The organism is Devosia subaequoris, from assembly GCF_014197055.1.
In the GTDB taxonomy this organism is placed as follows: Bacteria; Pseudomonadota; Alphaproteobacteria; order Rhizobiales; family Devosiaceae; genus Devosia; species Devosia subaequoris.
This window is the reverse complement of record NZ_JACIEW010000001.1, coordinates 343,060-399,780: the sequence shown is the minus strand read 5'-3', so window position 1 is coordinate 399,780 and position 56,721 is coordinate 343,060. Positions and strand designations below refer to the sequence as shown.

General features: G+C 59.7%; 54 protein-coding genes and 5 tRNA genes (1 of these 59 only partly in view). 33 read left to right on the top strand and 26 right to left on the bottom strand.

Going from position 1 to position 56,721, the window contains the following annotated elements:
- Window positions 1-430: the 3' portion of a polysaccharide deacetylase family protein gene (locus tag GGR20_RS01960; RefSeq protein WP_183309539.1), read on the top strand. It extends 611 nt beyond the left edge of the window; 430 of the gene's 1,041 nt are visible here — the last part of the coding sequence; the start codon falls outside the window, past its left edge; its stop codon occupies window positions 428-430.
- 19 nt (window positions 431-449) lie between these two features.
- Here the strand turns inward: GGR20_RS01960 and GGR20_RS01955 are convergent, their stop codons facing one another.
- On the bottom strand, window positions 450-674 hold the full coding sequence (locus tag GGR20_RS01955) for a DUF2842 domain-containing protein (protein ID WP_183309538.1): 225 nt from the start codon (window positions 672-674) through the stop codon (window positions 450-452).
- Window positions 675-753: 79 nt separating this feature from the next.
- Here GGR20_RS01955 and GGR20_RS01950 point away from each other — a divergent pair, with 79 nt between their 5' ends.
- From GGR20_RS01950 to GGR20_RS01930, 5 genes are all read left to right on the top strand, one after another.
- A complete protein-coding gene (locus tag GGR20_RS01950; protein WP_253560031.1) occupies window positions 754-1,815 on the top strand; it encodes a COX15/CtaA family protein in 1,062 nt (353 codons plus the stop codon).
- 140 nt (window positions 1,816-1,955) lie between these two features.
- Window positions 1,956-2,420 carry a 50S ribosomal protein L13 gene (gene rplM, locus GGR20_RS01945; RefSeq protein ID WP_104894569.1) on the top strand — a complete coding sequence of 155 codons (465 nt, stop codon included), beginning with the start codon at window positions 1,956-1,958 and terminating at the stop codon, window positions 2,418-2,420.
- 1 nt (window position 2,421) lies between these two features.
- A complete protein-coding gene (rpsI, locus tag GGR20_RS01940) occupies window positions 2,422-2,904 on the top strand; it encodes a 30S ribosomal protein S9 (protein WP_183309537.1) in 483 nt (160 codons plus the stop codon).
- 62 nt (window positions 2,905-2,966) lie between these two features.
- The gene (locus GGR20_RS01935; RefSeq protein WP_183309536.1) at window positions 2,967-3,368 is read left to right on the top strand and encodes a VOC family protein; all 402 of its coding nucleotides are present in this window, start codon (window positions 2,967-2,969) and stop codon (window positions 3,366-3,368) included.
- A gap of 5 nt (window positions 3,369-3,373) precedes the next feature.
- Window positions 3,374-4,018 (top strand): SdpI family protein, encoded by a 645-nt coding sequence (locus GGR20_RS01930; RefSeq protein WP_183309535.1) that lies wholly within the window; start codon window positions 3,374-3,376, stop codon window positions 4,016-4,018.
- Here GGR20_RS01930 and GGR20_RS01925 read toward each other — a convergent pair.
- Window positions 4,015-5,271 (bottom strand): cytochrome P450, encoded by a 1,257-nt coding sequence (locus tag GGR20_RS01925; RefSeq protein ID WP_183309534.1) that lies wholly within the window; start codon window positions 5,269-5,271, stop codon window positions 4,015-4,017. The two genes, GGR20_RS01930 and GGR20_RS01925, sit on opposite strands and share 4 nt — an antisense overlap.
- A gap of 135 nt (window positions 5,272-5,406) precedes the next feature.
- Here GGR20_RS01925 and GGR20_RS01920 point away from each other — a divergent pair, with 135 nt between their 5' ends.
- From GGR20_RS01920 to clpX, 3 genes are all read left to right on the top strand, one after another.
- On the top strand, window positions 5,407-5,634 hold the full coding sequence (locus GGR20_RS01920; protein WP_183309533.1) for a hypothetical protein: 228 nt from the start codon (window positions 5,407-5,409) through the stop codon (window positions 5,632-5,634).
- A gap of 266 nt (window positions 5,635-5,900) precedes the next feature.
- Window positions 5,901-6,530, top strand: a complete 630-nt coding sequence (locus GGR20_RS01915; protein ID WP_104894563.1) for an ATP-dependent Clp protease proteolytic subunit — start codon at window positions 5,901-5,903, stop codon at window positions 6,528-6,530.
- Window positions 6,531-6,704: 174 nt separating this feature from the next.
- Complete coding sequence (gene clpX, locus GGR20_RS01910; RefSeq protein ID WP_183309532.1) at window positions 6,705-7,982, top strand: ATP-dependent Clp protease ATP-binding subunit ClpX; 1,278 nt, start codon at window positions 6,705-6,707, stop codon at window positions 7,980-7,982.
- Window positions 7,983-8,075: 93 nt separating this feature from the next.
- Here clpX and rocF read toward each other — a convergent pair whose 3' ends face one another.
- Window positions 8,076-9,161 carry an arginase gene (rocF, locus tag GGR20_RS01905; RefSeq protein WP_253560034.1) on the bottom strand — a complete coding sequence of 362 codons (1,086 nt, stop codon included), beginning with the start codon at window positions 9,159-9,161 and terminating at the stop codon, window positions 8,076-8,078.
- Window positions 9,162-9,335: 174 nt separating this feature from the next.
- On the opposite strand from rocF, the gene lon reads away from it, so the two are divergent.
- A complete protein-coding gene (gene lon, locus GGR20_RS01900) occupies window positions 9,336-11,762 on the top strand; it encodes an endopeptidase La (RefSeq protein WP_183309531.1) in 2,427 nt (808 codons plus the stop codon).
- Window positions 11,763-11,808: 46 nt separating this feature from the next.
- Here lon and GGR20_RS01895 read toward each other — a convergent pair whose 3' ends face one another.
- Together GGR20_RS01895 and GGR20_RS01890 are read right to left on the bottom strand one after the other, a co-directional pair.
- Window positions 11,809-13,872 carry an NAD-dependent epimerase/dehydratase family protein gene (locus GGR20_RS01895; protein WP_183309530.1) on the bottom strand — a complete coding sequence of 688 codons (2,064 nt, stop codon included), beginning with the start codon at window positions 13,870-13,872 and terminating at the stop codon, window positions 11,809-11,811.
- Window positions 13,869-15,158: a glycosyltransferase gene (locus GGR20_RS01890; RefSeq protein WP_183309529.1), complete on the bottom strand. Its 1,290-nt coding sequence runs from the start codon at window positions 15,156-15,158 to the stop codon at window positions 13,869-13,871. The genes GGR20_RS01895 and GGR20_RS01890 overlap by 4 nt, the downstream gene beginning before the upstream one ends.
- A gap of 426 nt (window positions 15,159-15,584) precedes the next feature.
- On the opposite strand from GGR20_RS01890, the gene GGR20_RS01885 reads away from it, so the two are divergent.
- The 5 genes from GGR20_RS01885 to GGR20_RS01865 all read left to right on the top strand — a co-directional run bounded on the left by GGR20_RS01885 (window position 15,585) and on the right by GGR20_RS01865 (window position 22,842).
- A complete protein-coding gene (locus tag GGR20_RS01885) occupies window positions 15,585-16,796 on the top strand; it encodes an LL-diaminopimelate aminotransferase (protein WP_183309528.1) in 1,212 nt (403 codons plus the stop codon).
- Between the two features lie 308 nt (window positions 16,797-17,104).
- On the top strand, window positions 17,105-18,445 hold the full coding sequence (locus GGR20_RS01880) for a homoserine dehydrogenase (protein ID WP_246349410.1): 1,341 nt from the start codon (window positions 17,105-17,107) through the stop codon (window positions 18,443-18,445).
- A 28-nt stretch (window positions 18,446-18,473) separates the two neighbouring features.
- Window positions 18,474-19,460 carry a class II fructose-bisphosphatase gene (glpX, locus tag GGR20_RS01875; RefSeq protein ID WP_183309526.1) on the top strand — a complete coding sequence of 329 codons (987 nt, stop codon included), beginning with the start codon at window positions 18,474-18,476 and terminating at the stop codon, window positions 19,458-19,460.
- A 116-nt stretch (window positions 19,461-19,576) separates the two neighbouring features.
- On the top strand, window positions 19,577-21,367 hold the full coding sequence (recJ, locus tag GGR20_RS01870) for a single-stranded-DNA-specific exonuclease RecJ (RefSeq protein WP_183309525.1): 1,791 nt from the start codon (window positions 19,577-19,579) through the stop codon (window positions 21,365-21,367).
- Between the two features lie 227 nt (window positions 21,368-21,594).
- Window positions 21,595-22,842, top strand: coding sequence for an SAM-dependent methyltransferase (locus GGR20_RS01865; protein ID WP_183309524.1), 1,248 nt, complete (start codon window positions 21,595-21,597; stop codon window positions 22,840-22,842).
- Window positions 22,843-22,882: 40 nt separating this feature from the next.
- Here the strand turns inward: GGR20_RS01865 and GGR20_RS01860 are convergent, their stop codons facing one another.
- Complete coding sequence (locus tag GGR20_RS01860) at window positions 22,883-23,683, bottom strand: glutathione S-transferase family protein (protein ID WP_183309523.1); 801 nt, start codon at window positions 23,681-23,683, stop codon at window positions 22,883-22,885.
- 3 nt (window positions 23,684-23,686) lie between these two features.
- Window positions 23,687-24,130, bottom strand: coding sequence for a cupin domain-containing protein (locus GGR20_RS01855; RefSeq protein ID WP_183309522.1), 444 nt, complete (start codon window positions 24,128-24,130; stop codon window positions 23,687-23,689).
- Between the two features lie 109 nt (window positions 24,131-24,239).
- Here GGR20_RS01855 and GGR20_RS01850 point away from each other — a divergent pair, with 109 nt between their 5' ends.
- Window positions 24,240-25,166, top strand: a complete 927-nt coding sequence (locus GGR20_RS01850) for a LysR family transcriptional regulator (RefSeq protein ID WP_183309521.1) — start codon at window positions 24,240-24,242, stop codon at window positions 25,164-25,166.
- Window positions 25,167-25,344: 178 nt separating this feature from the next.
- On the opposite strand, the gene GGR20_RS01845 is transcribed toward GGR20_RS01850, so the two are convergent.
- From GGR20_RS01845 to GGR20_RS01830, 4 genes are all read right to left on the bottom strand, one after another.
- Window positions 25,345-25,419: transfer RNA gene (locus GGR20_RS01845), tRNA-Glu, on the bottom strand.
- A gap of 48 nt (window positions 25,420-25,467) precedes the next feature.
- Window positions 25,468-25,542, bottom strand: a tRNA-Glu gene (locus GGR20_RS01840).
- A 93-nt stretch (window positions 25,543-25,635) separates the two neighbouring features.
- Entirely contained in the window at window positions 25,636-26,112 is a 477-nt protein-coding gene (locus tag GGR20_RS01835; RefSeq protein ID WP_183309520.1) for a YcbK family protein, read from the bottom strand.
- 133 nt (window positions 26,113-26,245) lie between these two features.
- The gene (locus GGR20_RS01830) at window positions 26,246-26,668 is read right to left on the bottom strand and encodes a VOC family protein (RefSeq protein ID WP_183309519.1); all 423 of its coding nucleotides are present in this window, start codon (window positions 26,666-26,668) and stop codon (window positions 26,246-26,248) included.
- 190 nt (window positions 26,669-26,858) lie between these two features.
- Between GGR20_RS01830 and GGR20_RS01825 the strand changes: the two genes are divergently transcribed.
- Both GGR20_RS01825 and GGR20_RS01820 read left to right on the top strand, forming a co-directional pair.
- Window positions 26,859-27,479, top strand: coding sequence for a cold-shock protein (locus GGR20_RS01825; RefSeq protein ID WP_420827416.1), 621 nt, complete (start codon window positions 26,859-26,861; stop codon window positions 27,477-27,479).
- A gap of 39 nt (window positions 27,480-27,518) precedes the next feature.
- A complete protein-coding gene (locus GGR20_RS01820; RefSeq protein WP_183309518.1) occupies window positions 27,519-28,007 on the top strand; it encodes a DUF192 domain-containing protein in 489 nt (162 codons plus the stop codon).
- Here GGR20_RS01820 and trhA read toward each other — a convergent pair.
- The gene (trhA, locus tag GGR20_RS01815; RefSeq protein ID WP_338084708.1) at window positions 27,991-28,680 is read right to left on the bottom strand and encodes a PAQR family membrane homeostasis protein TrhA; all 690 of its coding nucleotides are present in this window, start codon (window positions 28,678-28,680) and stop codon (window positions 27,991-27,993) included. The two genes, GGR20_RS01820 and trhA, sit on opposite strands and share 17 nt — an antisense overlap.
- A gap of 153 nt (window positions 28,681-28,833) precedes the next feature.
- On the opposite strand from trhA, the gene GGR20_RS01810 reads away from it, so the two are divergent.
- A complete protein-coding gene (locus GGR20_RS01810) occupies window positions 28,834-29,355 on the top strand; it encodes an ArsR/SmtB family transcription factor (protein WP_183309517.1) in 522 nt (173 codons plus the stop codon).
- 3 nt (window positions 29,356-29,358) lie between these two features.
- Here GGR20_RS01810 and GGR20_RS01805 read toward each other — a convergent pair whose 3' ends face one another.
- The 3 genes from GGR20_RS01805 to GGR20_RS01795 all read right to left on the bottom strand — a co-directional run bounded on the left by GGR20_RS01805 (window position 29,359) and on the right by GGR20_RS01795 (window position 31,384).
- Complete coding sequence (locus GGR20_RS01805; RefSeq protein WP_183309516.1) at window positions 29,359-30,060, bottom strand: HAD hydrolase-like protein; 702 nt, start codon at window positions 30,058-30,060, stop codon at window positions 29,359-29,361.
- Window positions 30,061-30,206: 146 nt separating this feature from the next.
- Window positions 30,207-30,283: transfer RNA gene (locus GGR20_RS01800), tRNA-Arg, on the bottom strand.
- 63 nt (window positions 30,284-30,346) lie between these two features.
- Entirely contained in the window at window positions 30,347-31,384 is a 1,038-nt protein-coding gene (locus GGR20_RS01795) for a LacI family DNA-binding transcriptional regulator (protein WP_183309515.1), read from the bottom strand.
- Window positions 31,385-31,608: 224 nt separating this feature from the next.
- On the opposite strand from GGR20_RS01795, the gene GGR20_RS01790 reads away from it, so the two are divergent.
- From GGR20_RS01790 to GGR20_RS01755, 8 genes are all read left to right on the top strand, one after another.
- Window positions 31,609-32,850 (top strand): ABC transporter substrate-binding protein, encoded by a 1,242-nt coding sequence (locus tag GGR20_RS01790; protein WP_183309514.1) that lies wholly within the window; start codon window positions 31,609-31,611, stop codon window positions 32,848-32,850.
- 98 nt (window positions 32,851-32,948) lie between these two features.
- Window positions 32,949-33,887, top strand: coding sequence for a carbohydrate ABC transporter permease (locus GGR20_RS01785; protein WP_183309513.1), 939 nt, complete (start codon window positions 32,949-32,951; stop codon window positions 33,885-33,887).
- A 17-nt stretch (window positions 33,888-33,904) separates the two neighbouring features.
- Window positions 33,905-34,822, top strand: a complete 918-nt coding sequence (locus GGR20_RS01780) for a carbohydrate ABC transporter permease (protein WP_246349408.1) — start codon at window positions 33,905-33,907, stop codon at window positions 34,820-34,822.
- Window positions 34,823-34,829: 7 nt separating this feature from the next.
- Window positions 34,830-35,912 (top strand): ABC transporter ATP-binding protein, encoded by a 1,083-nt coding sequence (locus GGR20_RS01775; RefSeq protein ID WP_183309511.1) that lies wholly within the window; start codon window positions 34,830-34,832, stop codon window positions 35,910-35,912.
- Window positions 35,913-36,090: 178 nt separating this feature from the next.
- Window positions 36,091-36,840: a sugar phosphate isomerase/epimerase family protein gene (locus tag GGR20_RS01770; protein ID WP_183309510.1), complete on the top strand. Its 750-nt coding sequence runs from the start codon at window positions 36,091-36,093 to the stop codon at window positions 36,838-36,840.
- Between the two features lie 3 nt (window positions 36,841-36,843).
- Window positions 36,844-37,986, top strand: a complete 1,143-nt coding sequence (locus GGR20_RS01765) for a Gfo/Idh/MocA family protein (RefSeq protein ID WP_183309509.1) — start codon at window positions 36,844-36,846, stop codon at window positions 37,984-37,986.
- A gap of 170 nt (window positions 37,987-38,156) precedes the next feature.
- Window positions 38,157-39,215 (top strand): sugar phosphate isomerase/epimerase family protein, encoded by a 1,059-nt coding sequence (locus GGR20_RS01760; RefSeq protein WP_183309508.1) that lies wholly within the window; start codon window positions 38,157-38,159, stop codon window positions 39,213-39,215.
- A 24-nt stretch (window positions 39,216-39,239) separates the two neighbouring features.
- Window positions 39,240-40,391, top strand: coding sequence for a Gfo/Idh/MocA family protein (locus GGR20_RS01755; protein WP_183309507.1), 1,152 nt, complete (start codon window positions 39,240-39,242; stop codon window positions 40,389-40,391).
- Window positions 40,392-40,442: 51 nt separating this feature from the next.
- Here the strand turns inward: GGR20_RS01755 and GGR20_RS01750 are convergent, their stop codons facing one another.
- From GGR20_RS01750 to GGR20_RS01740, 3 genes are all read right to left on the bottom strand, one after another.
- The gene (locus GGR20_RS01750) at window positions 40,443-41,309 is read right to left on the bottom strand and encodes a TraB/GumN family protein (protein WP_183309506.1); all 867 of its coding nucleotides are present in this window, start codon (window positions 41,307-41,309) and stop codon (window positions 40,443-40,445) included.
- Between the two features lie 102 nt (window positions 41,310-41,411).
- On the bottom strand, window positions 41,412-41,717 hold the full coding sequence (locus GGR20_RS01745; RefSeq protein WP_183309505.1) for an ETC complex I subunit: 306 nt from the start codon (window positions 41,715-41,717) through the stop codon (window positions 41,412-41,414).
- A 28-nt stretch (window positions 41,718-41,745) separates the two neighbouring features.
- Window positions 41,746-41,822, bottom strand: a tRNA-Pro gene (locus GGR20_RS01740).
- Window positions 41,823-41,911: 89 nt separating this feature from the next.
- On the opposite strand from GGR20_RS01740, the gene GGR20_RS01735 reads away from it, so the two are divergent.
- Entirely contained in the window at window positions 41,912-42,664 is a 753-nt protein-coding gene (locus tag GGR20_RS01735; RefSeq protein WP_183309504.1) for a phosphatase PAP2 family protein, read from the top strand.
- Here the strand turns inward: GGR20_RS01735 and metC are convergent.
- Window positions 42,646-43,833 (bottom strand): cystathionine beta-lyase, encoded by a 1,188-nt coding sequence (gene metC, locus GGR20_RS01730; RefSeq protein WP_183309503.1) that lies wholly within the window; start codon window positions 43,831-43,833, stop codon window positions 42,646-42,648. The genes GGR20_RS01735 and metC overlap by 19 nt on opposite strands.
- A gap of 220 nt (window positions 43,834-44,053) precedes the next feature.
- Here metC and GGR20_RS01725 point away from each other — a divergent pair, with 220 nt between their 5' ends.
- From GGR20_RS01725 to GGR20_RS01705, 5 genes are all read left to right on the top strand, one after another.
- Window positions 44,054-45,073 (top strand): amino acid ABC transporter substrate-binding protein, encoded by a 1,020-nt coding sequence (locus GGR20_RS01725; protein ID WP_420827422.1) that lies wholly within the window; start codon window positions 44,054-44,056, stop codon window positions 45,071-45,073.
- 175 nt (window positions 45,074-45,248) lie between these two features.
- Window positions 45,249-46,784: an amino acid ABC transporter permease gene (locus GGR20_RS01720; protein WP_183309501.1), complete on the top strand. Its 1,536-nt coding sequence runs from the start codon at window positions 45,249-45,251 to the stop codon at window positions 46,782-46,784.
- A gap of 10 nt (window positions 46,785-46,794) precedes the next feature.
- Complete coding sequence (locus tag GGR20_RS01715; RefSeq protein ID WP_183309500.1) at window positions 46,795-47,931, top strand: amino acid ABC transporter permease; 1,137 nt, start codon at window positions 46,795-46,797, stop codon at window positions 47,929-47,931.
- Window positions 47,932-47,936: 5 nt separating this feature from the next.
- On the top strand, window positions 47,937-48,740 hold the full coding sequence (locus GGR20_RS01710) for an amino acid ABC transporter ATP-binding protein (protein WP_183309499.1): 804 nt from the start codon (window positions 47,937-47,939) through the stop codon (window positions 48,738-48,740).
- 107 nt (window positions 48,741-48,847) lie between these two features.
- Window positions 48,848-49,873, top strand: coding sequence for a transporter substrate-binding domain-containing protein (locus GGR20_RS01705; RefSeq protein WP_183309498.1), 1,026 nt, complete (start codon window positions 48,848-48,850; stop codon window positions 49,871-49,873).
- A 5-nt stretch (window positions 49,874-49,878) separates the two neighbouring features.
- On the opposite strand, the gene GGR20_RS01700 is transcribed toward GGR20_RS01705, so the two are convergent.
- From GGR20_RS01700 to GGR20_RS01670, 7 genes are all read right to left on the bottom strand, one after another.
- Window positions 49,879-50,592 carry an alanyl-tRNA editing protein gene (locus GGR20_RS01700; protein ID WP_183309497.1) on the bottom strand — a complete coding sequence of 238 codons (714 nt, stop codon included), beginning with the start codon at window positions 50,590-50,592 and terminating at the stop codon, window positions 49,879-49,881.
- A 10-nt stretch (window positions 50,593-50,602) separates the two neighbouring features.
- Window positions 50,603-52,054, bottom strand: a complete 1,452-nt coding sequence (cls, locus tag GGR20_RS01695; protein WP_246349358.1) for a cardiolipin synthase — start codon at window positions 52,052-52,054, stop codon at window positions 50,603-50,605.
- A gap of 94 nt (window positions 52,055-52,148) precedes the next feature.
- Window positions 52,149-53,198 carry a cysteine synthase A gene (locus GGR20_RS01690; RefSeq protein ID WP_183309496.1) on the bottom strand — a complete coding sequence of 350 codons (1,050 nt, stop codon included), beginning with the start codon at window positions 53,196-53,198 and terminating at the stop codon, window positions 52,149-52,151.
- Between the two features lie 157 nt (window positions 53,199-53,355).
- Window positions 53,356-54,774 carry an FAD-binding domain-containing protein gene (locus GGR20_RS01685; protein ID WP_183309495.1) on the bottom strand — a complete coding sequence of 473 codons (1,419 nt, stop codon included), beginning with the start codon at window positions 54,772-54,774 and terminating at the stop codon, window positions 53,356-53,358.
- Window positions 54,775-54,828: 54 nt separating this feature from the next.
- The gene (locus GGR20_RS01680; RefSeq protein WP_183309494.1) at window positions 54,829-55,281 is read right to left on the bottom strand and encodes an SRPBCC family protein; all 453 of its coding nucleotides are present in this window, start codon (window positions 55,279-55,281) and stop codon (window positions 54,829-54,831) included.
- Window positions 55,278-56,498, bottom strand: coding sequence for an MFS transporter (locus tag GGR20_RS01675; protein ID WP_183309493.1), 1,221 nt, complete (start codon window positions 56,496-56,498; stop codon window positions 55,278-55,280). The genes GGR20_RS01680 and GGR20_RS01675 overlap by 4 nt, the downstream gene beginning before the upstream one ends.
- A gap of 101 nt (window positions 56,499-56,599) precedes the next feature.
- Window positions 56,600-56,675 (bottom strand) — tRNA-Asn (locus GGR20_RS01670).
- Between the last annotated feature and the right edge of the window lie 46 nt (window positions 56,676-56,721).

Here is a 56,721-nt window from a genome sequence, read left to right as displayed (position 1 = left end):
GCACAGGCAATGCCGCGAGCTCATCATGGACTGGCAGGAGCTGCGCCAGTTCGCTGGTGATCCGCTCTGTACTATCGGCGCCCACACCGTCCATCACTACGAACTGGCCAAGCTCTCGCTTGAGCAAGCGCGCAGCGAGATGATCCAGTCGGTCGATATCATCGAGGCCCAGTTCGGCATAAGGCCCGCGCATTTCTCCTATCCATTGGGAGGCCCGTTGTCCTGCGGTCCGCGCGAATTTGCCCTGGCGGGAGAGCTGGGCTTCCGCACCGCCGTCACCACTCGACCCGGTGGTCTCTATCCGCATCACTTGCACAAGCTGGCTCAATTGCCGCGCGTCTCTCTCAACGGGTATTTCCAGGCGCGGCGCTATGTCGACATCTTCGCCAGCGGCGGCTTGTTCACCCAACTTGGCAGATTGACTGGCTAAGCCTCGGAATCGATTCGCTTTAGTGATTGTCAGTTGGAGTTGCGTCTGGCTTTGCCATCCATTTGATGAGTGGCATGGCGGGGAGCATCCAGCCCATGCCGGCGATGATGAAGAACCCGATCAGCACCAGGCCGGGAAGTCCCTCGGGCAGTAGCAGATAGATTGAGGTCGCCAGGATCGACCACAGGATGATCGAACCGACCAGAAGGAAGGCGCCTATCAGTTTGCGGCTGCGCTGGCTCATGTGCGGCATCTGTGCTGTTGCGGGGCGATGTCGAGGGGACTACCACTCCCACACGCTTATCAAAACCGGAAACTGTGTCGTGACCCTCAAGCAAGATGCCGCACCGGGCCAAGTCAGCTTTGCCAGTGACCCTTTGCGCCCGGTGCGCATCTGGCTCTACGGGTTGGCCGCCTTTGTCCTGCTCATCGTGGTGGTTGGTGGCATCACGCGTCTCACCGGATCCGGCTTGTCCATCACCTCCTGGAAGCCCCTTTCTGGCGTCATTCCACCACTCAATCAGGCCGAATGGGAAGCCGAGTTTGAGGCCTACAGGCAGATCCCCCAGTACGCCGTACTCAACTCCTGGATGAGTCTCGACGACTTCAAGTTCATCTTCTTCTGGGAGTGGTTGCACCGCTTTGTCGCGCGGTTCCTCGGCGTGCTCTTTATCATTCCTTTCGTTGTCTTCCTGTTCCAGAAGCGCCTGTCACGCGACCTTGCCTGGCCACTTTTTGGCCTGTTTGTGCTTGGTGGTTTCCAGGGCGCCCTGGGCTGGTGGATGGTCTCTTCGGGCCTGACCGAGTTGACCTCGGTGTCCCAATACCGCCTGGCAGCGCATCTCACCGCGGCCGCCCTTCTGTTCGTCGCATTAATCTATGTGGCGCGCTCACTCTCGCCCGGCCGAGTCCTCGGGCGGGTCACCGGCTTTCACATGACCACTGCGGTCCTGCTGCTCGTTTTGATGACCCTGCAGATCGGGGCAGGGGCCTTCGTTGCCGGGCTCGATGCCGGCATGGGCTATCAGACCTGGCCGCTGATGGACGGGGCCGTCATCCCGGGTGGGCTGTTTGCCATGGAGCCAGCCTGGCGCAATCTGTTCGAAAATGCGCTGACGGTGCAGTTCATCCATCGAGGGATCGCCTATCTGATCGTGGCCTATACCGCCTACCTGGTCTGGCGCCGAAACAGCGATGGCGGCTTCGGCGGCGTCCATGGCTGGCTGCCGCGCATCGGGGCCATCGTGCTACTGCAGGTTGGCCTGGGCGTCGCGACACTGCTGATGAGTGTTCCCATCGGTTTAGCTGTGGGCCACCAGGCCCTTGCCTTCATGCTGGCCGGCCTATCCGTTGCCTATATTGCCGACATGCGTCGTGTGCGGTAAAATAATACCGCGACAGTAAGTCGTTGATTTTTATAGCAAAATAAATGGGTGTTGACGGTCCACGGAATCTCCCTTAGAGACCCCCTCGAACTGGCCGGTCCATGCGTGGGCCGGCTGCTTGAATCTTAGGGAATTCGCTTATGAGCACGTACTCGGCAAAACCGAGCGAGATCGAAAAGCAGTGGGTCCTGATCGACGCCGAAGGGCTGGTCGTGGGTCGCCTGGCATCGATCATCGCCTCGCGTCTGCGCGGCAAGCACAAGCCGACCTTCACCCCCCACATGGACATGGGTGACAACATCATCGTCATCAATGCCGACAAGGTGAAGCTGACCGGTCGCAAGCTGGACCAGCATCGCTTCTACTGGCACACCGGCTACCCCGGTGGCATCAAGGACCGCACCGCGCGTGAGCTGCTTGAGGGCCGCTTCCCGAACCGCGTCCTCGAGAACGCCGTTCGTCGCATGATGCCCGGTGGTCCGTTGACCCGCGCCCAGCTCAAGAACCTGCGCGTATACGCCGGTACCGAGCATCCCCATGAAGCGCAGAATCCGAGCAAGCTCGACGTTGCTGCGATGAACACCAAGAATGCGCGGGTGAAGTAATATGGCTGAAACCATCAACTCCCTCGAAGACCTCGGCACCACCGCAGCCGCTCCGGCTGTGAACACCGCTCCGGTCCACGAACAGAAGCTCGACAGCCTCGGCCGCGCCTATGCCACCGGCAAGCGCAAGAACGCCGTTGCTCGTGTCTGGATCAAACCGGGCAAGGGCACTGTCACCGTCAACGGCCGCGAATTCGCCAAGTACTTCGCTCGTCCGGTTCTGCAGCTCATTGTCAAGCAGCCGATCGTCGCTTCCGAGCGCCTCGATCAGTATGACGTGAACGTCACCGTCGCTGGTGGTGGTCTTTCTGGTCAGGCCGGTGCCGTTCGTCACGGTATCTCCAAGGCTCTCACCTACTTCGAACCCGCCCTGCGCCCGGTTCTGAAGAAGGGTGGCTTCCTGACCCGCGACAGCCGCGTGGTGGAACGCAAGAAGTACGGTAAGGCCAAGGCCCGCCGGTCCTTCCAGTTCTCCAAGCGCTAATCGCTGGATTATCGAGTTTTGCGAGGGGCCGGGAAACCGGCCCCTTTGCTTTGGGAGGAGCCATGTTCAGCCATGTGACAGTCGGCAGCGACGATCTTGAGCGTGCAGGCCGGTTCTATGATGCCGTGCTGCTGCCGCTAGGCCTTCATCGGCGCGCGGTGGAGCCCGATGGCGGGCCAGGGGCCCTCTGCTGGGTGGGCAAGACCCCATATCCGCGTTTTTATGTCTATGCACCGTTCGACGGGCGGGCGGCAGCACCAGGAAACGGCACAATGTTGGCCTTCATCGCGCCGAGCAGGGACGCTGTGATCGCGGCGCATACCGCCGGTTTGGCGGCTGGCGGTCGGGACGAGGGTGCGCCTGGTCTGAGACCGCATTACGCGCCCGACTATTTCGGCGCCTATTTGCGCGACCCTGATGGCAACAAGCTCCATCTAGTATTTCGGGCGGCACTGCTCACCTGATTGTCATGCCCAGTCTTGTCACGCGCTTTCACATCCTGATTCTCATCGTCACCCTGGCCATTGCCGGTGTCGCTGTCCTCAACATCCCTGAGGGCTACGCGTTCCCGGCGCATTGGCGCGGTTCGACCGTAGATTGGTTATGGCCGCGCAATCTCGCCCTGGCAGTCGCGCCGTCGCTGCAGCTTTTTCTTCTGGTAGCTTTCTTTCTTCTCGGCCGCGCGCTGACCAAGAACCAACTCGCCAAGACCCGGCATATCTTGGACCCGGCGCTGAGCCTGCTTCTGGCCGTCGCGGCGGCGTGCCAGCTCGGATTGCTCTTGAGTGGCATCGGCTCGGACATCGACATGTTCCGAATCACGGCATTTGGCCTGGCAGCCATTTTGCTGGTGCTGGCTGTCGTCATCTACGAGGCCGAGCGCCATTCCTATGCCGGATTGCGCATGCCCTGGCCCATTCCATCCGATCGCGCCTGGAAAGTGGTCCACCGCGTCAGCGGAATTGCTTCGGGGCTTGCCGCCATCGCATTGGCCTGGCTGGCCTGGACCGATCCGGGCTCGGGCACGCTGGTAGTCACTATGGCGGGGATCCTCGGCACGCTGCCCCTGCTTGCCGGCTTGGCTACGCTGACGACTCGCTCCATGCAGGACTAGCGCCACCCCACCATCAGCGTCTCCAGACCGTGGAAATGATAGACATCGCCATAGCGAGGCGGTTCCACGATCCGCAGTTTCGACAGTCGCTCAAACAACACACCCATCGCTTCTTGCAACTCAATGCGTGCTAGCGGCGCGCCGATGCAGAAGTGGATGCCGGCCCCGAAGCTGACATTGGCGCCATCTGTGCGGAACGGATCGAACCGGTCGGCATGGGCAAAGCGCGCGGGATCACGATTGGCCGCCCCCAGCATCAGCCCGATCACATCACCCTTGCGGAGCGGAATTCCATCCACCTCCGTATCCATCAGCGCATAGCGGGTAAACAGGTGCAACGGCGCATCAAAGCGGAGGCACTCCTCCACTGTCCTCTCCGCCTGTTCAGCCGTGGCGAACAGGTTCTGCGGGTCGATCCCGCTTTCGAGGATCGATTTCACTCCGTTGCCGGTGGTGTGCACTGTTGCTTCATGCCCGGCATTGAGCAGCAGAATGGCGGTCGATATCACCTCGTCATCGCTCAACACGTCGCCGTCGCGATCCGTGGTCAGCATATGGCTGAGCAGATCCTCGCGCGGTGCCTTGCGTCGTTCTGCGATCACATCGCGCAAATAGGCCGCAAAATCGGCCGCTGCTTGGTTGGCATCCAGTTCCGTCTCGCGGGTGACATTGTACATGTACATGGTCACCATGCGGTTGGACCAGTTGAGCAATTGCGGGGCCATCTCAGCTGGCAATCCGATCATTTCGGCGATCACGATGGCCGGAATCGGCGCGGCGAAGGCCTTGATCAGATCAACGCTCTCCTCGCCCTCGAACCCATCGATGATCTCGTGCGCCAATTGCCGGATACGCTGACGCAGTTGCTCCACTTGCCGCGAGACAAAGGCCCGGTTTACCAGCGTGCGGAGCCGCGTATGGGCCGGCGCCTCCAGGTTCAAAAGAGAATATTTCTCGGCGAGATCGAAGTCCGCAACGTGCGGCTTGGGCTCGGGCAAGCCGACCTCTTCGCGGCTTGCTACATGCAGAATGTCCCGCCCGAACCGCTTGTCGCGTAACAGGGCGCTGACCGATTTGAAGTCGGCAAAGCACCAATGCCCATACTCTTCCCAGAAGAACGCGGGGTGGCTGGCGTGCTGTCGCGCATAGAAAGGGTAGGGGTCCTGGTAGAATGCCGGATCCTGCGGCGCCGCGCTTGCGCTCAACTGCGAGGGAACATCGGTAATCGGCTTGACTTGAGTAATTGCGGCCATGTGCTCGGGCTAAGTTTTTTTTGATCGACTGATAGAATCTAGAGCCAGATGCCGGATCTGCCTATGCCCTCACGCCTTGCTCCAGTCGAAAAAATCGCTAGGAAGAGGGCGACAGTTTCGAGGAGCATAATTCCCGTGAGCGACATCACCTATTCCGAGGCAATCGACGCCATCTACGCCTCGATCCAGAACGACAACGAAGACCTCGATGTCCATATTGCAGCGCTCAAGGGCGCCATGGCGCGCGAGGGAGTCAAGGAAGCTACCTTTGAGACCTCCAAGCTGGCTCAGGGCAATCGTCAGGGGCGTAAGCTGATGCAGGCCTATTTCCGCAAGAAGGGCGTGCCGGTCGGATTCAGCTAAGTTGAGACAATTTGGCCGCATTCACCTTTCGGCCACAAGAAAGAGGCTAGAAACGGCCGGGCTATTGAAGCTTGCCCCATTGCCGCCTATCTCTGCCTTTACCGCCCATTAAGGTGGCATCGACTGCAATCAGCCAGTCGCGCTGATTCTATTTTCCGGCATGCCTAGCCCGTTCCGCCAGTGGTGCGATGGAGCAGGGGCATGTCCAAACCAACCAAGCCTGTCTTCCGGTCCGCGACCCGGGGCAAGGTCAAGGGGCAAACCATATGCGGGATCCGCACGATCTTTACATGAACACGCTCGTTCCCATGGTGGTCGAGCAGTCGAACCGCGGCGAGCGCGCTTTCGACATCTATTCGCGCCTGCTGCGTGAACGCATCATCTTTGTGACCGGCGTGGTCGAGGACAATATGGCCTCGCTCATTGTCGCCCAGCTTCTGTTTCTCGAATCAGAGAACCCGAAGAAGGAAATCGCCATGTATATCAACTCGCCCGGCGGCGTGGTGACGGCTGGCCTTTCCATCTACGACACCATGCAGTTCATCCGTCCGGCCGTCGCCACCATGGTCATGGGCCAGGCAGCGTCCATGGGCTCGCTGCTTCTTGCAGCCGGTGAATCGGGCATGCGCACCTCGCTGCCCAATTCGCGGGTCATGGTCCACCAGCCCTCCGGCGGCTTCCAGGGTCAGGTTACCGACATCCTGATTCATGCTAAGGAAGTCGAGGGTTTGAAGCGCCGTCTTAATCAGATTTATGAGAAGCACACTGGCCGTTCCTACGAGGAAATCGAGAACGCGCTGGAGCGTGATCGCTTCCTCTCACCCGAAGAGGCCAAGGCCTTCGGCCTGATCGATGCGGTCATGGAAAAACGCGCAGTGCCGGAGGCATCCGCCTGACTTGGCGCGCGTTAAGCACAATGCTGATGCGCCGTGGACTGTGATCCAAGCGCAATTGCACCGAGCCGGAACGGCCTTTAAGGTCGTTTCGGCTTAGACTTTCTTTATGCCTTAAGCGTTAGCCTGCCTGTTAACGCTTGATTTTGGGGGTGCTCAACCCCCGGGAGTGACTGGATGTCCAAAGAGACGACGAACGGCGAAACCTCCAAGAACACGCTTTACTGCTCGTTCTGCGGCAAGTCGCAGCACGAAGTGCGCAAGCTGATCGCCGGTCCGACCGTATTTATCTGCGATGAATGCGTCGAACTGTGCATGGACATCATCCGCGAAGAGAACAAGACCTCTATGGTCAAGTCCTCCGAGGGCGTGCCCACCCCTGCAGAAATCTGCAAGGTGCTGGACGACTACGTCATCGGCCAGTCCCGCGCCAAGCGCGTGCTCTCCGTGGCTGTCCACAATCACTACAAGCGCCTGCACCACGCGGCCAAGAACCAGGACGTTGAACTGTCCAAGTCCAACATCATGCTGATCGGCCCCACCGGTTCGGGCAAGACGCTGCTGGCTCAGACCATGGCGCGCATCCTTGATGTGCCCTTCACCATGGCCGATGCCACCACCCTCACCGAAGCCGGCTATGTCGGCGAGGACGTGGAAAACATCATTCTGAAACTGCTGCAGTCTGCCGACTACAATGTCGAGAAGGCCCAGCGCGGGATCGTCTATATCGACGAGGTCGACAAGATTTCCCGCAAGTCGGACAATCCCTCGATCACCCGTGACGTTTCGGGCGAGGGTGTGCAGCAGGCCTTGCTCAAGATCATGGAAGGCACCGTTGCCTCCGTGCCGCCTCAGGGCGGGCGCAAGCATCCGCAGCAGGAATTCCTGCAGGTGGACACGACCAATATCCTGTTTATCTGTGGCGGCGCCTTTGCGGGTCTCGAAAAGATCATTTCGGCGCGCGGCGAAGGCTCGGGCATTGGCTTTGCAGCCACCGTCAAGGACCCGAATGACCGTCGCGTTGGTGAAATGCTGGCCGAGGTCGAGCCTGAAGATCTGGTCAAGTTTGGCCTGATCCCGGAATTCATTGGTCGTCTGCCGGTCCTGGCAACGCTGGAAGACCTCGATGTGCCCGCGCTCATCGAAATCCTCACCGCGCCCAAGAATGCTCTGGTCCGCCAGTATCAGCGCCTGTTCCAGATGGAAGAGATCGAACTGACCTTCCACGAAGATGCCCTCAAGGCCATTGCCGAAAAGGCCATCGAGCGCAAAACCGGCGCCCGTGGTCTCCGCTCGATCATGGAAGGCATTCTGCTCGACACCATGTACGACCTGCCCTCGCTGGAAGGCGTGGAAGAAGTGGTGATCTCGGACGATGTCGTGAAGGGCAAGGACGTCCGTCCGCTCTACATCTACTCCGAGCGCAACAAGGACGAGGCGCCGGCAACGGCCTAGTGTCGCACCAACGAACATGTGAAAACGCCGGGCCCAGCGCCCGGCGTTTTTCTTTGTCCCTACCTGAAGAAAAGACAGTCCACGGCGTGGACACTAGTCCTGCGTCACGAACTCCACTGGTCCGGCCTCTTCACCCATGATCGAGCGCCCGAACAGGCTCGCCACCAGATCCACCATGAGCGTCGCTGTCTTGCCGCCATGGTCGAGGAAGGGATTTAGCTCCACCACGTCGAGCGAGCCGACCAGCCCGCTGTCATGCAGCATCTCCATCACCAGATGCGCCTCGCGATAGCTGAGGCCCCCCGGCACGAGCGTGCCGCCGCCGGGGGCGATGCTGGGATCGACAGAGTCGACGTCGAAACTGACATGCAGATGCGCCTTATCGGCTTTGGCCTTGTCGATCACATGCTGCATGGTTGCGACAATGCCGAGTTGGTCGAGCTTGCGCATGTCGATCACCTCTACGCCGCGCGCCTGCACCAGCTTTCTCTCTTCCCGGTCTACGGAGCGGGCCCCGAAAACCGTCACATTGCTCGGATCGATCCGCCCCAGCCAGTCGCCACGATAGCTCGCATCGAACTCCTTTTCCCCGCAGAGCAGCGCCAGCGGCATGCCGTGCAGATTGCCTGAAGGTGAGGTTTCGGGGGTGTTGTAGTCCGCATGGGCATCAACCCAGAGAACATGCACTGGCTTCTGCTTGGGCAGGCAATGCCTTGCCACAGCCGAAACCGTGCCTATCGCGATAGAGTGATCGCCTCCCAGAAATACAGGAAAATGACCCGAATCCAGAATTTTTACGCCGGCATTGCTGACCAGCTGCGCCAGCTCGAGGACATCGCCTTTGCGCTGCTCCACGGTGCGCCAGCTCAACGGGGTAGTAGACAAATCCGCATGCGAGTTGCGCAAATCGCCATGGTCGGCGACGTCAAGCTCGAGATCGATCAGCGCCTCGAGCAGGCCCGCCACGCGCAGGGCCTCTGGGCCCATGCCACAACCCCGCACCGAAGCACCTGAGGCGGTGGCAACACCGATAAAGTCTATTCGCCTGGGTCGGGTAGGGGGCATGTCTGGTTCCTCGACGGAGTGGAGCGTATCGGGCCAGACTGACATGACGATATGCAGGCAGGCCACCACATTCGTTTCGCAGCCAAGGCACACCCGTGTTCCGGTCTTTTGCACATATCTCCTGTGCGAAGTAACGCTAATGGTCACAAAACCGCTAAGCTTGACTTGCGGGCAGGGCGGTCCACCCTATTTATTAACCTGAATCGCCCAGCCTTCTAATGATTGGGCAGTCGCAATACGGGCGCGCTACCAGTTCCTCCCTCCGGCGCGCCCCGGAAAGGATATGTGATGTCGGAAGTTACCTCCACCGGCGAAACAAGCCGGGACCGGGTCTACCCGGTCCTCCCTCTGCGCGACATCGTCGTCTTCCCCGGCATGATTGTGCCGCTCTTTGTGGGGCGCGAGAAGTCGGTCAAGGCGCTTGAAGAAGTGATGCGCGACGACAAGCACATCCTCGTCGTGACACAGAAGAATGCGCAGGACGATGATCCAGCGCCCGACCAGATTTACCCCACCGGTACCATCGCCACCGTGCTGCAGCTCCTCAAGCTGCCCGATGGTACGGTCAAGGTTCTGGTTGAAGGGCTCAATCGCGCGACCATCGACAATTATCTACAGACCGAAGAATATTTCGAGGCTGAGGCTTCTGTGCTCCCCGAGCCTGAGGAAGATGCAACCGAGATCGAGGCTCTGGCCCGTTCCGCTCAGTCCGAGTTCGAGAATTACGTCAAGCTCAACAAGAAGATTTCGGCCGAGGTCGTTGCGGCCGTCGGACAGATCGAAGTTGCCAGCAAGCTGGCCGATACCATCGCCAGCCATCTGGTTATCAAAATTCCTGAGAAGGAAGAGCTGCTCGAAACCGTTTCGGTCATCGAGCGTCTGCAGAAGGTCATCGGCCTTATGGAAGGCGAGATCGGTGTTCTGCAGGTGGAGAAGCGCATCCGCTCCCGCGTCAAGCGGCAGATGGAGAAGACCCAGCGTGAGTACTACCTCAATGAGCAGATGAAGGCGATCCAGCGCGAGTTGGGCGATGGCGAGGACGGTGCCAACGAGATCACCGAACTTGAAGAGCGAGTCGCCAAGACCAAGCTCTCAAAGGAAGCCCGCGCCAAGGCTGAAGGCGAGATCAAGAAGCTCAAGGGCATGAGCCCGATGTCGGCCGAGGCAACCGTTGTCCGTAACTATCTCGATACGCTTCTGGGCCTGCCCTGGGGTAAGAAGTCCAAGGTCAAGCGTGACCTGTCCATGGCCGAGAAGGTCCTGGATGCAGACCACTATGGCCTCGAGAAGGTCAAGGAACGCATTCTGGAATATCTGGCCGTTCAGGCTCGCACCGGCACGCTCAAGGGTCCGATCCTTTGCCTCGTCGGCCCTCCGGGGGTCGGCAAGACCTCGCTCGGCAAGTCCATTGCCAAGGCCACCGGCCGTGAATTTGTCCGCATGGCCCTTGGCGGCGTGCGCGACGAAGCCGAAATCCGCGGCCACCGCCGCACCTATATCGGCTCCATGCCTGGCAAGATCATCCAGTCGCTCAAGAAGGTGGGCAAGAACAACCCGCTCTTCCTGCTCGATGAGATCGACAAGATGGGCCAGGACTTCCGCGGCGATCCGTCTTCGGCCCTGCTCGAAGTGCTCGATCCCGAACAGAACAACACCTTCAACGACCATTACCTGGAAGTCGATTTCGACCTTTCCGACGTGATGTTCGTGACCACCTCGAACACGCTCAATATCCCCGGCCCGCTGATGGACCGCATGGAGATTATTCGCCTCTCCGGCTACACCGAGGAGGAAAAGCATGCGATTGCCAAGCAGCACTTGATCCCGGAAACCGCCAAGGAAAACGGGCTGGCCGACGGCGAATTCGTGCTTTCCGACGAGATGCTGATGAAGACCATTCGCGGCTATACCCGCGAGGCCGGCGTGCGCAATCTCAAGCGCGAAATCTCCAAGCTGATGCGTAAGGCTGTCACCGATATTGTCCGAACCAAGGTCAAGTCTATCGAGATCACTGAGGAGAAGCTGGCCGAATACCTTGGGCCGATGATCTTCAAGCACGGCGAGATCGAAGCGGAAGCCCAGGTCGGTCTGGTGACCGGTCTGGCTTGGACCTCGGTCGGCGGCGAAATGCTCACCATTGAAGGCGTGATGACGCCGGGCAAGGGCCGCATGTCGGTCACCGGCAACATCAAGGAGGTGATGAAGGAATCGCTGACTGCCGCCCAGGCTTATGTGAAGTCTCGTTGTATCGACTTCGGCGTTAAGCCGCCCATGTTCGATACGCGCGACATCCATGTCCACCTGCCAGAAGGCGCCACCCCCAAGGATGGCCCCTCGGCCGGTATCGGCCTGGCCACGGCCATCGTTTCGGTGATGACCGGCATTCCGGTGCGCAATGATGTCGCTATGACCGGCGAGATCACCCTGCGCGGTCGCGTCCTGCCCATTGGCGGTCTCAAGGAGAAGCTCCTGGCGGCCTTGCGTGGCGGCATCAAGACCGTGCTTATCCCTGAAGAAAACGTCCGCGACCTCCAGGAGATCCCGGATATCGTCAAGGAAGGCATGGAAATCGTTCCGGTCTCCCGCATGGACCAGGTCATCGAGCGGGCGTTGGTGCGCACGCCCGAGCCGATCGAATGGGATTTCGACGCTGAACCGGCTGTGGCCGCCAAGGTCGACCCTGCTGATGATGCGGGTGCCAGCATCACCCACTGATATCGGTAAGTTTAGTATCCACATGGCGGCCTACGGGCCGCCATTTCTATTTCGGGGTGACGTGCCGCGGAATGTAAAGGTGCTCCACTTCGATTCCGTGGGGCACATACTTGCCGCGATGCAGCCAGAACCGCTCGCCACAGGCGGCGCGCGCCATTTCCACCATGGCATGCAACTGGGAAGTGTCGCGCGATGTCATTTCTACCCAGACGAAGCCACGATCGGTCGCCGGATCACGCGTGAACCTCACCCCGATCCCCTGACCGGGCATGAGTTGCATTTCCGGCAGGTGCCGCCGCAGCTTTGCCACGAAATCCGGCGCATGGGTATCGGGCACACACACTTCCATATTGCGTACGCGTCGCCGCGTATCGCGGAAGAATTTGCCGAGCAATCGTTTGGCAGGCACTCCGGTCCAGGGGGCGAGTACGCGTTCTGAGGAGCCCACGATCCGTTGCCGTCCCCGCATGCGCAAATTGAGCAGCAGTTTCTGGATCCAGTGCGGCGACCCGCGCATCGGTGGGAAGGGACGTCGGTCGCCCGGCACTGTCCCCGCGACTGGATTGACGTTGTAGACCATCAACTCGTGGCTGCGCGGGTACCAATGAATAGTCGTGCTGAAATTGACGCGGTACTCGCCGGACACATAGTCCTCCAGTCGGCTTTCCCTCTGCCACTCTATGGTATTGGCTAAAAGTCGGCTGGGTTGGCACGCGAAGGTCACTTCAGTGACAACGATCCCTCCATCACCGCGTAGTCTGTCCCACAGGGCGTCATCGCGAAGCGAGAATTTCTCCTCCCCGCTCTCGTCCACATAGCGGATCGCGGTAATGAGATCGTAGATCGAAATGTGTTCACCGCTGCTGCCATGCACTTCGGCGAAAAAGCAGGCACCCGCTGAGATATCGACAAATTCAGGGAGTGTCGCCAGGGAGAGCCCGCGCGGTACCAGATAATCGAGGACGGTACGAAGTGTCGTGCCGGCTTTCACAGTCAGGCCGTTGTCGACAAAATCAACGATCCCCGAATAGTGTTCCATGACCAGTTGATCGGTCTGTTTGCGGTCGTTGAACCAAAGAAAGTAGCCGCGCCCAATAGCATGATACGGCTTGCCGCTGCGCACGGTATTGCGAATGACATCCAGGCTGCGTGCCTCGACAATGCGGGCTGGGGGCTCGAAGAAGTCGGCAAGCGTGCGCCCGCTTTCCACTCCACTCAATGTCTTCACCTTGTCGGAGCTGACCTGCACGTCATGGCCAAGAAACCACAGCGTCGAGGGGATGAAACGCCCTCCAAGCTTGCCCAGCCAGTCAGGCGCCAGCAGGATTGGCCGCTGCGCCAGCGCAGCCGCGTGCCTGAAATAGTCATCTGAACGCACATCGAGATCACCGAGGTTGATCACCTCATTGGCCACTCCGCGCTCAATCAACGCCAGTAATTGTTCGGCCAGGTCCACTACATGAATGAGGTTGATGGTGCGGTTCCTGAGGCCGAAGGGTGCCATGCGCATGGCATCCACGATACCGCTGGACCAGGCCATGTCCGGCCCCATCACCATGGTCGGCCGTACAATGAGAAAGTTTATGCCCTTCTCCCGGCAGGCCGCGATCACCCGGGCCTCTTCCGTCTGCTTCAGCCGCGTATAGGCATCCAGGCGCCTCGTCCCGGAGAGATCCGCATCCTCGGACTGTACCGGCTGCTGTACCGGATCAAGCGCTGCATAGACCACCTGGGAGCTGAAATAGACAAACAGCTTGCACCGATCGGGGGAGATATGCGTCAGCAGCTGTTCGGTCGTTGCCTGATTGGCCGGGATGAACTTCCGCCCGCGCGCTTTGGTGTTGAGCGCCGCGTGCACGACAATTTCGGCAGCACCAACCGCCTCGGCCAGCTCCGGTTTGTCGTCGAACTGCACGGTGTGAACGCCCTTGGGCGCGCCGGCGGGCGGGCGCCGATACACCGCCACAACCTTATGGCGAACCGCCAGCGTCTTGGCCAGTTGCTGGCCAATGCCGCCGCCGGCGCCAACCAGGCAGATTTGCATCGGCTGCACGACCGAAGGCGACAGCCCCGGAACCGGTGTTGGATCGATGTGCTCGCGGCGGTTCACCCGGTTACCGGATAGCGCCGAGCGCCGGCTTCTGCAGCTTCAATGGTGGTTTCGATGAACCTGACCGCAGTTTCCAGGCCTTTTTCCTCCGACAGTGCTTTGCCGATGTTCGCGGCGTTGGTCGCCATGGCCTTGTTGTTGGTCAACTCATAGAGCGCTGTTGCCAGGATCTCCGGCGTGATCGCCCGCAGACGCACCGGGGCAGGGCCGCAACCCAGCGCCCTGACGCGACGTCCCCAATAGCGTTGGTCATAGGCCTGCGGCACTGTGAACGTGGGCCTTCCCGCTCTCAGGCCCGCCGCGGTGGTGCCGGCGCCGCCATGATGCACCACGGCCGATACCAGCTGGAACAGTTTGTCATGCGGCGCTTCGGCAACCGCAAAGACGGTGTTTGGCAAGTCGGCCGGATTGATGCCGCCCCAGCCACGCGCCACGATGGCCCGTCCGCCCCACTGCTCAAGAGCCGAGCGCAGCAATTGCGTATTGCGTTCCGCACCAAAAGGCATCGAACCGAACCCGATATAGACCGGCGGTGGTCCTGCATCGAGAAATGCCTGGAGTTCGGGCGAGGGCTCCCAGTCGCTATTGTCATCCAGAAACCAGAACCCAGTCACCACTGCAGTCTGCGGCCAGTCCCGCGGACGAGGCGAAATCGTCGCGGAGAAATTATAAAGCGTCGGGATATTGTTACCGTTGCTGTCCTTGAACAGCCCGCCGCGCTTGCGGGGACCGAGCCCCATCAACTGTTTGCGCACCCGATCCCGTGGCATGTCGTAATAGGCCTGCTGCAGGTTCATCGCGATGTAGCTGAGCTTGTTGAAGGTGGGCCCCAGATCGGGCACCTCATAGGCACAGATGGGAAATTCGCGTGTCGGATTGAGTGGCTGCATCGCCGTCATGATGACGGGAATGTCCAGGGCCTCGGCGATGTCGATGCCGAAACTGGTATTGATGTTGACCACAATCGCGTCTGCGCCCTGCGACATGGCCCAGGCATTGCGCGCGGCGCGCTCCACCAGGGCCTGTCCTTCGCGCAGCAGCTGCGGAAAGTGGTGCAGCTTCATCTGGCTGATGGCGTTGTCGAATCGCGATTCCTGCAGCCAGTCCTGAATCTTGGTGCCCAGGCTGTGGAATTCGACCCCATGCGAGGTCACCATCTCTTCAAAATCAGCATTCGTACCCAGGACGACGTCGTGGCCGTCGTCCTGAAGTGCTTTGGCCAGCGCGAGATAGGGCCGAACGTCCCCAGAAGTGCCGATTGTTGCGATTGCGACGCGTTTTCCCATGCACCTATCCGAACAGCCCCGGCCGCGCTGTGGCCGACAAGGTGATTACATGTAAAGGCTCGCTGGCATTTACAAGACTTGTCTCAGGCCATAAAAGACGCAGACCACGCTTGGGTGGTATCAGAAGTCAATTCTGAAGGGCAAGAGACATGGCGTCCCCGTTCACTGTTGCATGGTTTGGAGCACTGCTCGCCGGCAACCCGGTGGCGGCCCGCATCGCGGCAGCGGCGGCAAGCGCCCGATAGCTCTTCCCGCGTGGCCAGGAACTGGCCGGGAAGAGCCGAATAGATTTGTTTCCGGTCCGTTTGGGGCCGTTTAACCCGTATACAACCATAATTCCGCGATAATCGGCCTCAAAATGATAGAGGCGTGGCGCTCTGGCGCGTCGCGGCCAGTTTCAGGCTTCAACGGCCATCCGAGGATCAAATGAGCGAAGTCTTCCATCGCATCCGCCGCCTTCCCCCCTATGTGTTCGAGCACATCAACCCGATCAAGGCCAAGGCGCGCGCCGAGGGCGTGGACATTATCGATCTGGGCATGGGCAATCCCGACTTGCCAACGCCGGAGCATATCGTCAACAAGCTCAAGGAGACGGTGGCCGACCCGCGCACCCATCGCTATTCGACTTCCAAGGGCATTCCGGGCCTGCGTAAGGCCCAGGCGAGCTATTATGGACGCCGCTTCGGCGTGAAACTCAACCCCGATACCCAGGTCGTGGCGACGCTTGGCTCCAAGGAAGGCTTTGCCAACATGGCCCAGGCCATCACCGCGCCTGGTGATGTGGTTCTGGTACCCAACCCGACCTATCCGATCCACTCGTTTGGCTTCATCATGTCGGGCGGCGTTGTGCGCTCCATGCCCGCCGACCCGAACGAGGACTTCATGCGCTCGCTCGATCGGGCGGTGCGGCATTCAATTCCCAAGCCCATCGCGCTCGTACTGAACTATCCGGCCAACCCTACCGCCTACACGGCCGACCTGGATTTCTACACAGAGGTCGTCAAATACTGTAAGGCCAACGACATTTTCATCCTGTCCGATCTCGCCTATTCCGAGATCTATTTCGACGAAGCGCCGCCTCCCTCCGTGCTGCAAGTGCCCGGTGCCATGGACATTGCCGTCGAGTTCACCTCGATGTCCAAGACCTATTCCATGCCCGGCTGGCGCGTGGGCTTCGCTGTCGGCAATGAGCGTCTGATAGCCGCCTTGGCGCGAGTCAAATCCTATCTCGACTACGGCGCCTTCACGCCCATTCAGGTCGCTGCGGTCGCCGCCCTCAACGGCTCCGACGAGGTGGTCGATGAAGTGCGCAAGATCTACAAGCATCGCCGCGACGTCATGGTGGAAAGCTTCGGTCGCGCCGGCTGGTCGATTCCCGTGCCGCGCGCCACCATGTTTGCCTGGGCGCCGATTCCCGATCAGTTCGCTCATCTCGGGTCGCTCGAATTCGCCAAGCTGCTCATCCAGGAAACCGGCGTGGGGGTCGCACCGGGTGTGGGCTTCGGTGAATATGGCGATCAATATATACGCCTGGCCTTCGTCGAGAACGAACAGCGCATCCGTCAGGCCGCGCGCAACGTCAAGAAACTGCTCGGCGGCAAGACCGGGCAGGGCAATGTCGTGCCGCTCAAGGCCTAGTCGAGTTTGAACATGACAAGGATCACCTTTTGTATGGAGAACTAACTCCGGCCAAAGGGTGATCCAAGTCTCGACCAGCCCACTTTCCTTTGACAACTCCTATTGACGGCTAGGCGATTTCCTATGCACATGTCGCCACCATGAGCGATATCCAGTCTTTCCGCCAAGCCGTCGAATCTTTCATCTCTGCAAGGGGTTGGACCCCCACGCGTTTCGGCCGCATCGTGGCCGGCGACCCGCTGTTCGTGTTCGACCTGCGCGAAGGCCGCGAACCGCGCAGCGAGACCCGCACGCGCATCCTTAAGGCCATGGCTGAACTGGGGGACACCGACACCCAGGCGCCCCTGCGTGTCGGCGTTGCCGGCCTGGGCAATGTTGGCGCCACACTGGTGCGCATCCTGCAAAAAGACAGCGCCGAGCTGACGCGCAAACTTGGTCGCCAGCTGGAAGTCGTCGCTGTTGCCGCGCGCTCGCGTTCCCGGGATCGCGGCATCGATATTTCAGGCCTTGAGTGGTTTGACGATCCGGTCGCCCTGGCCAAATCGGATGGCATTGACCTGTTTGTCGAACTGATCGGCGGCGAAGACGGCCCGGCCTTTGCGTCGGTCAAGGCGGCGCTCGAAATCGGGCGCCCGGTCGTGACCGCCAACAAGGCGCTACTGGCCAAGCACGGCGTCACCCTGGCGCGCCTCGCCGAGGAATCTGGCGCCCAGCTCGGCTTCGAGGCTGCCGTCGCCGGCGGTATTCCGGTCATCAAGACCCTGCGCGAAGGTCTAGGCACCGCCCGCATCGCCAAGGTCTTTGGCATCATGAACGGCACCTGCAACTACATCCTTACCCGCATGGGCAATGAGGACATTTCTTTTGCCGATTGCCTCAAGGACGCCCAGGCCCTGGGCTATGCCGAGGCCGATCCGACCTTCGACGTCGAGGGGTTTGACACTGCCCACAAGCTCTCGATCCTCTCGACCTTGTGCTTCGGCTATGAAATCGCCCCCGACAAAATGAGGGTGGAAGGCATTTCCAACATCACCCAGCACGATATTCAGGTGGCCACGGAACTGGGCTACAAGATCAAGCTGCTGGGCATTGCCGAACGCACAGAAAGCGGCATTGAACAGAGAGTACATCCCACCTTTGTACCCAAGGGCAGCGCCATTGCCGGTGTTGATGGGGTGATGAACGCGGTTGCCCTGGAAACCGACCACGTGCACGAACTGTTGCTGGCCGGCCCGGGCGCAGGCGGCCCGCCCACGGCGTCATCGGTACTTTCCGACATTCTGGATATCGCCCGCGGCACCCGCGTTCCGCCGCTTGGCGTGCCCAGCGACGAACTCTTGCCCTATCGCGAAGCGCCGTACCGTGCCCATGAAGGTGGGTTCTACATCCGGCTCAGCGCCAAGGACGTCCCTGGCGCCCTGGCTGCCATTGCCACGCGCATGGGGGAAAAGTCGATTTCCATTGATTCTGTCATCCAGCGGTCCGATTTGAGTGCCAAGGCCATCGCGCCCGATGGATCGCCGGCCCGGACCGTCGTGATGATTACCCAACAGACTTTGGAATCATCGGTGCGCGAAGCGCTTGCACAGATAGCCGATGATGGGTTCATAGTCGGCGAACCACAATTGATACGTATCGAAAAGCTCTGATCTGTCCGGTAGAGCTTCAGGGGGAAACATGAAGCTCAGTAAGGTCGAAAACGGACGGGATCCCGCCAATCTGCATCGCACCCTGACGCTTGAAATGGTGCGCGTCACCGAGCGGGCCGCTATCGCTGCGGCTGAATGGCGCGGCAAGGGCAATGAAAAGGCCGCCGACGAGGCAGCTGTCGCCGCCATGAAAGCCGAACTTGACGAACTCGCCATATCCGGCCGCATAGTCATCGGCGAGGGCGAACAATATGAATGCGACGACCTCTTTGTCGGCCAGTCCGTGGGGCAGGGGCAGGGGCCAGAAGTCGACATCGCCGTCGATCCGCTCGAAGGCGTCACCCTCTGCGCCAAGAACCAGCCCGATTCGCTTGTTGTGCTCGCCATGGCCGAACGCGGTGGCCTGCTCAACGTCGCCCGCAACGTTTACATGCACAAAATCGCCATCGGTGCCGAATACTCGCCCGAAACCGTGCATATCGAATGGTCAGCGACCGAGAACGTGAAGGCGCTGGCCAAGGCCAAGGGCGTGCCGATTTCCGAAATCACCGCCATTGTGCTTGATCGTCCGCGTCATGGCGGCCTGCTCGAAGAGCTGCGCACAGCTGGCGTTTCGGTCAAGTTGCTTAGCGATGGCGACATTGCCGGCGTCATCCATGCCGTCAACACGGCTGACACCGGCGTGGATATCTATCTCGGCTCCGGCGGCGCCCCCGAAGGCGTTCTGGCCGCGGCAGCCTTGCGCTGCATTGGCGGGCAGATGCAGGGCAAGCTCATTCTCGACACCCCGGACAAGCGCATGCATGCCAAGGACATGGGCATCACCGACCCCAATCGCATTTATGATGTGACCGAGCTGGCTTCCGGCGACGTGCTGTTTTCGGCCACAGGCGTCACCGACGGCTCACTCGCCGAGGGCGTCCGCCTGCGGCGCGGTTGGGTTGAAACCTCGACCGTCGTCATGCGCAGCTGGAGCCAGACCACGCGTTGGATCAAGGCGCGGCACGCGCGGTAGCGGCACGAGCGATGCCACCCTTCTCCCCTGTGGCAGAAGGTGCCCGAAGGGCGGATGAGGGGTCTCTTCGCCGCCAACCCCTTTCCACCCAATCTGAAATCCCGTAATCCTCGCCCATGCCCGAAACCCCGCGTCCTTTTCTCGACATCACCCAATCGGTCACCGGCCGCGCCTGGGTCGATCGTCTGGACACGGGCGCGGCGCGCAATGCCACGGCCATTGGCCAGCGGACGGGGATTCCGGATATCCTGGCGCGCATCATGGCCGGGCGGGGCGTGAGCCTTGAGGCTGCCGAAAGCTATCTCGAGCCGACCATCCGGGCGCTGATGCCCGATCCGTCGACCATGACCGGCATGGACGATCTCGCCGAACGGCTGGCGAGGGCCATAACGGACAATGAGTCCGTCGCGCTTTTTGGCGATTATGACGTGGATGGCGCCTGTTCCTGCGCCCTGATGGCGCGATTCCTAAGACATTTCGGTATCGAGCCTCAGGTTCACATTCCCGACCGGATCTTTGAGGGCTACGGTCCCAATAGCGCCGCTATGGACAAGCTGATCGACGCCGGTGCCAGCCTGATCATCACGCTCGATTGTGGCACCACCAGCGAAGGACCCATCGCCCACGCCCGCGAAAAAGGTGCCGATGTTCTGGTCATCGACCACCATTTGGTGGATCACGACCTTCCCCCCGCAAATGCCCTGGTCAACCCCAACCGGCCAGATGATATTTCGGGCCTGGGCTATCTCTGCGCCGCCGGTGTCACCTTCATGGTTCTGGTTGCAGTCAATCGCACCTTGCGTAACCGTGGCGATACCGGCTTGCCCGATCTGCTGGGCCTGCTCGATCTGGTAGCGCTGGCCACCATCTGCGACGTCGTCCCTCTGACCGGACTTAATCGTGCCTTTGTGGTCCGGGGGCTGGAGGTCGCTCGGCGCGGCGAAAAGCCCGGCCTCTCGGCCCTGGCGCTGGCGGCGCGCGCCAGTGGGCCGCTCAACCCTTATCATCTCGGCTTTCTCATCGGCCCGCGCATCAATGCCGGGGGCCGCATTGGCGACGCGGCATTGGGAACACGCCTTCTCGCCCTGGACGACGAGCACCAGGCCATGGTCATCGCCGCGCAGCTCGACGAGCTCAATGGCGAGCGGCAGCGCATCGAAGTGGAAGCCGTTGAACAGGCCGCCGCAACCGCTGAAGCCGAGATCGGTAGTGGCGAAGGCCCGCCCGTCCTGGTTCTGGCCTCTGCCGACTGGCATCCGGGCGTGGTGGGACTGATTGCCGCGCGGTTACGCGAGCGCTTCGAGCGTCCCAGTTTCGCAATTGCCCTCAATCCCGATGGTACCGGCACAGGCTCGGGCCGGTCGATGCCGGGCGTCGATCTGGGCAGCGCGGTTATTGCGGCGGTCGAGGCCGGTATCATCCCAAAGGGTGGCGGTCATGCCATGGCGGCCGGTGTCAGCTTGCGGCCCGGCGATCTTGGGTCGTTCCGCGCTTTCCTCGCCGAAAGGCTCAGTGCCAGTGTCGGGGTGGCGCGCGCGGCCTCCGCGCTCAAGGTCGACGCGGCATTGACTGCGCGCGGTGCCAATATTGATCTGCTGCGCAATCTGGAGCGGGCGGGGCCCTATGGAGCGGGCAATCCTTCGCCCGTCTTCGCATTTCCCGCTCACCGCGCCCGTTTCCCCCAGATTGTAGGCAAGGGCGGGCACATCAGTTTTTCGCTGGCATCTGATGATGGCGCCAAGCTCAAGGCCATCGCCTTCCGGGCCGCAGGCACCGCCCTGGGGGATACCTTGATGCGCGATGGCGATGGCCCGCTGCATTTTGTCGGCGGCCTGTCCGTCGATCACTACCAGGGCCGCGAACAGCCCCAATTCCGCCTGATCGACATTGCCCGCCTACCACGTTGATCACGCACCGATCCGTTCCCATATCGCATGCGTAGTGCCTTGGCATATGGACCGGCAGAGCGCCTGGAAACGACAGGCGACTTGCATATCCATTTGCGAAGACTAAACTATCTTTCGGTGTCCTGTGGGAGGCGACGCCTCTCCTGCAGGACATTTCTGACAAATATGCTTGGCGACGGGCACGCGTAGCGCCGCCATTTCTTGCTAAGGTTGGACCAAGCGGCACCATGACAAAAACAGCCGTCGAACACTCTCAGACAGGCGCTTCGCGCTGGACGCACTTGACATCATGGCTGGTGGAGCAGGTTGGAGTTTCCCTGATCGGCAAGCCAATGCACGGCTCGCTGACGGTGGTGTTTCCCAATGGCCGCACCCGCACAGTGGGCCAGGGCAATGCCGGCGAGCATGCCACCCTGCGATTGAACAATTTCAAGGTGATTTCCGAGGCCATGCAGCGCGGCACAGTTGGGTTCGCTGCAGCCTACATGAATGGCGATATCGAATCGGACGATCTTACCGCGCTTTTCCGCTTCTTCCTGCAGAACCGGGACATGTTCGATCAGGCCGGCAAAGGCTTCTTCCGTCGTGCAGCGGCCGATTTGCACTATCATCTCTCTCGTCGCAACACGCTTGAAGGCGCTAAGAAAAACATCGCGGAGCACTACGATCTCGGCAATGATTTCTATGGCCAATGGCTCGATCCCTCGATGACCTACTCATCAGCGGTCTTCACCTCCGGCGACCAAAGTCTCGAAGAGGCCCAACTGGCAAAATATCACCGCGTTGCAGATATGGCCGGCATCAGCGAGGGGGCTTCGGTTCTCGAAATCGGATGTGGCTGGGGTGGCTTTGCCGAGACGGTTGCACGCGACTATAAAGCCAATCTTCGCGGCATCACCCTTTCAGCCGAGCAGCTGAAATTCGGTCTGGAACGACTGAAGAGGCAGGGGCTCGATCAATATGCGACCCTCGTGTTCGAAGACTATCGCCACACCCAGGGGCAGTTTGACCATATCGGCTCGATCGAAATGATCGAGGCAGTCGGGGAAGACAACTGGCCGAGCTATTTCCAGACCTTGCATGATCGCCTTAAGCCCGGCGGTACCGCCGCCATTCAGGCTATCACCATCAACGAGGCTGATTTCGACGGGTACCGGGCCGGGCCGGACTTCATTCAACGCTATATCTTCCCCGGTGGCATGTTGCTGACCAAGACGGTGATGAAAGAGTTTGGCACCCGCTATGGTCTGGTGCTCGAACAGGTGGAAACTTTCGGCCAGTCCTATGCGCGCACCCTGCGTCTCTGGCGCGAGCGTTTCCTGGAGCGCTGGCCGATGATTGCGCCGCTTGGCTATGACGAAACCTTCAAGCGCAAATGGGTCTATTATCTGTCGTACTGCGAAGCCGGGTTTACCGAGGGCGCCATCGACGTGGGTATCTATCAGTATCGCCGGCCGGCAGAACCGGCTGCCTAGCCTGGAAGTCCATGGTCTCGCATCGCGGCCGCAATATGGCTCAAGCGATAAGCCCCAGGGCACGATCGCTTGCGGTCGCGGCATATTTGTTTCGCGGCGGCCACGGACGGTCCCGCCAGTGTGGTGAGAACGCGAAACTTGAGACGGAACGGCCCTGTACCAGAGCACCATTGCCTGCGCCGAGCGCATAGTCGTAGTAGAGCTTAACGACTTCCTCTTTGGTGACTTGCTGAACCGCTGGATGCGCGATGCAGGCGTCACGCCAAGCACGCACACGGCCATATTCGGCGGCGTGCGGCAGCTCGAAGTCCTCATAATACTGGAGAAACCAGAAGCGCTTGAACATTGGCGTAAAGACAGCCTCGGCCAGCCCGAACGTATCAAACAGGTAAGGACCATGGGGATTGTACTGGCTTAGAAAATCGTTGATATCGCGAAATATCGCCAGCAGCCTTTCCGCATGGTTATCCCGCTTTTCGCGGTCCTGGTTCATCACGAAGAGATAGCCAGCTGCCGTGAAGGGCCCCTCACGCGCGATCAGCATTGACTCGATCGCATGCTCGACCGGATCCGGGCGCCGCAGCATGGGTCCCTCCAGCAACTCGTCGAGATAGCGCAAAATGACGAGGCTTTCCTTCACGATCGTTCCGTCTGGCGTCTCCAGCACGGGAAGCGCCGTGGTGCCGCGCGTCTTGGCCAGAAGCTCGGGGTCGCGCGGCTTGGTAATGTCGACGACCTTGAACTCTACCACGTCACTCTGCCCCCGCAGCGCCAGCATGATCTCGAGCCGCTGGGAAAATGGACAGACCGGGATGTGATAGACGATGTGCTTGGAGGTCATAGTTTAATCCAGTGGTGGTCCGGTAAAGCGCAGATTATGACGGCTGGCGGATTGTTCGACCGCGGGCATGTCCTCGGGAATGCGGAACTGGCTAGCCGCCATGTCGGCGAAGAATCCTTCGAACCCGCCTGGGGTGAGGATCACCAGATGCCGTGAGGGTTCGGTATCCACTGCCTTGAAAGTGTGGTTCGAGCCGCGCGGGATGAAAACGCTTTCCCCGGGCTGAGCAATGAATTCCTCGCCTTCGAGCCAGAATTTGCAAGCCCCCGAAACCAGGACAAAGGTCTCATCCTCGTTTTCATGGACATGGCGTGGCGGCCCGCTGCCTGCCGGGCACCAGCTATCGACAATCGACATGGTCCCGCCCGTCTGGTCAGGGGAGAGGATAGTCTTGTACCTGAACCCGAGCCATTCGATGACGTCGTCATCTGCCGTGAGGTCTTTCATCGTTCCACTCCTGATCTGGACTGAAACGAAAGCGCTTTCGTTGACAGGACTATAGCCCCGGGCCACGATATTGCCCAAAGTGTATTCCTCGATAGCGGATATCGCTGAGATGAATTTCGCGACGTTCGACCTCAATCTTTTGCGTGTGCTAGACGCAATTTTTCAGGAAGGCTCGACCGTAAAGGCCGCGGATCGGCTTGGACTGTCTCAGTCCGCTGTCTCCGGAAATTTGTCACGCCTTCGCCATGCACTTGGCGATCCACTTTTTGTGCGACAGGGCAATCGGCTAGTGGCGACGGACTACGCGGTAGGACTGAAGGTCCCCGTCCGGGAGCAGCTTGAGCAGATCGAAACATTGCTTTCACCGGCTGTTCAATTCGATCCGGCAACTGCCCAGGGATCGTTCCGCATCGCGGCGAGTGACTTCTTTGCCGAACTGCTCATGCCCCGGCTAGGCGACTTGCTGCAGCGTGAGGCGCCCGGCATCCGGACCCAACTTGTTGATCTCGTACCGCGCGATTACGTGGCCAGCCTCGAACGCCGCAACGCGGATTTGGCGCTGATCCCCGAAACGACTTTGCCAGACTGGGTCATGCATGAGCGGCTCTTTGGCTCGCCATTTCTTGTCATCGCCCGCAGAGCAAACCCGGGGATCGCGGGCCTGAAGGCAGGTCAGGTCATGCCCTTCGACGTATTCTGCGGGCTACACCACGTCTTGTTCTCGCCTGAAGGCAACTTTGCGGCCATGGGCGACACCGCGCTCGCCAAGGTTGGAAGGGAGCGGAACGTAGCAATGTCTGTTCCTGTTTTTTCGGGCGTTTGCCGCGCCGTGCGAGAAAGCGATCTTATTGCACTTGTTCCCGCGCAGCTTGCGATCGATGTCGCCGACAGCTTTGACCTTCAGACCTTCGAGCCGCCAATGCCTATCGACCCGCCTTTGATCATTGGCATTTGGCATAAGCGCTTCGACAAAGCGCCGCTAGCGGCTTGGATGCGGGAACGAGTTTTTACCTTATTGCGTGCTCTGGACCGCTGAAGATCTGTCCGCTGTGCCCGTCTATCATCGATCTCAAATGCGTCCTTCCGCGAGGGACGGAATGGAGTTTAAGGCGACGACCGTTTCATCGCAGAATCGCAGCGCTGTAGTTTCGGGGAGGCGCCAGTGATGGCGGCTGCGCGGCAACGGGAGCCAGTTCATCGAGGATGGGAAAGCTTGGTACGCCCAAGGGGAATCGAACCCCTGTTTACGCCGTGAGAGGGCGTCGTCCTGACCGCTAGACGATGGGCGCACGGTCATCGCTTTGCCTTGCCACATGCCTCTGCAAGCAGGGGGAAGGTGGTACGCCCTAGGGGAATCGAACCCCTCTCTGCACCGTGAAAGGGTGCCGTCCTAACCGATAGACGAAGGGCGCATCAGCGCGATGGCCGTCGTATAATGGGGTGCTTTTGATTGTGCAACCCCGTTTGCGTTGATCCCGTATGCTTTTTTTCGTCGGACCGAGTTATCAACAGCCCGAGAAGGTCACCGGGCGCCGATAGCCGCGGGGCCGGTCACGCACATCGACATGGATAAAAGTCCGGCCGGGATAGCAGCCGAGGCCACCAACGCCGTCCACCGTCATGGCGAACGCGATCAGGTCTCGCTTGGAGACACCGGGAATGTAGAAGTCCGCCGCCATGCACTTGGTGTGATAGGAATTGTCGGCGCCGCCCACCGAGGCGTTGTGGAACGGGTTCCGATAGCCCGAATTCATCACGACCTTGCGGCCGAACCGGCCTTCAAACTCCCAAATGACGAATCGCAGCTTTGGCGAAATGCACAGTGCATTCACATTTTTGGAACTGACATAGGTACCCCAGTCCTGCTTCAGACCCGAATAGCCCGCACCGCTGCCGCTGGCAAACATGGCCATGGGCAGGCACCCGGCCAGAAATAGGGCGGTGGCGATGGTGACGGTGAAGAAACGAAGCTGACGTGACATGGCGACCTTCCCGTGGCGTGTCGCGATTGCGCAACAGGCAATGGGCATTGGGGTTCGGTCGCTAAAATTAGAGCGGTTTCGCTAACCGGGCGCTAATCGGCACGGTTAGCGAAAACTTAACTCTGGCAGAGAGCTACCAGGAGCCGGTATTGGGCATCGAGGCCCAGGGCTCCTTGGGATCGAGATGGCCGTCCTGGATCAGTTCGACCGAAATCCCGTCGGGCGAGCGCACAAAGGCCATATGGCCGTCGCGCGGCGGGCGGTTGATGGTGACGCCCATGTCGGAAAGGTGCTGGCAGAGGGCGTAAATGTCCTGCACCCGATAAGCCAGGTGTCCGAAATTGCGACCACCGGTATAGGGTTCCGGATCGGGATCCCAGTTATAGGTCAGCTCGACTTCACCGCCCTCGTCGCCCGGCGCGCGGAGGAAAATCAGGGTAAAGCGGCCCTTTTCGTTGTCGGTGCGGCGCACCTCTTCGAGGCCCAGGCCCTGACAATAGAACCTAAGGCTTTCCTCGACATCGGTGACGCGCACCATCGTGTGCAGATATTTCAAGGCAGTCTCCTCTGGCTGTGTATTGCGGTCCAGGCCTACCAAGCCCAACCTTGCCCCGCAACAACACCGCAAAGGCACCTGTCAACAAAATCGAAAGACCTTCTTAACTTTTGCCTCTGAATCGGCGAGACTACATAAATCTAGTGAGGAGTACCCGCTTGTAGCGGGCGAGTGAAAAGGCGTTTGGAAAATGGGGGCCAAAGGCAGTGGCGAGGGTCGTGACGCCATCAACCTGACACAGTCGGGCGGATCTTTGCGTGACGACCATATGGGGGGCAACCATCAGCCAGCCAGCGACACCATAGAGGTTGCGGGCACGATCAAGTGGTTCGATGCGGGTAAGGGTTTCGGTTTTATCGTTCCCGACAATGGCATGGCCGATGTACTTCTGCACGTGACCTGCCTGCGTCGCGATGGATACCAGACCGCCTATGAGGGCGCGCGCATTGTCGTTGAGGCCTTGAATCGTCCCGGTGGCTTACAGGCCTTCCGGGTTGTTTCCATGGACGAATCCACCGCCCGCCATCCATCGCAAATGCCGGCGCCCCGGACCCATGTCGTTGTCGAAGCCACTTCGGGCATGGTGCGACTGGAAGTGAAGTGGTTCAACCGCATACGTGGTTTTGGTTTCCTCTCTGCCGGCGACGGCACGCCGGATATCTTCGTCCATATGGAGACGCTGCGCCGCTTCGGCATCACCGAACTGCGTCCGGGACAATTCGTACTGGTGCGCTATGGTCAGGGCCCCAAGGGCCTCATGGTTGCCGAAATTCGGCCCGATGGCTGGGGCGAGGCACCATCCTCGCACTAGGAGCCTCTTAGTCTCACATCAGGGAAACACTGCCCGCAAATGAACAGCTCGCCGATTTCGACCCGACGGGTCTACCAACCGCTGCGGGCCGTTGCGGCACTCGCATCAGCCGTGTTGATCAGTCTTCCACTCGCGGCCTGTAGCGACGAGACCAGGTTGGTTGTGCAGTCCGAAAGCGGCGACCACGCTTTTACCGTTGAGGTCGTCGACACCCCCGAGACCCGCGCTCAGGGGCTGATGTATCGTCAGGAACTGGCAGACGATGCGGGCATGCTGTTCGATTTCCAGGAAGAACGGCCAGTCTCGTTTTGGATGCGCAACACATTCATTCCGCTCGATATGCTGTTCATCGAAGCGGACGGCACGATCCTGAACATCCACGTCAATGCGCGCCCGCACGACACCACATCGATACCCTCAGAGGGGCCGGTTCAATTCGTGCTGGAAATTCCCGGCGGTCGTTCGGACGAGTTGGGTATAGCGGCAGGCGATACGGTCGAGCATCCGCGGATCACAGCCGCGCAATAACCATGCAGTCGATGACGGCCCACAGATGCAAGCTTGCCCCGGCCACCACGAACACATGCCACAGGGCATTCTGGAATTTCAGCTTTTCCCATAAGTGGAAGACGATGCCGGCGGAATAGGTTACGCCGCCTGCCAGCAGCAGCCACAATGTGGACGAGGGCAGGGCCTGCCCCAGCGACTGGAACACCAGCACACCGCTCCAGCCGATCGCCAGATAGAGCAGAATTGCAACTCGCCCAAATCGTTCCGGCACGATCAGTTTGAGGGCAACCCCAACCAGCGAAGCGCCCCAGACCAAGCTCATCATTATCACGCCACTCGGCGTCTTTCCCAGTACAGCGAGAAACGGCGTATAGGAGCCGGCGATGAAAAGGAAGATCGCCGCCTGATCGAGCCGTGCCAGGTAGTGCTTGGCCGGCGTATTGGGCCACAGGTTAAAGGCCAGCGATACGCCGAGCACGACCACCAGGGTCACGACATAGACGGCCAGGGCAGGGAAGGCCTCTGGGGCCGTCCGCAGCAGCGCCAGGGCAAGCAGAACGGATCCAGCCGCCACCGCAACCACTAGGCCAAGGATGTGGACAATGGCATCCACGACAAGCTCGGCCCTGGAATAGGCCCGTCGCAGTCGCATGCCAATTCTGGCTTGAGTATGGGCGGCGTTGGTCATCATCCGTCCTCCTTGCCCTCATCGTGTGGCGCGGGTGTGACCAATCTCTTTCCGGTTGAGGCGAATGTGGATGAAGACACAGATTCCTGGTGAACAATCCCTTGCTGGTGTCAGGGCGGCTTGACGGGTAACGCTGTCGTTACTCTAACCGTTGGCATGACCAGACGCTCAAAGCCCCCCATTGCCATCTATTCTGCTCTAGCGGATGCCACGCGCTGCCGCATCGTTGAGATCCTGACGACGGGCCCTGTTCCCGTTCACACGTTGGCGGACGCGTTCTCCATCAGCCGTCCGGCCATTTCGCGTCATTTGCGCATCCTCAAGACTGCCGGTTTGGTGGTCGAGGTCAAGAAAGGGCGCGAGAACCACTACACGCTTAAGTCGGGCAAACTTGCCGGTGCAGTGAAGTGGCTCAATGCAACTGCCTTGCGAGAGCCAGAGGTCGGATCGATGGAAGAAATAGCGGCGCCGGTGAACGAGCCCAGTGCGTCGGAGCCAGCCACCGGGCTCCAAACCGGGAAGATCGCGACACCTCGCCGGTCAAAGCCCACGAAGTCCGAACCTGCAGAGGTACCCGATGTTATCGTTACAGAACCTCCGCTCTTCGCCCCGAAAGTCGACAAGTCTCCACGTACGTCTAAGTCGCCCGAGGTGAACCAGATGGGGTTCGACTTCTGATTTTCAGATTTGCGGCGCCGGCAGGGGGGAAATCAGTGGTGATTCTGACTGAGGCAAATCAAAGGTTTGCTGCACCGTTCGCTCGAAGTCGGCCGCTGTCCACATGATCTGACTGGGCGACAGGCGCGATTCCACCGCGCCGAGTGCGGCCCGCGCCCCTAAGGCAAAGGGTCGGATGGTCTGGCCAATCACCTGCGAGGCGGCCAGCGCAGCGCCGATATCCTTGCTCTGATCCCCGATATACCAGACCACATCATTGCGCCGCAGGTCGCGGCCGAGTCCATGCAGCGCCGCAACGATCGAATCAGGCCATGGTTTGCCGCGCGACACATCCTCGCGGAATATTGCTGCGCTGAAGTACTTTTGGAGATCGAAGGTCTGCAGGACGTCGTGGCCATAGCCCCTTCCCAGCCCGTTGCTGACTACGCCCAGGGTCACGCCCTCGGCGCAGAGCCTTTCCAACACACCACGCATTGTTTCACACGGCTCGAGCATCTGCTCGACACTCTTGCGCCGAACCTTGTGAATTGCCCGATGAACCAGGAGTTTTGGGCTTCGATTCGGAACCGTCAGGTTTCGGCGCGCCAGTCTGAATCGCGCAACAAGCCGACCGCCGCGGTGCGAGCAGTCGTCCAGGAACTCCAGCATCTGCAACACACGAGGATTTACGTGGTGCACCAAAGTCCCATCGAGATCGAACAACACGATTGTGGGTCGATTTGCGTTATCTGCCAGTGGACTTGCCCCCATTGGATTCGCAGGTTGGCGCAATTCGTCAACACGGACAACCCTTTTTGGTGGTAGCTCAATCGTCCTCGCACTTGCTTCGGCGCGCGCAGATGCTGGAAAGGTGGCGATCCCGACAGGATTCGAACCTGTGACCAACAGCTTAGAAGGCTGCTGCTCTATCCAGCTGAGCTACGGGACCGAACAGGGCCTGTTTAACCCATTTTTGCGCCATGGCCATACCCCCGGTGCAAATGCGCTTAGCTCATTGTTGTGAATGATGCGCGGTGCTCTCGCGAACGATAAGCTCGGAATTGAGGACGATGCGCATGGGACCGCGCCGATGCTCCGAATCCTCCAGGAGGTCGATCAGCATTTCGGCGGCCATCCGCCCCAGCAGCTCTCGCGGCTGCCGCATGGTCGTCAGCGGCGGGGTATAATGCGCGGCGACCCCGAGGTCATCGAAGCCGATCATGGAGATATCACGCGGGCAAGTCAGGCCATGTTGGCGCAAACCGGACAGAAAGCCGATTGCCGATTCGTCATTGGCGGCGAAGATGGCTGTCGGGCGCTCATTGAGCGACATGAAATGTGCAGCGGCAGCAAAGCCGCTTTCCACCTCGAAGTTACCGCGGAACAACCACTGCTGCTGCACCGAAAGACCGGCCTGCATCAGGGCGTTGGTGTAGCCCGCCAGTCTGTCACGTGCGACTACATTGTTCTCAGGCCCTAAAAGGTGAGCGATCTGGCGGTGACCCAGATCAATCAGATGACGCGTTGCGCGCTCTGCTGCCGACAAATTGTCCGTCAGGACGGTGTGAAATCCCGAGTTTGGAATCTCCTCGCAGGCGACGACGAGGGGCACGGAGTGGGGCGGCCGGACTAGGGCATGCATTGAGGGAAGGTCCAGCGAGCCATCGAGCAGCAACAATCCGTCCGCCCGATTGGATAGCATGTAATCCTGCAATCTTTGGGCCGGTGCTCTCGCCAGAAAGAGGTTGGCCACAAGCACACCATAGCCCCGATTGGTAGCCTCGCGCTCCACAGCATCCAGGATCGATGAGAAGAAGGAATTCCGAATATCGGGAAGCGCCACCAGAATGGTTTTCGCTGTGCGTTGGCGCAAAGAGCGCGCCGCCTGGTTCAAAGTGTAACCGGTTACACGAATTGCCTCGGAAACACGCGCTCGGGTCCTCTCGCTGACCCTGTCGGGGCTCGACAAGGCGCGGCTAACAGTGGCTGTCGATACATTCGCAAAACGCGCAACATCTTGAATTGTCGGCGTTTTTCTTGGATCTGTCATCGCTGGCAGCGCCCCCTCTCGCTGTCAGGTCTGGAAACGATCTAAAACGAACTTGACAGGTCCGCAAGGCTTGTATGAAACTCCTGAAATCGATTGCACAATCGGTTTCTACGCTGTAGTGCAATCGATTACACACAATTGAGGGTTGCCTAATTGGAAGGGTAGCTATGCAATTGGTGCATCGCTGGAGCATAAGCTCCTCGTGTTCGTTGGGAGGACAACCTATGAAAAAATTTGCAGTGGTTGCCGCTATGGCAACTGCTTTCCTTGGCTCCACGTCCGCATACGCCGTGGATCTGGAAGTGACCCACTGGTGGACCTCGGCTGGTGAAGCCGCGGCAATCGCCGAATTCGCCAAGGTCTTCGAAGAAGAAACCGGCAATAACTGGGTGGATAGCGCACTGGCCGGTTCGGGCACTGGCGCCAATCCTGTGATCATCAGCCGTATCATCGGCGGCGACCCGATGGGTGCCACGCAGATGAACACTGGCCGTGACGCTGAAGAGCTGATCCAGGCTGGTCTGATGCGCGACCTGACCGACGTGGTCTCCGATATGGACCTCGACAGCTTCTATGTCGATCAGTCCCTGCTTGAGGCCTGCCGCTATGAAGGTGGTCTCTATTGCTTGCCGATCAACATCCATTCGTGGGACTGGCTGTGGCTCTCCACTGCCGCCTATGAAGAAATTGATCAGCCGATCCCGACCAACTGGGATGAGTATGTGGCCTCCTGGCCCGCGCTGGAAGAAGCCGGCATTCTGCCGTTCGGTCTGGCGACCGGTTGGCCGATCTCGGGCGTTCCGGGTGTGCTGATGTCCGGTATCGGTGGCTCGGACCTGGTCCTGGCTGTCAATCGCGACAAGAGTGCAGATGCGGTTCGTGGTCCGGAATTTCGCAAGGTTGCCGAAGCCATGGATTCGCTCCGTAAGGTGATCTCGCCGGACATGATGGTTCCGTCCTTTGGTGACGTGGGCAATCAGCTCCTGACCGGTGAAGCTGCTGGTAACATCCACGGCGACTGGCTCCAGGGCGACCTGCAGGTGGCCGGTGGCGTGCCGGGTGAAGACTACGAATGTCTGCCGGCTCTCGGTATGGGCGATCAGCTCACCGGCGGCGGTGACTCCTTCTACTTCCCGGTTCTGCCCGACGGCACCGATCCGGCTGTGATCCAGGCTCAGGCTGATCTTGCCCGCCTGCTGATCTCGCCTGAGGCTCAGCTCAAGTTCAACCTGGTCAAGGGTTCCATGCCGATCCGCACCGACATCGACCTGTCGGCTGCCAATCCCTGCATGCAGAAGGCTCTCGGCCTGCTTGAGAACGGCCTGCTGCCTTCGGGTGACTTCGCGCTCTCCAGCGACACCCAGCAGCAGCTTCAGGATCTGAACATCGAGTTCCTCGATGACGACAACATCACTGTTGACGATTACATCGAGCGCTATGCCTCGATCATCGAACAGGCTGACTAATCGACAGCCCGTTCGGGTGAGGCTCTTGCCTCATCGATGAAAGCTGTGGTCGACCTTGAACGAAAAAGGTCGACCACTTCCTTATGGAGAGAGAAGTAATGGCGGACACAGCCGTTCACACCAGGGAGGGTGCGGAGCAAGCTGCTCGGCCTAGTCTCCTCAATAGAATTTTCCTGCACAATTTATCTGGCAAGATCGCAGCGATCCCCATGATGGCGACGGTGCTGATCGTGTTTATCGGCTGTACCGTCTGGACGATCTATTTTTCCTTCACCAATTCGAGGCTGCTGCCGACTGGCAAGTTCGTCGGTTTCGATCAGTATGAGCGCCTGTTTGCGACATCGCGCTGGAACGTGTCGGTCACCAATCTGATCACCTATGGTGTGTTCTCGTTGGTGTTTACCCTTGGCATTGGCTTCCTGCTCGCGGTCCTGATGGATCAGAAGATTCGCTTTGAAAGCGCCTTCCGTACCATCATGCTCTATCCCTTCGCGCTCTCCTTCATCGTGACAGGCCTTGTTTGGCAGTGGATCATGAATCCCACGCTCGGCCTGCAGGGCACGATGCGCAATCTGGGTTGGGAAAGCTTCACCTTCGACTGGATTGCCAATCCCCGCATGGTGCTGTTCGCGCTGCTGATCGCGGGCCTCTGGCAGGGCGTGGGCTTCTGCATGGTACTCATGCTGGCAGGTCTGCGCGGCGTGGATGAGGAAATCTGGAAAGCCGCTCGTGTCGACGGCATCCCGACATGGCGAACCTATGTGTCGGTCGTTCTGCCCATGATGCGCGGCGTCCTGGTGACCGCCGTGGTGCTCATCGGCTCAGGCATTGTCCGCCTGTATGACCTTGTCGTGGCTCTGACCAATGGCGGGCCGGGCATCTCCTCGGAAGTGCCTGCCAAATACGTTTACAACTACATGTTCGGTGGCGGCAATATCGGTCAAGGCCTCGCTGCCGCAACCATGATGTTGGTGACCGTGCTGATCATCATGGTTCCTTGGGCCTATCTTGAATTCGGTGGAAGAGGGCGTCGCTGATGAGCCAGACCGCTACCATGTCGGGCTCCGCACCGACGACAACCCCCACTGCAGGCACTGAGCCGCGCGGGCCAAGGCCCAAGCCGTTCTTTACCCCGAAAAAGATCATGCTCTACGCGACATTGGTCTTCTTCAGCCTGTACTTCCTGTTTCCCCTCTATGTGATGGTGGTGACATCGTTCAAAACCATGCCGGAAATCCGGTTTGGGAACATCTTCGCTCTCCCCAACCAGATTAGTCTGGATGCCTGGTTCAAGGCCTGGACCAGTGCCTGTACGGGCCTGACATGTGAAGGGCTTTCGCCAGGTTTCTGGAATTCGGTGAAGATCACCATTCCATCCACGCTGGTGTCGATCTTCATTGCCGCTGTGAACGGCTATGCGCTGGTGAACTGGCGGTTCAAAGGGTCGGAAATCTTCTTTTCCATCCTGATCTTCGGTTCGTTCATACCCTATCAGGTGTTCTTGTATCCGCTGGTGATGATCACCCGCGAACTGGGCATATTCGGTTCGCTGCAGGCCGTCATTATCGTTCACACCATCTTTGGCATGCCGATCCTGACATTGCTCTTCCGCAATTACTTTGCGTCACTGCCCGTGGAACTGTTCAAGGCCGCCCGTGTCGACGGGGCAGGGTTCTGGCGTATCTTCTTTGAGATCATGCTGCCCATGTCACTGCCGATCTTCGTGGTGGCTCTCATCCTGCAGGTCACCGGAATTTGGAACGACTTCCTGTTCGGTGTGGTCTTTGCGGGTACGCAGAACCTGCCCATGACCGTGCAACTCAACAACATCGTCAACTCGGCTCAGGGTACGCCCGAATACAATGTCAACATGGCTGCGACCGTGCTGACCGGGCTCGTGCCGCTGATCATCTATTTTGTGTCCGGCAAGCTGTTCGTACGCGGCGTCGCCGCCGGCGCCGTGAAGGGATAAAATCCTAATGCAAGCAAGTGTTTCCATCAAAGACCTCTCGCTCAATTTCGGCAGCGTCAAGGTCCTCGAACATCTCGACCTCGACATCGCACAGGGCGAATTCATCGTGCTGCTCGGGCCTTCGGGCTGTGGCAAGTCGACTCTGCTCAACTGCATTGCCGGCCTGCTCGATGTTTCGGACGGCCAGATCTTCATCAACGGCAAGAACGTGACCTGGGAGGAGCCCAAGGATCGCGGCATCGGGATGGTGTTCCAGTCCTATGCGCTCTATCCGCAGATGTCGGTCGAACGGAATCTGAGCTTTGGCCTGCGCGTTTCTGGCATGCCAAAGGCGGAGATTGAGCAGCGCGTGAAGCGTGCTGCTGAAATCCTGCAGATCGAGCCGTTGCTGCAGCGCAAGCCGGCCAACCTCTCCGGCGGCCAGCGTCAGCGCGTTGCCATCGGCCGTGCCTTGGTGCGCGATGTTGATGTCTTCTTGTTCGACGAGCCGCTGTCCAATCTCGATGCCAAGCTCCGCTCGGATCTGCGTGTCGAGATCAAGCGTCTGCACCAGCGTCTCAAGAACACCATGATCTACGTGACCCACGATCAGATCGAGGCGCTTACTCTGGCTGACCGGATCGCCATCATGAAGAATGGTGTGATCCAGCAGTTGGCGGATCCGCACACCATCTACAACAAGCCGGTCAATCTCTATGTTGCGGGCTTTATCGGTTCGCCTTCGATGAACTTCATCGAAGGCACGCTGAACGGCAATACCTTCACTTCCACTGATGGCACCGTCATGCCGGTGGGGGCCTACGAATATATCGCGGCACCAACCGGTGAAACGAAGGTGGTCCTTGGCATTCGTCCCGAGCACATCTTTGTCGGTGATGCAGCGGCCGATATGCCGTTCAAGACGGAAGTTGAGATCGAGATTGTCGAACCCATGGGTTCTGAGACCCTGGCCTGGACCAAGATCGCCGGCCTGCCGGTGACCTTCCGGTGCAGCGCCGACATCGACATCAATGCTGGTGACAAGATCACCGTCGGTTTCGACATTGCTCGCGGCTCGTTGTTTGACGCCGGCACCGAAGCGCGTCTCTAGCAGGCTCTGAATAAAATCACTGAGTGGCGCCCTCAGGGGCGCCGCTCCGCCGGGTTTCCGGCATCCACTTTACTTTTGCGGCAGTCGATCTGTCCGGGCGAGGCGACGCCAGCCCCTGGCCAGGCTATCTCCCGGTCCGACGCGACACCGTGTTTCAAACATCCTGACGAGGCCAATCATGGACTTTTCGTATCAGCTATACAGCGCCCGCAACGAGGCGTCTCTCGACGACACCCTCGAGACCCTGTCCAGCCTGGGCTATACCCAGGTCGAGGGCTGGGGCGGCCAGTTTGAGGACCCTGCGGCCCTTGCCCAGAGCCTGAAGAATACAGGCCTGACCATGCCGACCGCCCATATGGGCTTTGGCCAGCTTGAGGACACCGACGCGGCGCTCAAGATCGCCGACACTGTCGGCATTCAGACCGTTTATTGCCCTGCGCCGCCCTCCGAAGCCTTCCGCACTGGCGGTGGCGATTGGCAGGAATTTGCCGAGGGCCTGGCCAAGATTGCCGCCGCATTTAAAGCTGCAGGCAAAGGCTTTGGCTACCACAACCACCACTGGGAATTCACCAAGGATGCCAACGGCAAAACGCCGATTGAGCTTATCCTTGACGCGTCCCCCGATACGCAGTGGGAAATGGACTTGGCCTGGGTCGTCCGCGCCGAAGAAGATCCGATCTTCTGGATGGATAAGTTGGGCAGCCGCATCACCGCAGTCCACGTCAAGGACATCGCGCCTGCCGGTGAGAAGACCGATGAAGATGGCTGGGCCGACGTTGGCACAGGCACCTTGGATTGGCCGAACTTCATCAGCCAGATCAAAGCCAAGACCAAGGCACGTTACTTCGTGGCGGAGCATGACAAGCCGAGCGATGCCATTCGCTTTGCACGCAATGCGGCCGCCGCTCTCAAAGGCTACGGGGTCTGATTCATGGCAAAGACTTATGGTGTCGGCATCATGGGTGCCGGCAATATCTCAGCCGCCTATCTGCGCCTGGCGCCCTTGTTCAATGGGCTAGACGTCCGCGCTGTAGCAGACATCCGGCCCGAGGCTGCAAAGCTGCGCGCTGACGAGTTCGGCGTGGCGGCGCAGACGCCGGACGAGTTGCTCAAGAACAGTGAGCTCGATGTCATCGTCAATTTGACGATCCCCTCGACCCACTATCAGGTGTCCAACGACATCATTTCGGCGGGCAAGCATTCCTACTCGGAAAAGCCCTTCGTGCTGACCGTGGATGAAGGCCTGGCTCTCAAGAAGGCCGCCGACGAACGTGGCCTCAAGGTTGGCTCCGCCCCCGATACCTTCCTCGGCGGCGCACACCAGCAGGCGCGAGAGATCATCGACTCGGGCAAGCTCGGCAAGATCATGAGCGGCACAACTCATGTGATGAGCCGCGGCATGGAGCATTGGCACCCCAATCCGGACTTTTTCTTTCAGCCCGGCGGCGGCCCCATCCTGGATCTCGGGCCATATTACATCACCAATCTCGTGCATCTGCTTGGCCCGGTAAAGCGCCTCTCGGCCTTCACCAATATGGCTCGTGCCGAGCGCGTCGTGAGTGCCGATGGCCCAAACAAGGGCAGCGTCATCAAGGTCGGCACCCCGACGACCATTCATGGGGTGCTCGAATTCCATTCTGGCGCGGTTATCACGATTGGCGCAAGCTGGGATGTCGCGGCCCATGGGCACCACAATATTGAGCTCTACGGTACCGATGGCTCGATCTTTGTACCCGATCCGAATTTCTTCGGCGGCGATCTGGTTACCACTGGGATCGAAGGCATCCGCACCCCGGTTTCGCCTTGGGACCACCCCTTTGGCAAGCCGAACCAGGATCTCGACAAGGATACGCCGCGCGCCAATTACCGTTGTGCGGGCCTTGCCGACATGATGCAGTCCATCGAGAATGGCGAAACCGCCCGTTGCGGCCTGGATGTCGCGCTGCACGTCGTCGAGGTAATGACGGGCCTGCTCAAGGCTGGTGAGACCGGCGAAGTGCTCACGTTGACCACCACCTGCGAACGCCCGCGCGCGCTCGGTATCGCCGAGGCGGAAGCCTTGCTGAAGGCTTGATGAACGTACTTCATTGACAGGTGCCCTGCGCCGGTCAAAACTATAATCTAACATGTCAGGGCGGCGAGAGATCGCCGCCCGTCATATATGCGGGGCCGCAGAACCCGCAATGAGACGAAAAGGACTGGCCCCATCCGTGCGGCTTGCGGGGCGACAAGAGGAGAGACCACATGGCGACCAACATCAAGGGCCCGGCTATTTTCCTGGCGCAATTCGCGGGCGATGCCGCCCCCTTCGATAATCTCGACAATATCTGTAAGTGGGCCGCTGGCCTCGGCTACAAGGGGGTGCAGATTCCAACCTGGGTTTCGAGCTTCATCGACTTGGAAAAGGCCGCCAGCTCAAAGACTTATGCGGATGAAGTCAAAGGTATCGTGAACAGCCACGGCCTTGAGATCACTGAGCTTTCGACCCATCTGCAGGGCCAGCTCGTCGCCGTGCATCCTGCCTACGATACCGCGTTTGATGGCTTTGCGCCCGCCAGCGTTCATGGCAATCCCAAGGCCCGCCAGGAATGGGCGGTGCAGACCATGCTCCATGCCGCCAAGGCCTCGCAAAACCTTGGTCTGACGGGCCACGCGACCTTCTCGGGTGCTCTGGCCTGGCCATATGTCTATCCGTGGCCGCAGCGTCCGGCTGGCCTGATCGAGGAAGCCTTTGACGAACTGGCCCGCCGCTGGACCCCGATCCTCAATGCCTTCGATGATGCGGGCGTCGATGTCTGCTACGAGATACACCCCGGCGAAGATCTGCACGATGGCATTTCCTATGAAATGTTCCTCGAGCGCGTAAACAATCACCCCCGCGCCAATCTGCTCTATGATCCAAGCCACTTCGTGCTGCAGCAGCTCGATTATCTGGACTTCATCGACATCTACAAGGACCGCATTCGGGCCTTCCACGTAAAGGATGCCGAGTTCAACCCGACCGGTCGTCAGGGTGTTTACGGGGGCTTCCAGTCCTGGGTGGATCGGGCGGGGCGCTTCCGCTCGATTGGCGATGGTCAGGTCAATTTCCCGGCGATCTTCTCCAAGATGGCCGCCAATAATTTCGATGGTTGGGCTGTCCTCGAATGGGAATGCGCGCTCAAGCATCCTGAAGATGGCGCCCGCGAAGGTGCGGAGCTGATCCAGAACTATATCATCCGTGTCACCGAAAAAGCCTTTGACGATTTTGCCAGCGGCGGTACCGATCAGGCCGCCAACCGCAAGATGCTCGGTTTGTCATAAGCCGTCGGAGCAGGGAGAGAAAAAATGGCTGAAAATGGTGCAAAGCCAATTCGTCTGGGCATGGTCGGTGGTGGTACGGGGGCCTTTATCGGCCAGGTACACCGCATTGCATCCCGCATTGATGGTGACTTCGAACTGGTCGCTGGCGCTTTGTCGTCGCGGCCCGAAGTCGCAAAGGAATCCGGCAAAAACCTAGGCCTGGCCGAGGATCGCATCTACACCTCCTATGAGGAGATGGCCAAGGCTGAGGCCGCACGCCCAGATGGCATCCAGGCAGTGTCCATCGTCACCCCGAACCACATGCATTTTGGCCCGACCAAGGCATTTCTGGAGGCCGGCATCCACGTCATTTGCGACAAGCCGATCACCTCAAACCTGGACGACGCCCGCAAGCTGACTGACATCAAGCCAGCGAACGGTGCGAAGTTTCTGCTGACGCATAATTACACCGGTTACCCGCTCATTCGTCAGGCTCGGGAACTGGTCGCATCGGGGGCTTTGGGCAAGATTCGCGTTGTTCAGGCCGAATATGCGCAGGATTGGCTTACGGAAGCGGCCGACGAAGGCAACAAGCAGGCTGCGTGGCGCACGGATCCTGCGCGCTCGGGTGCGGGCGGTTGTATCGGTGATATCGGCACCCATGCCTACAATTTGCTCCGCTTTGTCACCGGCCTCAAGACCGAGGCCGTCTCGGCTGATCTGACCGCGTTCGTGTCGGGGCGTCAGTTGGACGACAATGTCCACATCATGCTGCGCTTTGAGGGTGGAGCCAAAGGCATGCTCTGGGCCAGCCAGGTCGCCGTCGGCAAGGAGAACGGCCTGCAGCTTCGCGTCTATGGTGACAAGGGTGGGCTCGAATGGAGCCAGGAGAACCCGAACTACATGTGGTTCACTGAATTCGGTAAGCCGCGGCAATTGCTGACCCGCGGTGGCTCGATCTCCGTACCACCGGCAGCCTCGATGAATGTGCGTATCCCGGCAGGACACCCCGAAGGCTATCTTGAGGCTTTCGCCACGCTCTACAGCCAGTTCGCTGCAGTCATCCGCGGCGAAGGCAGCGATTTCGAGGGCCTGCTTCCCACCATGGCCGATGGTATCGAAGGCATGCAATTCATCACCGCTTCGGTGAAATCGAGCCAGGACGACAGCAAGTGGACCCGCTTCGCGGACGTCTGATCTTCCCAGCGTACTGGATGATCTGGCCGGCAGCCTTGCTGCCGGCCTTTTCTATTGCAGGCGTTCACCTTCAAAGCCGCGCTCTTCAAGCAGCCGGACCACACTGGCGTCACCAGCCAAATGTGCCGCGCCGACCACTAGCAACGCGCTTTCGTTGCGCCTAAGCATCGCGTCGATCTGTTCAACCCAGTCGGCGTTCCGCATGTCGATCAGGCGTTCGACCATGCCTTGGTCATAGCTCCCCATCTGTGCCGTAAAGATTTCGCCCAATTGTTCGGGTCGTCCATCGGACCAGGCCCGTACCATCTCGTCGATATCAGTCTGCATGACATCGAGCGTATCCAGCGTCCCTTCGAGCATTGCGATTTGCTCGTCCTGACTGCCACCGGCCAGAAAATTCAGTTGTTGCTCGGGCGTCTCGAGAAATCCCAACCGGTCTTCGGTCAACTCCGCCGCAAGCACAGCCTCAACCCCGTGCGCGGCTTCATATCCCGAATCCAGCAATGGCCCTGTCGAAAGGGTCGTAGCGGCCATCCAGGGCTTCATGGTCAGCAACGTCGCCATCGGGATGGCATATCTGCCAGCCGCTTCCCGCACGCGCTCAGTAAGCTCTGCACCAATGATTTCGCTAAGCAGGCGGCCATCGCGATTGAATCCGAGATCAAAGGATAGTGGCATCATGGCCATCTGCGCTTCGATACTGAGATCGGTTTCGAAATATACGCGATCAGCCTTGGAGAATATCTTGTCCAGCGTCCCGCTGCGCCACTTGGTGTCCGCTCGCAGCAGGTGGACGGACCCGAACAACCACACAGAGCTGTCCTCGTCGCTGACCTGCCATAGGGCAGGGGCGGCATGGGCAGTGCCGGTCGACGCCAGGAGCAGGAACGGCAAGGTCAGCAGCGGACGTAACGGCATGAAGACCTCAAAGCAGAGATTAGCGCGCCGATTCTATCGCCAAAAAGCAAAGCGCCGCAATCTCTTGCGGCGCGAAAGCGAATCATTATCTGAGCGTTGAGATCAGTGGGTCCAAGGGGTCTTGCGATCGGACCGGAAATTGTCGGGGTAGCTCACCCGCTTGGGTGTCGGCTCGTGGGCCGGCTGGACCGAATAGGGGATGCCGTTGCGCTGAGCATAGGCTTCCGCATCTTCCAGCGTCTCGAAGGACAGACGAACCTGCTGGTTCATGTCGGAACTGCTGGTGTAGCCCATCAGCGGATCAATGCTGCGCGGCGTGGCGGATTCGTGGACGAGCACCCATTGCTTAGACTTGCCCTTGCCGGACTGCATGGCGTTGGGGGAAGGGCGATAGATACGGGCGGTCATGCAAAGTCCTCAACACGATGCGGGCGAATGGTCGGAGTACAAAGATTCGAACTTTGGACCCCCGGTTCCCAAAACCGGTGCTCTACCAGGCTGAGCTACACTCCGACGTCGCGGCTTTCCGATACCGTGTTCGGAGACAAAGGGCAAGGCCGCTTTAGCCGCTGCTGACAAGCTTGACGAAGCGATGTCGGAAAGTGGACAAGAAAGTCATGTTCGATATCCAAAAGCCTTGGCCTCTTGGCCTCGATCGCAAGACCTGGCCGCTCTTTTTGGCCGGCTTGGTGGCCATCCTGGGAATTTTGAGCACTATCGATGTCTTGGCGTCTCGGGGCGCCATTGGTTGGCCGGACCAGTGGCGCGCGCCGTTCTTCTTCATCACCGACTATGGATTGTCCGATTGGATCCTCATTCCAAGTCTTGTCCTGATGATTCTGCTCCGGCTCGCAATGTTTCCCTTACAGGGCGTCTGGCGTCAGGCCTGCGGAGAACTGGCCGCCACGTCTGCATTTGTGTTTCTCGGCGTTGCCGTGCCGGGTCTCATCACCACCCTCCTAAAGCGCCTCATCGGGCGCGCCCGGCCCGATGAGTTCGACACTGTCGGCGCCTTCTCGTTCCAGAATTTCTTCAATGACTGGACGTTTCAGAGTTTTCCGAGTGGGCATTCCACAACAGCGATCGCCACGGCATTTGTGGCGGGTTTCATCTATCCGCCGCTGTTTCCGTTCCTCTTCGTGATTGGAGTGGTCGTTGCCTTGTCCCGCGTGCCGGTTGGTGCCCACTATCCCACCGACGTATTTGCCGGGCTGATTGTGGGGATGCTGGGCGCCTATCTTGTTCGCAATCTCTTTGCCCGCAAGGGCTGGCTTTTTAAGCAGTCGCCAGACGGACGGATCAGTTTGAAACCCCTTGAAGGGCTGCGCCGGCTGATTCAACGGGCTCGCGCGTAGCGGTCGAGTGCGGCGCTCAGATCTGCCTTGATATCCTCGATTCCCTCTAGGCCGATATGCACGCGAAAGAGCTGGCCTTCTTCGGTCCACGGTACGGCAGTCCGCGCCTTCGTGATCGACACTGGCAGGCAGAGACTTTCATATCCGCCCCAGGAGTACCCCATGGAGAAGATCTGCATGTGGTCAACAAACGCGGCCACGGCGGCCCGTGGGGCCGGCCTGAGTACGAAACCGAACAGGCTGCCGGAACCCGAGAAGTCCCGCTGCCAAAGTGCGTGGTCAGGGTGGCTGGGCAGGGCAGGGTGCAGCACCTCAACCACTTCGTTTTGCGCCTCCAGCCACTGCGCAATCTCGAGGGCCCGATGCTGATGTTCCTTCATCCGTATGGCAAGCGTGCGCAGGCCTCGTGCAACGAGGAATGCCTCGTCTCCCGAGGCAAAGAAGCCCAATAGCGTGCGCACCCGTTCGACGTCATCCCAGGCCTCCCTGGTCGTCGAGATCGTCCCGGCCAAGGCATCGGAATGTCCAACGAACATTTTCGTGGCCGCATGCACGACAATGTCGGCCCCCAGCAGCAGGGGCTGGCAATAAAGCGGGCTCGCCCAACTATTGTCCACGATCAGCCGGGCGCCACCGGCGTGGGCGGCCGCGGCCAGAGCGGGAATGTCCTGGATCTCAAAGGTCAGGGAACCGGGGCTTTCAGCCAGCACCGCACGCGTATTGGGACGCATTAGGTCAGCAAGGCCCGCTCCGATCCGGGGATCGTAGAAGCGAACACTAACCCCCATGCGCTCTAGAAAGCCGTCGGCAAACTTGCGGCCCGGCTCATAAGCGCTGTCGGTGATCAGGATATCATCGCCCGAGTTGAGACAGGCCATCAGGGCAATGGTTATGGCGGCCAGTCCGGATGGCACCAGTTTGGTCCGATACGCCCTCTCGAGTGCGTTGATCACCTGCTCGACCGATTCGGTCGTCGGGTTGCCAGCTCGGCCATAGAGATAGGCCTGGGACTGGGCATCGAGGTCGGCCAGGGTTTTGAACAGAACTGTCGAGCCGCGATAGACCGGCGTATTGACGAAGCCGAACTGATTGTCCGGATTCCGTCCACCATGGGTCAGGATGGTTTCGATTGATTGATTGCCGGCCTGTTCGGGGAATTTTTCGGACATGATCAGATATTGCTCAAAAACGGTTCACGTCATGCGTTTGGCTAAAAAAGAGACAGTCTTGCTGTCTCAACGTGCCATCGGCCCTTGACGTTAGGGACAATAGAAGGTTGCATGCTTAGCAGCATCCAAACCGCACTCAAAGCGGCGGTGCTCTCGAAGCTGCGGGAACATTGGTCGGCTTCGAAAACACAGGGTCAGGAAACAAAAGGCAAAAATGCAAATGCAAAATAAAGCGCTCGTATCGATCGCAATCGCGGCCTCGCTGGGTCTCGGCGCGACTGCTGCTCAAGCCGCTACTCTCGATGACGTAAAGGCCAAGGGATATATCCAGTGCGGTGTCACTGGTGGTGTGCCAGGCTTCTCGGCCCCGGATGCCAACAACAACTGGACCGGACTTGAAGTGGACTTCTGCCGTGCCGTGGCTGCCGCCGTCTTTGATGACGCCGATGCGGTCCGCTACACCCCGCTGACGTCCCAGGAGCGCTTTGCCGCTCTGTCCGCTGGCGAAATCGACATTCTGTCGCGCACCACCACCTGGACCATGAGCCGCGACACCGATCTGGGCATCATGTTCGCGGGCACGATGTATTATGACGGCCAGGGTTTCATGGTTCGCAAGGCCGATGGCATTGAATCGGCTCTCGATCTGTCCGGTGCAGCCATCTGCATCGAGTCCGGCACGACCACTGAGCTGAATGCCGCCGACTATTTTGAAACCAACGACATGGACTATTCGCCGGTCGTGTTCACCGACCAGGACGAAGTTGTGAAGGCTTTCGAAGATGGCCGTTGCGACGTCTACACCACTGACTCGTCGGCCCTCGCTGCTGAACGCTCCAAGTTTGGTAACCCGGACGATTATGCCATTCTGCCGGAAATCATCTCCAAGGAGCCGCTTGGCCCTTCCGTCCGTCAGGGTGACGAGCAGTGGTTCTATATCAACCGTTGGACTTACTACGCGCTGCTCGAAGCTGAAGAGCTGGGCGTGACCTCGGCCAATGTTGATGAAATGCTCGGTTCTGATAACCCCGCCATCAAGCGCCTGCTCGGCGTCGAGGGTGATTTCGGTACGCCGATCGGCCTGACGCCAGATTGGGCTTACCGCATCATCAAGCATGTCGGTAACTACGGCGAGTCCTACGCCAAGCACGTTGGTCCCGAGACCGACATTGGCCTTGAGCGTGGGCTTAATGCACTGTGGACCAATGGTGGCCTGCAGTACTCCATGCCCATCCGCTAAGGCGAAATAGTGCTGGCGCCCCCTTGAGGGGCGCCAGTTCGTATTGGGTAGGTTGCAGAGCATGGTTTTCCGTCGGGGGCATCCTGATCGCTGGGGCGATCGGGCGTTGGCGAGTCGTCCCTTGAACAGACCATGCCGACGCCATGCTGCCCTCTGCTAAGGGGACATTCGCCCAATGGCCGTCCAGGACACTACTGCGGGACCACCGCGGACAGCATTCTACAATGATCCGGTAATTCGAGGCATTCTCTATCAGGTGATAGTGGCTGGCCTCGTCATCGCCTTCCTAACTTGGATCGTTTTAAATACCGCGCAGAATCTCGCCGCGCAGAACAAGTCGACCGGCTTCGGTTTCCTGTTCGAGACCTCTGGCTTCGGTATCAGCTTTACCCTCATTCCGTTCGACCGCTCCTCCTACTATTGGCAGGCTTTCGTTGTCGGCCTGCTCAATACGCTGCTTGTAGCAGTGATCGGGATAGTCTTTGCGACCATGCTGGGCTTCGTGCTTGGAGTGGCGCGTCTGTCCTCGAACTGGCTGATCGCCCGGGTGGCGACGGTCTATGTCGAGGTGATCCGCAATATACCGCTGCTGCTGCAACTCTTCTTCTGGTATTTCGCCGTGCTCAAGGCGATGCCTGCGGTGCGCCAGTCCTTCGAATTGCCGCTGAGCATTTTCGTCAACCAGCGCGGCATTATCGTTCCGCGTCCACTACCTGATGCAGAGATCTTCTGGGTTGCCGTAACCGCCGTGCTGGCTCTTGTAGCCGCCATTGCCATGGTCGTCTGGGCAACGCGCGTCAGAACCAAGACAGGGCACTACCCGGTCGTCGTGTCTCAAGCATCCCGCGTCGCAGCGCTGATCGTGACGTTGGGTGTCGGCTATCTTGCCATCAGCCTGCTGGGCACGGTCGTTCCGGCGCTCTCCTTCGGCCCCGTTGTCCCGTTGGTCGGTGCAGCGCTTCTTGCCGGTCTCAGCCTTACGCCCTATGCCCGCTATGGCCGTGTCTTCATCGGTTTCGCTATTGGATGGGCTGTCGCCAATTTCTTGCTTGGCGGTATGTTCGCCGGACTTGGTGAAGGGATTATTGTTCTCGGCGCGGCATTGGTCGCGTTGGGAATAGCCTGGACCATGCTCTCCGCCGATCGGCGATCTGCGGCAACCGAGGGCAAGCTGCCACTGGCCCTGCCTGTCCTCATTGTCATCGCTTTGCCGGCACTGGTCTATTGGGTAACCGGCGCGAGTTTGGCGTTTGAAATGCCGGTGCTCGAGCGGTTCAATTTTGCCGGTGGTTTGCAACTTGTTCCTGAGATGGTTGCCCTGGTCCTGGGGCTGACCATCTATACGGCAGCATTCATCGCCGAAAACGTCCGCAGCGGCATTCAGGCCGTCAGCAAGGGTCAAACCGAGGCAGCGTCCTCGCTCGGGCTGCGGGAGGGGGACAGGCTGCGCCTGGTCGTCGTGCCGCAGGCCATGCGAGTGATCATTCCGCCGCTGACCAGCCAGTATCTCAACCTTACCAAGAACTCGTCTCTTGGTGCAGCCATTGGCTATCCCGAACTGGTCAACGTCTTCATGGGCACCACTCTTAACCAGACTGGTAAGGCCATCGAGGTGATTGCCATCACCATGCTGGTCTATCTGACCCTGTCGCTGACGACGTCAGCATTCATGAACTGGTACAATGCGCGTGTCGCGCTTGTGGAACGCTAGGAGGTCCAGCATGTCATTCTCCTTCGTTCGAGAGCAAATGGTTGATCCGGCCCCCGCGCCGGTCAATACGGCCGGCCCGGTTGCCTGGGCTCGCCGCAATCTCTTCGCCACACCCAGCGATAGCCTGCTGACCATTCTGGCGCTGGTTCTGCTGATCTGGGCGATCCCACCCATATACGGCTTCGTCATGCCCAATTTTCTTGGGGGTGACGCGGTGCCGCCTGGTGGCACTGTGGAGGAGTGCCGCCTGGAAACGGCCGGCGCATGCTGGGCCTATATTTCGGCACGCATGAGCTTCTTTATCTACGGCTTCTACCCGCCGGCAGAGTATTGGAGACCCAATCTGGTTTTCGCCTTGGGTGCTCTCTTGATCGTCCCGCTTCTGATACCGCGGGTTCCGTTCAAGCGGACCAATGCGATCCTCTTCTTCGTGGTCTATCCGGTCATCTGCTTCTACCTGCTCAACGGCGGTGTGCTGGGCATGCGCCCCGTGCCGACCGAGCAATGGGGCGGCTTGCTGGTCACCCTGATCATCTCGCTTGTCGGCATCATCTGCTCGATCCCGATCGGCATTCTTCTCGCACTTGGGCGACAGTCCAAATTGCCGATCATCAAGACCCTCTGCATCATGTTCATCGAGCTCTGGCGCGCAGTGCCGTTGATCACGGTGCTGTTCATGGCCTCGGTGATGCTGCCGCTGTTCATGCCGCAGGGGACGACCGTCGACAAATTGCTGCGCGCTCTGGTGGGTGTGACATTGTTCTCGTCAGCTTACCTGGCCGAGGTCGTTCGTGGCGGTCTGCAGGCTCTGCCGCGGGGACAGTATGAAGCGGCCTCGTCTTTGGGATTGAGCTACTGGAAATCCATGTGGTTCATCATCCTGCCCCAGGCGCTCAAACACGTCATTCCCGGCATCGTCAACAGCTTCATTGCGTTGTTCAAGGACACCTCTTTGGTGTCTATCGTCGGCATTTTCGACCTGTTGAACACCGTTCAGGCAGCAAGTTCCGACATCGATTGGTCATCTCCAACCCAGGCAATTACAGGCTATCTGTTCGCCGGTATGGTTTTCTGGGTCTTCTGTTTCGCCATGTCCCGCTACTCCATCTGGATGGAGCGACGACTGGACACCGGGCATAAAGGGTAACGTCAATGAGCGACATTTCCTCCAGCAGCGCCGAAGAGCGCACCATCAATGCCAGCCAGATGAAGGTGTCCGACACCGATGTGGCCATCGACGTTGTGGGCATGCACAAATGGTATGGCGACTTCCACGTGTTGCGCGACATTGATCTCAAGGTGATGCGTGGCGAACGTATCGTAGTCGCTGGTCCCTCGGGGTCTGGCAAGTCGACGCTCATCCGCTGCATGAACCGTCTCGAAGAGCATCAGCAGGGCCAGATCATTGTCAACGGCACTGAACTGACCGCGGACCTCAAGCGCATCGACGAGGTGCGACGCGAGGTTGGCATGGTGTTCCAGCACTTTAATCTGTTCCCGCATCTGACCATCCTGCAGAATCTCACCCTGGCACCGATCTGGGTGCGGGGCACGCCGCAGGCGGAGGCCGAAGCAACGGCGATGCACTATCTGGAACGGGTCAAGATCCCGGAACAGGCCAACAAGTTTCCCGGCCAGCTTTCCGGCGGTCAGCAGCAACGCGTTGCCATCGCGCGTTCACTTTGCATGCAGCCCAAGATCATGCTGTTCGACGAGCCCACCTCCGCACTCGACCCCGAAATGGTCAAGGAAGTGCTTGAGGTGATGATTAGCCTGGCCGAGGAAGGCATGACGATGATCTGCGTCACTCACGAAATGGGTTTCGCACGTCAGGTCGCCAATCGGGTGATCTTCATGGACCAGGGACAGATCATCGAGCAGAACGATCCGGAGAACTTCTTCTCCAACCCGCAGCATGAACGCACCCAGCTCTTCCTCAGCCAGATCCTGCACTAGGGTAGGGGAGTGCTCGATACCAAAAAGCGGGGGTCAAGCCGGTCAGCGGCTTGACCCCCTTGGTATGCCGTCCAATATGCTGACTGGGAAGTGGAAGGCCGGTCCTGGTGAGCAAGCTGTTCAAGTCGTTGCTGTTTCTGATCGCTATGGCGATGGCTGTCGTGACGTCTGTGCCTGCTGGTGCCCAGACTCTTGAGGCTGTCCGCGAACGCGGCTTTCTCATTTGTGGCTCCAGCAATCCACTTGCGGGCTTTTCCCAGCAGGACATCGACGGTCGTTGGTCTGGGTTCGATGTCGATCTGTGCCGTGCCCTGGCTGCGGCAATTTTCGGCAACCCCGACCTGATCGAATTTCGCTCCTATCGCGGCGAGGCGCGCTTTGCACCACTCGAAACAGGGGCGGTCGACGTTTTCATGCGAAACGGCGCCTGGACCATGGGACGCGATATTCGCTACGGCGCACGCTATGTGGCACCGGCCTTTTTCGACGGTCAGGCTTTTCTCGTCCCCAATGCCATGGGTGTCGTGTCCGCTTATGAACTGGACAATGTCAGCATATGCGTGGCCAACAGCTACGGCGAAGTCGAAGCACTCGACGAATTCTTCTTCATGAACCAGACCAGCTATCGTGCAGTGGCCTATGAGGAAATCGCCGACCTGGCGACGGCCTATCGCAGCGGGCTGTGTCAGGCGATCTCCGCATCTGGTCGGCAATTACAGGCCATTCGCCGCGAGCTACCCGAACCCGCCCTTCATCGCGTCTTGCCGGAAAGGATTTCCAAGGAAGTTCTGGGGCCGGTCGTCCGCGATCAGGACGATCAGTGGTTCCAGATTGTCCGTTGGACATTACTTGCCTTGATCGAGGCCGAAGAAGTTGGCGTTACCAGCCTGAACATCGACTCGCTGTCTGCCGCCAGAACGCCCGCAGTGCGACGGCTGCTCGGCGTCGAAGGCGATTATGGCGCTGCCCTGGAGCTGCGCAAGACCTTCATGGCCGATGCCATTCGGGCCGTGGGCAATTATTCCGAGCTGTATGACCGTCATTTCGGACCGCAAACTGGAGCCGCAATGCTCCGCGGCCAGAATGCGCTGTGGGCCAATGGCGGACTGCTCTTCGCGCCGCCCATTCGCTGACTTCCTCAGGCAAACAGCAGGCTGACGCGCCGGTTCTGCTTGCCCTTCTTCTCGATCTTTCCCAAGCCCACCCGGCCTATTTCGGCGGTACCTGCGACATGAGTTCCGCCGCAGGGCTGCAGGTCGACATCACCGATCCGTACCAGACGCACCTTGCCTTGACCCATAGGCGGCTTGACCTTCATGGTCTTGATCAGGTCGACCTGGGCCGCCATCTCCGCGTCGGTGATCCATTCGGCAGTGATCGCATGGTCGGCATCGATCATGGCATTGAGGCGCGCCTCGAGCGCAGGGAGGTCGTCCGGAATCTCCGGCATGTCAAAATCCAGCCGCCCCTTGTCTTCACCAATCGAGCCGCCGGTAACCGGGAATGGAAAGACAACGGAAAGCAGATGCAGCGCCGTATGCATGCGCATCAGCCGATAGCGGCGATCCCAGTTGATCTCCACGGTGATCGTCTCGCCCGTCTCAGGCGCCACTGAACCGTCGGCCAATACATGCACGATGCGGGATTTGTCCCCGTCGGGATGCACTGCTGTTGCAATCTCGCCCCCTCTGCCATCGCTGCGTGAGAACCGGCCGCTATCGCCGGGCTGCCCGCCTGAGGTGGCATAAAACACGGTCCGATCCAGAATGACCCCGCCATCGGCCGTGACCTCGATCACCTGGGCAGACGTTGATTGAAGATAGCTGTCTTCACGGAACAGGAACTCGGTCATCAAGAAAGTCTCATAATACGGGGGACAAAAGGCGCGCGGCTTGCGTGGCCAGTCGGAGTGCCCAGGGCCGGCTATTCACCTCTGAGACTCCGACGCGGCGGCAGGATTCGAAGTCCTTGATTAGCATAGCGTCGACCCCGGCAATGGTCTCGACGTCGGTGAACCACAAGGTGATCTCAAAATTTATGGCAAAGGAGCGATTGTCGAAATTGACACTGCCCACGGTGGCCATTGCGTCGTCCATCAGCACCACTTTTTGATGGAGAAACCCGTCTGTGTAGCGATAGACCGCGATGTCATGCTGCACCATGGAATCGGCATGCGCCATGCTGGCCAGCCAGACCAGGGCGTGGTCCGAATTGTCTGGCAGCATGATCCGGACATCGACCCCGCGTAAGCGGGCCGCGAACAGTGCCGTACGGATATCCGTGTCTGGCACGAAATAAGGACTGACGATCCACAACCGCTTTCGCGCTCGCCCAATCAGATCGGTGAAGGCGATAGCGCATTCTTCGAGCTTGTCCGCCGGCCCGCTGCCCATCACCAGGACAGACTGGTCGCCAAAACTTTTCAATTCTGAGGGTGGTCGATTGGGCAGACGCTCGCCCGTTGCCCATTCCCAGTCCTCGCGGAATAACAGGGCACAACCTAGCGCGGCCGGTCCCGAAACTCGCACATGGGTGTCGCGCCAATGACCGACCTTGGGATCTTCGCCAAGATACTCCACGCCAACATTGTGCCCGCCCACCCAGGCATGGTGACCATCGGCCACAACGATCTTGCGGTGGTTGCGATAGTTGATCCGCGTCGCACCAAACAGGCGCAGAAATTTGTGGCGCTGATTAAAGCTCGACAATTTGACACCGGCGTCTCGCAGCTCCTGCCGAAAACGCCTCGGCATGCCGGTGCTGCCCACGTCATCGTAGAGCATGTAGACGGCGACGCCCGCCTTCGCCTTGGCGACAAGCCGTTCGGCCAGTTGCTGCCCAAGCCGGTCGTCGCGGACGATGTAGAATTGAACCAGTAGATAGTCCTGGGCCGCATCGATCCCTGCAAAAATTGATTCGAACGTCGCCTTGCCATCCACTAGCAACTCGACGTCATTGCCTTTGAGAAACGGCAATTCCGAAACCTGCACCTGAACCGGCCATTTGGCGTCGGTGTCCCCGTCAATCAGCGCAAGGTCGCGGGCGCGCAACGGTCTGTTGGCGCGCCCGTTCTGCATGCGGTCGGTCGCGTAGTCGTCGAAAAATTTCCAGCCGAAGATTAGATAGAGCAGTACCGTGGGGATCGGCAGCAGCATCAGCGAAAGCAGCCAGGCGATCGAGCCCTGCGAGGTGCGCGAGACCATAACTTCCCGCACCGCACAGATGAAGGCCAGCAGATAGACGGCGCCCATAATCAGCGCCAACAGATGCAGGTCCGCCACGATGGCGCGGAGAATGTCGTCTATGCCGAACAAATGTGCCTACACGCTAGAATGAATTGGCACTCTATCAGGCAAGCCGTTGGCAGCAATGTGTCTTGGGCAAAGTTCCTGGACGACTGACGGCAAACTAGGCCGGATCGGGCTCCATCACGCTCGAAATGTCGAAGGGCGTCCGCTCCTCCATCCAGGCCGGGACCGGCAGGCTCTTGCCGCGCAGGAACTCGGGATTGAAGATCTTGCTGGCATAGCGATTACCGTAATCGCACAGCACCGTCACGATCGTCTTACCCGGGCCAAGATCGCGGGCCATGCGCACCGCGCCAGCAATGTTGATGGCGCTCGAACCGCCCAGGCACAGGCCTTCATGCTCCAGCAAGTCGTAGATATAGGGCAGGGCCTCGGCGTCAGAGATGCGGTAGGGCATATCGACCGCGAGACCTTCCAGATTGGCTGTGATGCGCCCCTGGCCGATGCCTTCTGTGATCGAATCGCCAGACGATTTCAGCGCGCCGTTGGCGTAGAACTCATAAAGCGCTGCGCCTTCGGGATCGGCCAGTCCGATCTTGACGTCAGGATTGCGGGCGCGCAGCGCTTCTGCCACTCCGGCCAGGGTGCCGCCCGAACCCACTGCGCAGATGAAGCCGTCGATCCGGCCATTGGTCTGCTGCCATATTTCCGGCCCCGTCGTTTCCACATGGGCGCGGCGATTGGAGACGTTGTCGAACTGATTGGCCCAGACCGCCCCATTGGGGAGCTCGGCATTGAGCTTCTCGGCCAGTCGTCCGGATACTTTGATGTAGTTGTTCGGATTGCGGTAGGGCTTGGCCGGAACCTCGATCAGCTCAGCGCCGTACAGACGCAATGCGTCCTTCTTTTCCTGGCTTTGTGTTTCGGGAATGACAATCACCGATTTGAAGCCGAGTGAATTGGCCACCAGCGTCAGGCCGATCCCCGTATTGCCGGCGGTACCCTCGACGATAGTGCCGCCGGGTTTGAGTTTGCCCGATTTGACGGCGTCGTGGATGATGAACAGCGCCGCGCGATCCTTGACCGACTGGCCGGGGTTCAGAAACTCCGCCTTGCCCCAGATGTCACACCCCGTCAGCGTGGAGACGCGATTGAGGCGGATCAGCGGCGTATTGCCGATGGCGGAGATGAGGTCTTCGTGCTTGGCCATGGATCTATTTTCTGGGAGGAACAGAGACTTATCGTAGGGTGACGATCATGGCTCGGCAAGCGCCGAGCGCAGGTTTCGGCAGCGCTTTTCCTTGAGATCAGTCAATGCGCAAGGGCCGCTCACGACACGCTGTCATTGGAGCATAGATTTGCGTGCGTCACGCGTCTGCAGACAGGGCCCCGAACGCATCGAGCGCCCGCCGGCGGGAATCTTTGAGATCCACGATGGCGCGCGGATAGGAATCGTCCAGCGTGATGCCGGCCTGCTCCAGCACGTTCTCCGGTGCTCGGCTCGGATCATGGATGAATTTGTCAGGCAACGCAGACAGCTCTGGGACCCACCGGCGCACATAGTCGCCCTCTGGGTCAAACCGTTCGCCCTGGGTTACCGGATTGAAGATACGAAAATAGGGGGCCGCATCCAGGCCGATTCCCGCCACCCACTGCCAACTTGCCGGATTGTTGGCATCGTCGGCGTCGACCAGACAATCCCAGAACCAGTGCTCGCCTTCGCGCCAATCGATAAGCAGGTTCTTGGTCAGGAAAGAAGCCACCAACATGCGTACCCGGTTGTGCATGTAGCCGGTTTCCCACAGCTCGCGCATGCCGGCGTCGATAATCGGAATGCCCGTCTGCCCGGTCTGCCAGGCCTTGAGCTGCATGGGCGCGTGACGCCACTTCAAGTCGGCATATTTGGCCTGCATTGGGCTATTGTCGATGTCGTCACGGTGATAGAGCTGGTGATAGCTGAAGTCCCGCCACGCTAGCTCCGACAGGAATTTCTCGACTGCGGACGCGCTGTCCGGATGCGCATGGGCAAAGGTCCGTGCCGCGTGCCAGATCTGCCTCACACTGATTTCGCCAGATCGCAGGTGTGCCGAGAGTTGCGAGGTAACCGCCCACGCCGGATAGTCCCGGCCCTTGGGATAATCCTCGAGGCGGTGTTCCAGAAACTGCGCAAGCCGCTGTTGTGCCGCGCTTTCTCCGACGTTCCAATGCTGCGCCAGCTTTCCAGCCCATTTGGGCTGCGTATAGTCGCTGTCGATCTCGTCGGTTGAGACCTTACTTTTCTCCATCGGAGATCGCGGCAGGGGGCGGGCGAAATGGCGCTGCTTGAGCGCCTTCCAGAACGGTGTGAACACCGAATAGGGCCTGCCTTGTCCGGTCTCGATGTCCCAGGGCTCGATCAGGACATTTCCGGCATGCGACACGACGTTGACGCCCTTTTTGCGAAGCTCGGAATGGATAGCGGCGTCGACCTCTCTCTGCCCGGGCCCGTATCGTCGATTCCAATGTACCGATCCTGCTTCCAGTTCACGTCGAACCCGGTCAACGACCTCGGTCGCAGGGCCCGTCTCGACCTGAAGCGCCACGCCGCTCTCGGCGAGATCCTTGCCCAAAGCCGTGAGGCTCTGATGCAACCACCACCGTGCAGCACCCCCGGGCACGCGGATTGCCTTGTCCGCTTCATGGACGAAAAGCGCAACGACGCGCTCATCGGAGCGCAATGCAGCATCTAGGGCAGGGTTGTCGGCGACGCGCAGATCATTGCGCAACCAGACCAGAACGGTGGACACATCGAACCTCGTTTGTCCTGGACACTACGCCCGCACCGACAATCCGGTTCAATGCTATTCCATCAATGCAGCCAGTTCCTCGAGCGCGGCGCTCCAGGCTTCCATCGAAAAGATTCGCGTTTGCGCGTCCGCGTGCGGCAGGCCGCGCTCGGTCAGAGTGATACTCGTGCTCTCGTCCGCTGTCGCCTTGAAAGCAATGTCGAGCACGAAGATCAGCTCGCTGTCCTCGTCTTCGTCCTTGTGGATCCAGGAAAGCACAAGCCTTTCGTCCTCCACGAACGTCAGCACTTCGCCGCTGACCTCATGGTCCGTCTCGCCCTCTTCCTCGGCAAAGGTCACGAAACGATATTGTCCGCCTTCGTAGGCGTCGAATTCGGCTTCATCGGCCTCCCACTGCTCGATAAGGGCAGGATCGGTCCAGGCTGCGAATACGTCTGAGACATGCGCCGCAATGGTACGAGTCAGCGTGATCTGGCTTTCGCTATCGGCTTCCATGCCATTGCTCATGCTTGCGTCCTTTCCGGATGGAGTTCGGCTGTCTTGGGCAGCAATACGGTCAGAATACCAAGCGCTGGCAGGAAGGCGCAAATCTGGAACACCGCGATCATGCCGATCCAGTCGGCCAGGGCACCCATTGCGGCGGCGCCCAGCGCGCCGACGCCAAAGGCAAATCCGAACACAAAGCCTGCAACCATGCCGACCTTGCCGGGCACCAGCTCCTGCGCATAGACCACCACGGCCGAGAAGGCCGACGAGAGAACAAGACCCACCATGATGCTCATGGCGCAGGTCCAGAACAAATCGAGATAGGGCAGCGCCAACGTAAAGGGGAGGGCACCCAGGATGGAAACCCAGATTACCGCCAGCCGGCCATATCGATCACCCACCGGACCGCCAATGAACGTGCCGGCCGCCACGGCGCCGAGGAAAGCGAAGAGGTAGAATTGCGCCTCTTGGGCGGACAGAGCGAATTTCTCGATCAGGAAAAACGCATAATAGCTTTTCAGGCCCTCGATATAGATGAACTTGCTAAGCAGCAGCGCCCCGATCACCGCAAAGGCGACGTTCAAGCGCTGGCGCGACAGCGCCGGCTTCTTGACCGGGACGGCCGGGCGCGAGGACAACTGGCGTTGGTGTTCGACAAACCAGCGGCCGACATGGCCCATCAGCAACAGGCCGAGCGCGGCCACGATCAGGAACCAGAAGACGCTGCCCTGGCCCATCGGCAATAGAATCAGCGCAGCCGCCAGTGGGCCAAGGGCCGTGCCGGCATTGCCGCCCACCTGAAACAGTGATTGCGCAAAACCCAGCCGCCCGCCGGACGCCATGCGTGCCACGCGCGATGCCTCGGGGTGGAACAGGGCCGAACCGGTGCCGAGAACCACAGCGGCGAAGAACAGCAACCAGAAGCCGTTCGCCGCTGCCAGCATGGCAACGCCCGCCGCCACGATCGCCATCGACAATGCCAACCAGTACGGCTTGGGCTTGAGGTCGCCTGACAGCCCGAAGGCCGGCTGCAACAGGCAAGCTGTTATTTGCTGTCCAAGGGTGAGAAGGCCGATCTGCAGATAGCTCAGGCCGTAATTTTCCTTGAGCAGCGGATAAAGCGCCGGGAGCAGAAATTGCAGCAAGTCATTGAGAAGATGGGCGCCGCTGACAGCGAAAATAATGGTCAGCGCAGCGCGCTGCGCATCGGGCGCGGGGGCCGCGGTAATGGTGGTCATGGCAAATCGCTGGACAGTCGTGAAAACGTTGCCGTCCTACGCCGGGAGCACGACAAGAGCAATCGCCCTGCAGCACTATTCAGTCAATTGGGGAAAGGAAATGGCTCCGCGAGTAGGACTCGAACCTACGACCCAGCGATTAACAGTCGCTTGCTCTACCAACTGAGCTATCGCGGAACACTTCTTGCGACGCCGTCTTGGCGAAGCGAGGTCCGTGTAACCA

Coding starts and splice junctions, on each gene's coding strand:
- metC (WP_183309503.1), bottom strand. CDS start 43,833: ATGTCCGAAAAATTCCCCGAACAGGCCGGCAATCAATCAATCGAAACC.
- GGR20_RS01795 (WP_183309515.1), bottom strand. CDS start 31,384: ATGACAGATCCAAGAAAAACGCCGACAATTCAAGATGTTGCGCGTTTT.
- GGR20_RS01790 (WP_183309514.1), top strand. CDS start 31,609: ATGAAAAAATTTGCAGTGGTTGCCGCTATGGCAACTGCTTTCCTTGGC.
- GGR20_RS01955 (WP_183309538.1), bottom strand. CDS start 674: ATGAGCCAGCGCAGCCGCAAACTGATAGGCGCCTTCCTTCTGGTCGGT.
- GGR20_RS01930 (WP_183309535.1), top strand. CDS start 3,374: ATGCCCAGTCTTGTCACGCGCTTTCACATCCTGATTCTCATCGTCACC.
- GGR20_RS01880 (WP_246349410.1), top strand. CDS start 17,105: ATGGCTGAACTGGGGGACACCGACACCCAGGCGCCCCTGCGTGTCGGC.
- rpsI (WP_183309537.1), top strand. CDS start 2,422: ATGGCTGAAACCATCAACTCCCTCGAAGACCTCGGCACCACCGCAGCC.
- GGR20_RS01935 (WP_183309536.1), top strand. CDS start 2,967: ATGTTCAGCCATGTGACAGTCGGCAGCGACGATCTTGAGCGTGCAGGC.
- GGR20_RS01860 (WP_183309523.1), bottom strand. CDS start 23,683: ATGACCTCCAAGCACATCGTCTATCACATCCCGGTCTGTCCATTTTCC.
- GGR20_RS01820 (WP_183309518.1), top strand. CDS start 27,519: ATGAACAGCTCGCCGATTTCGACCCGACGGGTCTACCAACCGCTGCGG.
- GGR20_RS01835 (WP_183309520.1), bottom strand. CDS start 26,112: ATGTCACGTCAGCTTCGTTTCTTCACCGTCACCATCGCCACCGCCCTA.
- trhA (WP_338084708.1), bottom strand. CDS start 28,680: ATGATGACCAACGCCGCCCATACTCAAGCCAGAATTGGCATGCGACTG.
- GGR20_RS01780 (WP_246349408.1), top strand. CDS start 33,905: ATGTCGGGCTCCGCACCGACGACAACCCCCACTGCAGGCACTGAGCCG.
- GGR20_RS01725 (WP_420827422.1), top strand. CDS start 44,054: ATGCAAAATAAAGCGCTCGTATCGATCGCAATCGCGGCCTCGCTGGGT.
- GGR20_RS01715 (WP_183309500.1), top strand. CDS start 46,795: ATGTCATTCTCCTTCGTTCGAGAGCAAATGGTTGATCCGGCCCCCGCG.
- GGR20_RS01675 (WP_183309493.1), bottom strand. CDS start 56,498: ATGACCACCATTACCGCGGCCCCCGCGCCCGATGCGCAGCGCGCTGCG.
- lon (WP_183309531.1), top strand. CDS start 9,336: ATGTCGGAAGTTACCTCCACCGGCGAAACAAGCCGGGACCGGGTCTAC.
- rplM (WP_104894569.1), top strand. CDS start 1,956: ATGAGCACGTACTCGGCAAAACCGAGCGAGATCGAAAAGCAGTGGGTC.
- GGR20_RS01770 (WP_183309510.1), top strand. CDS start 36,091: ATGGACTTTTCGTATCAGCTATACAGCGCCCGCAACGAGGCGTCTCTC.
- GGR20_RS01865 (WP_183309524.1), top strand. CDS start 21,595: ATGACAAAAACAGCCGTCGAACACTCTCAGACAGGCGCTTCGCGCTGG.
- GGR20_RS01760 (WP_183309508.1), top strand. CDS start 38,157: ATGGCGACCAACATCAAGGGCCCGGCTATTTTCCTGGCGCAATTCGCG.
- glpX (WP_183309526.1), top strand. CDS start 18,474: ATGAAGCTCAGTAAGGTCGAAAACGGACGGGATCCCGCCAATCTGCAT.
- GGR20_RS01855 (WP_183309522.1), bottom strand. CDS start 24,130: ATGAAAGACCTCACGGCAGATGACGACGTCATCGAATGGCTCGGGTTC.
- GGR20_RS01885 (WP_183309528.1), top strand. CDS start 15,585: ATGAGCGAAGTCTTCCATCGCATCCGCCGCCTTCCCCCCTATGTGTTC.
- GGR20_RS01745 (WP_183309505.1), bottom strand. CDS start 41,717: ATGACCGCCCGTATCTATCGCCCTTCCCCCAACGCCATGCAGTCCGGC.
- GGR20_RS01825 (WP_420827416.1), top strand. CDS start 26,859: ATGGGGGCCAAAGGCAGTGGCGAGGGTCGTGACGCCATCAACCTGACA.
- GGR20_RS01720 (WP_183309501.1), top strand. CDS start 45,249: ATGGCCGTCCAGGACACTACTGCGGGACCACCGCGGACAGCATTCTAC.
- GGR20_RS01750 (WP_183309506.1), bottom strand. CDS start 41,309: ATGCCGTTACGTCCGCTGCTGACCTTGCCGTTCCTGCTCCTGGCGTCG.
- GGR20_RS01775 (WP_183309511.1), top strand. CDS start 34,830: ATGCAAGCAAGTGTTTCCATCAAAGACCTCTCGCTCAATTTCGGCAGC.
- GGR20_RS01810 (WP_183309517.1), top strand. CDS start 28,834: ATGACCAGACGCTCAAAGCCCCCCATTGCCATCTATTCTGCTCTAGCG.
- recJ (WP_183309525.1), top strand. CDS start 19,577: ATGCCCGAAACCCCGCGTCCTTTTCTCGACATCACCCAATCGGTCACC.
- GGR20_RS01765 (WP_183309509.1), top strand. CDS start 36,844: ATGGCAAAGACTTATGGTGTCGGCATCATGGGTGCCGGCAATATCTCA.
- clpX (WP_183309532.1), top strand. CDS start 6,705: ATGTCCAAAGAGACGACGAACGGCGAAACCTCCAAGAACACGCTTTAC.
- GGR20_RS01850 (WP_183309521.1), top strand. CDS start 24,240: ATGAATTTCGCGACGTTCGACCTCAATCTTTTGCGTGTGCTAGACGCA.
- GGR20_RS01890 (WP_183309529.1), bottom strand. CDS start 15,158: ATGGGAAAACGCGTCGCAATCGCAACAATCGGCACTTCTGGGGACGTT.
- GGR20_RS01680 (WP_183309494.1), bottom strand. CDS start 55,281: ATGAGCAATGGCATGGAAGCCGATAGCGAAAGCCAGATCACGCTGACT.
- GGR20_RS01785 (WP_183309513.1), top strand. CDS start 32,949: ATGGCGGACACAGCCGTTCACACCAGGGAGGGTGCGGAGCAAGCTGCT.
- GGR20_RS01925 (WP_183309534.1), bottom strand. CDS start 5,271: ATGGCCGCAATTACTCAAGTCAAGCCGATTACCGATGTTCCCTCGCAG.
- GGR20_RS01700 (WP_183309497.1), bottom strand. CDS start 50,592: ATGACCGAGTTCCTGTTCCGTGAAGACAGCTATCTTCAATCAACGTCT.
- GGR20_RS01690 (WP_183309496.1), bottom strand. CDS start 53,198: ATGGCCAAGCACGAAGACCTCATCTCCGCCATCGGCAATACGCCGCTG.
- GGR20_RS01755 (WP_183309507.1), top strand. CDS start 39,240: ATGGCTGAAAATGGTGCAAAGCCAATTCGTCTGGGCATGGTCGGTGGT.
- GGR20_RS01710 (WP_183309499.1), top strand. CDS start 47,937: ATGAGCGACATTTCCTCCAGCAGCGCCGAAGAGCGCACCATCAATGCC.
- GGR20_RS01915 (WP_104894563.1), top strand. CDS start 5,901: ATGCGGGATCCGCACGATCTTTACATGAACACGCTCGTTCCCATGGTG.